This window comes from Streptomyces sp. NPDC002133 (assembly GCF_040296405.1).
Taxonomy (GTDB): Bacteria; Actinomycetota; Actinomycetes; order Streptomycetales; family Streptomycetaceae; genus Streptomyces.
Map to the genome: position 1 here is coordinate 1 of NZ_JBEOXF010000039.1, position 55,577 is coordinate 55,577.

52 protein-coding genes and 6 pseudogenes (1 of these 58 running past the window's edge) are annotated in these 55,577 nt (G+C 68.6%); 42 read left to right on the forward strand and 16 right to left on the reverse strand.

Going from position 1 to position 55,577, the window contains the following annotated elements:
- Positions 1 to 349 precede the first annotated feature (349 nt).
- Complete coding sequence (locus ABT078_RS28750; RefSeq protein ID WP_351232701.1) at positions 350 to 1,135, forward strand: RNA-guided endonuclease InsQ/TnpB family protein; 786 nt, start codon at positions 350 to 352, stop codon at positions 1,133 to 1,135.
- A gap of 995 nt (positions 1,136 to 2,130) precedes the next feature.
- Positions 2,131 to 2,622 carry a lamin tail domain-containing protein gene (locus ABT078_RS28755; protein WP_351232703.1) on the forward strand — a complete coding sequence of 164 codons (492 nt, stop codon included), beginning with the start codon at positions 2,131 to 2,133 and terminating at the stop codon, positions 2,620 to 2,622.
- 278 nt (positions 2,623 to 2,900) lie between these two features.
- Here the strand turns inward: ABT078_RS28755 and ABT078_RS28760 are convergent, their stop codons facing one another.
- Complete coding sequence (locus ABT078_RS28760) at positions 2,901 to 3,386, reverse strand: carboxymuconolactone decarboxylase family protein (RefSeq protein ID WP_351232705.1); 486 nt, start codon at positions 3,384 to 3,386, stop codon at positions 2,901 to 2,903.
- Between the two features lie 200 nt (positions 3,387 to 3,586).
- Between ABT078_RS28760 and ABT078_RS28765 the strand changes: the two are divergent.
- A pseudogene (locus ABT078_RS28765) lies at positions 3,587 to 3,919 on the forward strand (sigma factor); the annotation flags it as partial.
- Between the two features lie 135 nt (positions 3,920 to 4,054).
- Here ABT078_RS28765 and ABT078_RS28770 read toward each other — a convergent pair.
- Together ABT078_RS28770 and ABT078_RS28775 are read right to left on the reverse strand one after the other, a co-directional pair.
- On the reverse strand, positions 4,055 to 4,849 hold the full coding sequence (locus ABT078_RS28770; RefSeq protein WP_351232707.1) for an oxidoreductase: 795 nt from the start codon (positions 4,847 to 4,849) through the stop codon (positions 4,055 to 4,057).
- Between the two features lie 346 nt (positions 4,850 to 5,195).
- On the reverse strand, positions 5,196 to 5,546 hold the full coding sequence (locus tag ABT078_RS28775) for a hypothetical protein (protein ID WP_351232709.1): 351 nt from the start codon (positions 5,544 to 5,546) through the stop codon (positions 5,196 to 5,198).
- A gap of 1,029 nt (positions 5,547 to 6,575) precedes the next feature.
- On the opposite strand from ABT078_RS28775, the gene ABT078_RS28780 reads away from it, so the two are divergent.
- From ABT078_RS28780 to ABT078_RS28800, 4 genes and pseudogenes are all read left to right on the forward strand, one after another.
- Complete coding sequence (locus ABT078_RS28780) at positions 6,576 to 7,166, forward strand: TetR/AcrR family transcriptional regulator (RefSeq protein ID WP_351232711.1); 591 nt, start codon at positions 6,576 to 6,578, stop codon at positions 7,164 to 7,166.
- A 109-nt stretch (positions 7,167 to 7,275) separates the two neighbouring features.
- Positions 7,276 to 9,492: pseudogene (locus ABT078_RS28785) on the forward strand (MMPL family transporter); the annotation flags it as partial.
- A gap of 48 nt (positions 9,493 to 9,540) precedes the next feature.
- A complete protein-coding gene (locus tag ABT078_RS28790; RefSeq protein ID WP_351232817.1) occupies positions 9,541 to 10,200 on the forward strand; it encodes an MSCRAMM family protein in 660 nt (219 codons plus the stop codon).
- A gap of 648 nt (positions 10,201 to 10,848) precedes the next feature.
- A pseudogene (locus tag ABT078_RS28800) lies at positions 10,849 to 11,016 on the forward strand (asparaginase domain-containing protein); the annotation flags it as partial.
- Position 11,017: 1 nt separating this feature from the next.
- Here the strand turns inward: ABT078_RS28800 and ABT078_RS28805 are convergent.
- Positions 11,018 to 11,629, reverse strand: coding sequence for a hypothetical protein (locus tag ABT078_RS28805; protein ID WP_351232821.1), 612 nt, complete (start codon positions 11,627 to 11,629; stop codon positions 11,018 to 11,020).
- A gap of 291 nt (positions 11,630 to 11,920) precedes the next feature.
- Between ABT078_RS28805 and ABT078_RS28810 the strand changes: the two genes are divergently transcribed.
- The 3 genes from ABT078_RS28810 to ABT078_RS28820 all read left to right on the forward strand — a co-directional run bounded on the left by ABT078_RS28810 (position 11,921) and on the right by ABT078_RS28820 (position 13,246).
- The gene (locus ABT078_RS28810) at positions 11,921 to 12,385 is read left to right on the forward strand and encodes an SRPBCC family protein (RefSeq protein WP_351232715.1); all 465 of its coding nucleotides are present in this window, start codon (positions 11,921 to 11,923) and stop codon (positions 12,383 to 12,385) included.
- Entirely contained in the window at positions 12,382 to 12,717 is a 336-nt protein-coding gene (locus ABT078_RS28815; RefSeq protein WP_351232717.1) for an ArsR/SmtB family transcription factor, read from the forward strand. The genes ABT078_RS28810 and ABT078_RS28815 overlap by 4 nt, the downstream gene beginning before the upstream one ends.
- Positions 12,718 to 12,835: 118 nt before the next feature.
- Positions 12,836 to 13,246, forward strand: coding sequence for an SRPBCC family protein (locus ABT078_RS28820; RefSeq protein ID WP_351232719.1), 411 nt, complete (start codon positions 12,836 to 12,838; stop codon positions 13,244 to 13,246).
- A gap of 132 nt (positions 13,247 to 13,378) precedes the next feature.
- On the opposite strand, the gene ABT078_RS28825 is transcribed toward ABT078_RS28820, so the two are convergent.
- Complete coding sequence (locus ABT078_RS28825; RefSeq protein WP_351232721.1) at positions 13,379 to 14,632, reverse strand: IS256 family transposase; 1,254 nt, start codon at positions 14,630 to 14,632, stop codon at positions 13,379 to 13,381.
- A gap of 361 nt (positions 14,633 to 14,993) precedes the next feature.
- Positions 14,994 to 15,992 carry an acyl-CoA dehydrogenase family protein gene (locus tag ABT078_RS28830; protein ID WP_351232723.1) on the reverse strand — a complete coding sequence of 333 codons (999 nt, stop codon included), beginning with the start codon at positions 15,990 to 15,992 and terminating at the stop codon, positions 14,994 to 14,996.
- Between the two features lie 23 nt (positions 15,993 to 16,015).
- On the opposite strand from ABT078_RS28830, the gene ABT078_RS28835 reads away from it, so the two are divergent.
- From ABT078_RS28835 to ABT078_RS28905, 15 genes are all read left to right on the forward strand, one after another.
- The gene (locus tag ABT078_RS28835; RefSeq protein ID WP_351232725.1) at positions 16,016 to 16,963 is read left to right on the forward strand and encodes an alpha/beta fold hydrolase; all 948 of its coding nucleotides are present in this window, start codon (positions 16,016 to 16,018) and stop codon (positions 16,961 to 16,963) included.
- A gap of 120 nt (positions 16,964 to 17,083) precedes the next feature.
- On the forward strand, positions 17,084 to 17,404 hold the full coding sequence (locus ABT078_RS28840) for a hypothetical protein (RefSeq protein ID WP_351232727.1): 321 nt from the start codon (positions 17,084 to 17,086) through the stop codon (positions 17,402 to 17,404).
- Positions 17,405 to 17,588: 184 nt separating this feature from the next.
- Entirely contained in the window at positions 17,589 to 18,326 is a 738-nt protein-coding gene (locus ABT078_RS28845) for a fumarylacetoacetate hydrolase family protein (protein ID WP_351232819.1), read from the forward strand.
- A complete protein-coding gene (locus ABT078_RS28850; protein ID WP_351232729.1) occupies positions 18,323 to 19,282 on the forward strand; it encodes a VOC family protein in 960 nt (319 codons plus the stop codon). The genes ABT078_RS28845 and ABT078_RS28850 overlap by 4 nt, the downstream gene beginning before the upstream one ends.
- 15 nt (positions 19,283 to 19,297) lie before the next feature.
- On the forward strand, positions 19,298 to 19,456 hold the full coding sequence (locus ABT078_RS28855; RefSeq protein ID WP_351232731.1) for a hypothetical protein: 159 nt from the start codon (positions 19,298 to 19,300) through the stop codon (positions 19,454 to 19,456).
- Between the two features lie 79 nt (positions 19,457 to 19,535).
- The gene (locus ABT078_RS28860) at positions 19,536 to 21,173 is read left to right on the forward strand and encodes a long-chain fatty acid--CoA ligase (RefSeq protein WP_351232733.1); all 1,638 of its coding nucleotides are present in this window, start codon (positions 19,536 to 19,538) and stop codon (positions 21,171 to 21,173) included.
- 216 nt (positions 21,174 to 21,389) lie between these two features.
- Positions 21,390 to 22,640: an ABC transporter substrate-binding protein gene (locus ABT078_RS28865; protein ID WP_351232735.1), complete on the forward strand. Its 1,251-nt coding sequence runs from the start codon at positions 21,390 to 21,392 to the stop codon at positions 22,638 to 22,640.
- 71 nt (positions 22,641 to 22,711) lie between these two features.
- Entirely contained in the window at positions 22,712 to 25,519 is a 2,808-nt protein-coding gene (locus ABT078_RS28870; protein WP_351232737.1) for an ABC transporter permease subunit, read from the forward strand.
- Positions 25,516 to 26,229 carry an ABC transporter ATP-binding protein gene (locus ABT078_RS28875; protein ID WP_351232739.1) on the forward strand — a complete coding sequence of 238 codons (714 nt, stop codon included), beginning with the start codon at positions 25,516 to 25,518 and terminating at the stop codon, positions 26,227 to 26,229. Before ABT078_RS28870 ends, ABT078_RS28875 begins: the two co-directional genes overlap by 4 nt.
- A 147-nt stretch (positions 26,230 to 26,376) precedes the next feature.
- On the forward strand, positions 26,377 to 26,745 hold the full coding sequence (locus ABT078_RS28880; RefSeq protein ID WP_351232741.1) for a flavin reductase: 369 nt from the start codon (positions 26,377 to 26,379) through the stop codon (positions 26,743 to 26,745).
- Positions 26,742 to 27,113, forward strand: a complete 372-nt coding sequence (locus ABT078_RS28885; protein ID WP_351232743.1) for a DoxX family protein — start codon at positions 26,742 to 26,744, stop codon at positions 27,111 to 27,113. Before ABT078_RS28880 ends, ABT078_RS28885 begins: the two co-directional genes overlap by 4 nt.
- 567 nt (positions 27,114 to 27,680) lie before the next feature.
- On the forward strand, positions 27,681 to 27,908 hold the full coding sequence (locus ABT078_RS28890; protein ID WP_351232745.1) for a DUF6059 family protein: 228 nt from the start codon (positions 27,681 to 27,683) through the stop codon (positions 27,906 to 27,908).
- Positions 27,909 to 28,259: 351 nt separating this feature from the next.
- Entirely contained in the window at positions 28,260 to 28,796 is a 537-nt protein-coding gene (locus ABT078_RS42890) for a hypothetical protein (protein ID WP_502981374.1), read from the forward strand.
- A 352-nt stretch (positions 28,797 to 29,148) separates the two neighbouring features.
- The gene (locus ABT078_RS28900; RefSeq protein WP_351232747.1) at positions 29,149 to 29,508 is read left to right on the forward strand and encodes an FAD-dependent oxidoreductase; all 360 of its coding nucleotides are present in this window, start codon (positions 29,149 to 29,151) and stop codon (positions 29,506 to 29,508) included.
- Positions 29,505 to 29,732, forward strand: a complete 228-nt coding sequence (locus ABT078_RS28905) for a hypothetical protein (RefSeq protein ID WP_351232749.1) — start codon at positions 29,505 to 29,507, stop codon at positions 29,730 to 29,732. Before ABT078_RS28900 ends, ABT078_RS28905 begins: the two co-directional genes overlap by 4 nt.
- 59 nt (positions 29,733 to 29,791) lie before the next feature.
- Here ABT078_RS28905 and ABT078_RS28910 read toward each other — a convergent pair whose 3' ends face one another.
- Entirely contained in the window at positions 29,792 to 30,040 is a 249-nt protein-coding gene (locus ABT078_RS28910) for a hypothetical protein (protein WP_351232823.1), read from the reverse strand.
- Between ABT078_RS28910 and ABT078_RS28915 the strand changes: the two genes are divergently transcribed.
- Positions 29,985 to 30,251 (forward strand): hypothetical protein, encoded by a 267-nt coding sequence (locus tag ABT078_RS28915; protein ID WP_351232751.1) that lies wholly within the window; start codon positions 29,985 to 29,987, stop codon positions 30,249 to 30,251. The two genes, ABT078_RS28910 and ABT078_RS28915, sit on opposite strands and share 56 nt — an antisense overlap.
- On the opposite strand, the gene ABT078_RS28920 is transcribed toward ABT078_RS28915, so the two are convergent.
- A complete protein-coding gene (locus tag ABT078_RS28920; protein ID WP_351232753.1) occupies positions 30,208 to 30,825 on the reverse strand; it encodes a VOC family protein in 618 nt (205 codons plus the stop codon). The genes ABT078_RS28915 and ABT078_RS28920 overlap by 44 nt on opposite strands.
- A 177-nt stretch (positions 30,826 to 31,002) precedes the next feature.
- Positions 31,003 to 31,908, reverse strand: coding sequence for a fumarylacetoacetate hydrolase family protein (locus tag ABT078_RS28925; RefSeq protein WP_351232755.1), 906 nt, complete (start codon positions 31,906 to 31,908; stop codon positions 31,003 to 31,005).
- 144 nt (positions 31,909 to 32,052) lie between these two features.
- On the opposite strand from ABT078_RS28925, the gene ABT078_RS28930 reads away from it, so the two are divergent.
- The gene (locus ABT078_RS28930) at positions 32,053 to 32,850 is read left to right on the forward strand and encodes a GntR family transcriptional regulator (protein ID WP_351232757.1); all 798 of its coding nucleotides are present in this window, start codon (positions 32,053 to 32,055) and stop codon (positions 32,848 to 32,850) included.
- Between the two features lie 282 nt (positions 32,851 to 33,132).
- Complete coding sequence (locus tag ABT078_RS28935) at positions 33,133 to 33,348, forward strand: amidohydrolase family protein (protein WP_502981375.1); 216 nt, start codon at positions 33,133 to 33,135, stop codon at positions 33,346 to 33,348.
- Here the strand turns inward: ABT078_RS28935 and ABT078_RS28940 are convergent.
- Together ABT078_RS28940 and ABT078_RS28945 are read right to left on the reverse strand one after the other, a co-directional pair.
- Positions 33,248 to 33,683: pseudogene (locus ABT078_RS28940) on the reverse strand (IS21 family transposase); the annotation flags it as partial. The gene ABT078_RS28935 and the pseudogene ABT078_RS28940 sit on opposite strands and share 101 nt — an antisense overlap.
- A 307-nt stretch (positions 33,684 to 33,990) precedes the next feature.
- A complete protein-coding gene (locus tag ABT078_RS28945) occupies positions 33,991 to 34,836 on the reverse strand; it encodes a FadR/GntR family transcriptional regulator (RefSeq protein WP_351232761.1) in 846 nt (281 codons plus the stop codon).
- Positions 34,837 to 35,229: 393 nt separating this feature from the next.
- On the opposite strand from ABT078_RS28945, the pseudogene ABT078_RS42895 reads away from it, so the two are divergent.
- The 3 genes and pseudogenes from ABT078_RS42895 to ABT078_RS28960 all read left to right on the forward strand — a co-directional run.
- Positions 35,230 to 35,415: pseudogene (locus ABT078_RS42895) on the forward strand (transposase); the annotation flags it as partial.
- Positions 35,416 to 36,070: 655 nt separating this feature from the next.
- Positions 36,071 to 36,502, forward strand: a complete 432-nt coding sequence (locus ABT078_RS28955) for a hypothetical protein (protein WP_351232824.1) — start codon at positions 36,071 to 36,073, stop codon at positions 36,500 to 36,502.
- Between the two features lie 26 nt (positions 36,503 to 36,528).
- Positions 36,529 to 37,308, forward strand: coding sequence for a recombinase family protein (locus tag ABT078_RS28960; RefSeq protein ID WP_351232763.1), 780 nt, complete (start codon positions 36,529 to 36,531; stop codon positions 37,306 to 37,308).
- Here ABT078_RS28960 and ABT078_RS28965 read toward each other — a convergent pair.
- Together ABT078_RS28965 and ABT078_RS28970 are read right to left on the reverse strand one after the other, a co-directional pair.
- Positions 37,292 to 39,727, reverse strand: a complete 2,436-nt coding sequence (locus ABT078_RS28965) for a SpoIIE family protein phosphatase (RefSeq protein ID WP_351232765.1) — start codon at positions 39,725 to 39,727, stop codon at positions 37,292 to 37,294. The genes ABT078_RS28960 and ABT078_RS28965 overlap by 17 nt on opposite strands.
- 80 nt (positions 39,728 to 39,807) lie before the next feature.
- On the reverse strand, positions 39,808 to 42,279 hold the full coding sequence (locus tag ABT078_RS28970; protein WP_351232767.1) for a SpoIIE family protein phosphatase: 2,472 nt from the start codon (positions 42,277 to 42,279) through the stop codon (positions 39,808 to 39,810).
- Between the two features lie 334 nt (positions 42,280 to 42,613).
- Between ABT078_RS28970 and ABT078_RS28975 the strand changes: the two genes are divergently transcribed.
- On the forward strand, positions 42,614 to 43,249 hold the full coding sequence (locus ABT078_RS28975; RefSeq protein WP_351232769.1) for a TetR/AcrR family transcriptional regulator: 636 nt from the start codon (positions 42,614 to 42,616) through the stop codon (positions 43,247 to 43,249).
- Between the two features lie 114 nt (positions 43,250 to 43,363).
- Here ABT078_RS28975 and ABT078_RS28980 read toward each other — a convergent pair whose 3' ends face one another.
- Entirely contained in the window at positions 43,364 to 44,281 is a 918-nt protein-coding gene (locus ABT078_RS28980; RefSeq protein WP_502981377.1) for a cytochrome P450, read from the reverse strand.
- 504 nt (positions 44,282 to 44,785) lie between these two features.
- Between ABT078_RS28980 and ABT078_RS28990 the strand changes: the two genes are divergently transcribed.
- From ABT078_RS28990 to ABT078_RS29000, 3 genes are all read left to right on the forward strand, one after another.
- Complete coding sequence (locus ABT078_RS28990; RefSeq protein WP_351232771.1) at positions 44,786 to 45,043, forward strand: hypothetical protein; 258 nt, start codon at positions 44,786 to 44,788, stop codon at positions 45,041 to 45,043.
- Positions 45,044 to 45,180: 137 nt separating this feature from the next.
- Entirely contained in the window at positions 45,181 to 45,600 is a 420-nt protein-coding gene (locus ABT078_RS28995) for an SsgA family sporulation/cell division regulator (RefSeq protein ID WP_351232773.1), read from the forward strand.
- Between the two features lie 70 nt (positions 45,601 to 45,670).
- Complete coding sequence (locus ABT078_RS29000) at positions 45,671 to 46,000, forward strand: NIPSNAP family protein (protein WP_351232775.1); 330 nt, start codon at positions 45,671 to 45,673, stop codon at positions 45,998 to 46,000.
- A gap of 656 nt (positions 46,001 to 46,656) precedes the next feature.
- Here ABT078_RS29000 and ABT078_RS29005 read toward each other — a convergent pair.
- Entirely contained in the window at positions 46,657 to 47,265 is a 609-nt protein-coding gene (locus ABT078_RS29005) for a TetR/AcrR family transcriptional regulator (protein ID WP_351232777.1), read from the reverse strand.
- 244 nt (positions 47,266 to 47,509) lie between these two features.
- Between ABT078_RS29005 and ABT078_RS29010 the strand changes: the two genes are divergently transcribed.
- The 4 genes and pseudogenes from ABT078_RS29010 to ABT078_RS29025 all read left to right on the forward strand — a co-directional run bounded on the left by ABT078_RS29010 (position 47,510) and on the right by ABT078_RS29025 (position 52,585).
- A complete protein-coding gene (locus tag ABT078_RS29010) occupies positions 47,510 to 50,731 on the forward strand; it encodes a bifunctional cytochrome P450/NADPH--P450 reductase (protein ID WP_351232779.1) in 3,222 nt (1,073 codons plus the stop codon).
- A 1-nt stretch (position 50,732) separates the two neighbouring features.
- Positions 50,733 to 50,867, forward strand: a pseudogene (locus tag ABT078_RS29015) (IS110 family transposase); the annotation flags it as partial.
- Between the two features lie 147 nt (positions 50,868 to 51,014).
- Positions 51,015 to 52,061, forward strand: a complete 1,047-nt coding sequence (locus ABT078_RS29020; RefSeq protein WP_351232781.1) for a zinc-binding dehydrogenase — start codon at positions 51,015 to 51,017, stop codon at positions 52,059 to 52,061.
- A 251-nt stretch (positions 52,062 to 52,312) separates the two neighbouring features.
- On the forward strand, positions 52,313 to 52,585 hold the full coding sequence (locus ABT078_RS29025; protein ID WP_351232783.1) for a hypothetical protein: 273 nt from the start codon (positions 52,313 to 52,315) through the stop codon (positions 52,583 to 52,585).
- Between the two features lie 76 nt (positions 52,586 to 52,661).
- Here the strand turns inward: ABT078_RS29025 and ABT078_RS29030 are convergent, their stop codons facing one another.
- A complete protein-coding gene (locus ABT078_RS29030) occupies positions 52,662 to 53,402 on the reverse strand; it encodes an IclR family transcriptional regulator (protein WP_351232785.1) in 741 nt (246 codons plus the stop codon).
- A gap of 199 nt (positions 53,403 to 53,601) precedes the next feature.
- On the opposite strand from ABT078_RS29030, the gene ABT078_RS29035 reads away from it, so the two are divergent.
- The 3 genes in view from ABT078_RS29035 to ABT078_RS29045 are tightly spaced (at most 17 nt apart) and all read left to right on the forward strand, a layout consistent with a single transcriptional unit that may run on beyond the window.
- Positions 53,602 to 54,156, forward strand: a complete 555-nt coding sequence (locus ABT078_RS29035) for a 2,4'-dihydroxyacetophenone dioxygenase family protein (RefSeq protein ID WP_351232787.1) — start codon at positions 53,602 to 53,604, stop codon at positions 54,154 to 54,156.
- Between the two features lie 17 nt (positions 54,157 to 54,173).
- A complete protein-coding gene (locus ABT078_RS29040; protein ID WP_351232789.1) occupies positions 54,174 to 55,388 on the forward strand; it encodes a CaiB/BaiF CoA transferase family protein in 1,215 nt (404 codons plus the stop codon).
- Positions 55,375 to 55,577, forward strand: the start of a protein-coding gene (locus ABT078_RS29045) for an FAS1-like dehydratase domain-containing protein (RefSeq protein WP_351232791.1). The gene runs 343 nt beyond the window's last position; 203 of the gene's 546 nt are visible here — the first part of the coding sequence; its start codon is at positions 55,375 to 55,377; its stop codon lies off the right edge, out of view. The genes ABT078_RS29040 and ABT078_RS29045 overlap by 14 nt, the downstream gene beginning before the upstream one ends.

Below are 55,577 nucleotides of genomic sequence, written 5' to 3' on the forward strand. Positions count from 1 at the left end.
GCTTTGGCGGCGACCCTGCGCGTGTGCAACCGGGCGGCTGATGCCGCCTCGGTGGTGGCTTATGAGACGGGCACCACCACCCGCAACGAGCTGCAGAAGCTCGTCTACACGCGCCTGAAGGCGGAGTTCGGGCTGGCTGCCCAGCCGGCTGTGCGGGTGGTGAAGAAGGTCGTGGACGCTTACGCCACGTTGCGCGCCAACATCCGGGCGGGAAACCTGGGTCCGGCCACCTCGAAGCGGCGCAGGCGTGCGGAGTCGAAGCCGGTCGTCTTCCGGCCTGATGCGGCCCAGCCGTACGACGACCGGATCCTGTCCTGGCAACGACACACGGACGGTCAGCATCTGGACGGTGGCCGGGCGGATCAAGTCCGTCCGGTACACCGGGCACCCCGGCCAGTTGGCGATGCTCGAGAAATACCGCAAGGGCGAGTCGGATCTCGTGCACCGGGACGGCATGTGGTTCCTTATCGCCACCTGCGAGATTCCCGAAGCGCCGCTCAACACCGACCCGGTGGACTGGGTCGGCGTGGACCGGGGCATCGCCAACCTCGCCACCACGTCCGACGGGACCAACTACCAGGGCCGCCGCCTTGGCCGCTACCGGCGCTGGCACGCCCGCAAGCGAGCCGAACTCCAGGCGAAGCAGACCCGCTCCGCCACCAGGCGGGCCAAACGCCGGGCACGCCGCGAGGCCCGGCACGCTACTCATGTCAACCACAGGATCAGTAAAGAGATCGTGGCCGTCGCTGGGGGTACCTCCCAGGCGAAGCGCTGGGGGAGCACCGGACGCGGCATCGCCCTCGAAGAACTGAGTGGCATCCGTGACCGGGTACGGCCATCTCGCGACCAGCGGGCCGCGCTCTCCTCCTGGCCGTTCCACCAGCTCGAAGAGCACATCCGGTACAAAGCCCGGCGAGCCGGAGTGCCGGTGATCTCGGTGGACGCCCGCTACACCTCGCAGATGTGCCCCAGATGCGGGCACACGGCGAGAAACAACCGTCCCGTCCGGGACACCTTCTCCTGTCGTCGGTGCGGGCTCGCCGGCCCGGCCGATCACGTCGCCGGGGTCAACGTGCGCAACCGCGCACGCTCGGCGTGGGTTCTCGTCAACGGACCCGTACCACAAAAGGCATGAACACGTCCCTTCTGCTGGTAGATGCGACCCGTGACCGCCCTGCCGTAGGGGGCAGTCGGGAGCGCGACAAGGCGCAAACGACAGAGCCAACACGCTCGATCGTTTACGGCCGAGAAGTTGACCAGTACACGAGACCGCCGCGTCTTCCGGGGGCCTCTCAGCCGCACCTCGCCCGCCGAAGCTTCGGTGCAGCAGTGGGGCTCTGCGTTCGTCGTACCGGGAGCTCGCTGGAGCGAGGATACGCAGAGTGCGTGGGCCCACCCCGATCGGGCGGATCCCGCACGGCCCATGATGTATCGCCCGATTGCTGAGGCAGTTGGACCTGAATGCCTCTCACCTGTGGTTGCTCGCCTGCAGGAAGTGCTTCCGAGTCACGACGTTGTCGTGGAACAAGACCATCCAAGTGCCGTACCTGGGCGGAGATGGGCCATCACAGCACCCGCCCGAGGCCGGGTTCGATGAGGGCATCCGTGCCGAGATCCGCGCCGAAGGCACCCTCCTCGCGGGGCCCTGCCGGAGTACCGCAGATGTTGCCGCCGTTCGGTTTCAGGCGAGCGGATTCCGGAGGGCCCCGACGGACGTTCCTCGCCGTGCGGCGGACTTCGACACGTCTGGCTGCCGGTAAGCCGATGGAGCGGCACCGTCCGGGCGTGGCCGCCGCGTCTGCGATGACACGGGGGTGGGGCCGGCTGTTACTCACTTTCGGGTGACGGCGGGTGCGGTGTCCGGCGCGAGCGGGGCGGTGTGAGGGTGCAGAGGTTGATTGGTGGACGGGTCGGTGTATTTGGCACCGGGTCCGCGGGGCGAGCAGGATCGATTCGTGCGTCCTGCAGGTGAGTGTTTCGGATATGTCCGCATTCAGTAACTTGAATCAAGTCTTCCAGGTTTGTGTCGAGTTGCCCGGCAGTGTGGGGGTCCTCGGCCAGCCGGCCGGAGGTTCGCACTCGCTCCTGCTCCCTCTATCGGGCAGCAGGGCAAATGACTTGAGGGGCTTCATGTCCGCTTCACGTATCACCACTGCCCGTCGTCTCGTCGCCGCCGTTCTCGCCTCGGGGGCGGTGGTGGCCGCGGCTGCCGTACCGGCCTCGGCGGACGGCGGGCGGGACGGCCGGCACCACCGGAGCGTCTCGCCCGTGGTGATCAGCAAGGTCCAGGCCGACAGTCCCGGCCGGGACACCCGCTCCAACCACTCCCTGAACGCCGAGTGGGTGGAGGTGAGCAACACCGGCCGCCGGGCGGTGAACCTGCGCGGCTGGACCCTGACCGACGAGGATGGTCAGCGCTACCGCTTCAACCTGCGCCTGGACGGCCGTTCCACGGTCCGTATCCACACCGGCGAGGGTCGTGACACCCGGCGTGACGTCTTCCAGGACCGCCGCAACCACGTCTGGGACAACGACCGCGGCACCGCCACGCTGCGCGACGACCGGGGCCGGGTCATCGACACCGAGTCCTGGGGCCGCCACCACCGCGGAGGCCGCCACTGAGTCTGTGACGTGACCAGGTGACGGCCGTGCCCTGACGGCGGGGCGCGGCCGCCACCACCCCGCGCCGGCCCGCTGCTCCTTCGGGCCGGTAGCGGGGCGGCCCGGCTCGACCTGCGCAATCGATACCAGGGGGCCGGCGATCCCCGGGCCCGTCAGGTGCTCGGGGTGGCCCGGACGCCGATCGAGCGCGGAGGCCGGGCTCACCGCGTACTTGGGGTGTGCGCGGGCCCGGCCTGGATCACGATCCTGGGCCGGGCCGGGTTGGCTTGCTGTGCCGGTCAGTTGACCACGGCGGCGAACATGCCGGGCTCGTAGGAACCTCCCCGCTGGTGCACGATCACGGCGAGCCGGTTGGCCGCGTTGATCAGGGCGACCAAGCAGACCAGTGCGGCGATCTGGTCGTCGTCGTAGTGCTTGCGTACCTCGGCCCAGGTCTCGTCGGACACTCCGTCGTGGGCGTCGGCGAGCCGGGTGCCCTCTTCGGCGAGCGCCAGCGCAGCCCGCTCGGCCTCGGTGAACACGGTGGACTCGCGCCAGGCGGCGACCAGATGGAGCCGGACCGCGGTTTCATCGGCGGCTGCGGCCTCCTTGGTGTGCAGGTCGATGCACCAGCCGCAGCCGTTGATCTGGCTGGCACGCAGGGACACCAGCTCCTGCGTGGACTTCGCCAGCGACGACTGGTGGATCACCAGGCTGGCGTTGGCGAACCGCTTGGTGAACTTGGTGGCGATCTCGTTGTCGAACAGGTTGAACCGGGCGTCCATGATTTCGTCCTCACTCGTGGGTTGTACGGGACGAACACGAGATGCCGGCGCCCCGCTCTCTGTGACGGGGCGGTTGTGTGACGTGCGCCACCGCTGACGGGTGTCACAAAGCGGCGGGGAGCGGCGTCTTGTGCGTGGCGTTGTCGGGAGCGGACAGGCAGGAGCAGCCGGTGAAGAGCGAGCAGACCGAGAGGGCCGAGCTGACCGAGCGGACCGGGGGCACGGCCGGGCAGTTCACCGGCGGCGGACGTACGGACCCCGCCACCGAGGCATTCGTCGCCCATCGCAATCTGCTGTTCACCGTCGCCTACGAGATGCTCGGCTCGGCCGCCGACGCGGAGGACGTACTTCAGGAGACCTGGCTGCGGTGGGCGGGTGTCGATCTCGGCACGGTGCGGGACCATCGCGCGTACCTGGTCCGGATCACCACCCGCCAGGCGCTGAGCCGACTGCGTACGCTCGGCCGCCGCAGGGAGTCCTACGTCGGTCCCTGGCTGCCCGAGCCCCTGCTGACCGCGCCCGACGTGGCCGAGGTCCGAACCCGCACAACGATCAGGACCTCGAAGTCGTCGTTCGTTCGCGGTTCCGATCGCAGATCGGCGTTTGAGGGCGAAGCTGTCGGTGGGGTCGTGATACGCCAGGAGGCCCTTGCGTCGCCAGGGCCTCTGTCAGGTGGTCTTGATCTGGCCTCCGTCGATGACGAATTCGCCGCCGGTGATGTTGCCGGCGTGTGGGGAGGCCAGGAAGACGGTGAGGTCGGCCACCTCCTGTGGTTCAGTGATTCGCCCGGTGGAGATGCCCATCTGCTGGGGCACGATCTCGTCCAAAGCCTCTTTCGCCGTTCGGCCCGCGCCGGCCGCGACAGTGTCGGCGAAGGCGCCGGGGGCGGTCCAGAACGGGGTGCGTACGGGGCCGGGAGCGACGGCGTTGACGCGGACACCGCGGGGGGCGAACTCCTCCGACAGAGCTTTGGTGAGGTTGCTCAGGGCGGCTTTGGCTGCGGAGTAGTCCACCACCATGGGGAAGGGCATTCGGGCGTTGATGGAGCTGATGTTGACGATCGCCCCATCGCCGTGAGCCAGCAAGTGCGGCAACGCCGCGCGGCTGGCGCGCACGGCACTCAAGAACGTCATGTTGAGGGCATGTACCCATGCGGCGTCCTCGACGTCGAGGAAGCCGGAGCGTGGGCTGGTGGCGCCAACGTTGTTGACCAGCACGTCGATCCTGCCGTGTCGGCCCGCCGCCTCCTGGATCAGCGCGTCCGCGGCGTCGGCGTCGGCCAGATCGACCGGATGAAAGACGACGTCGTACCGCTCGCGCAAGGCAGCGAGCTCAGGTGTTTCCGTGCGGCTGCCGACAACGACACGCGCGCCCTCACGGCCGAATGCCTCGGTGATGGCCAGGCCGATGCCCTTGCTGCCTCCGGTGACGACGGCGACCTTGTCCGTGAGGTTCAGCTCCACCGGATTCTCCTCCGCGGCATACGTAAATCAATCCAGACTGGGTGCTTTGAGTGAGTATCGGGCTTAGGTTCGGCGCAGGTGCCCATCGCCACGCGGCGGCCGCCGAGGACTGCTGCGTGCCAGCGTCCGAGCCAGGGCTGTCCCCGTCGCAGACACCTCGCCCGGTACGCCGTCAAGCCCGACGTGGCCGAGTGCGGCTTGGTGGAGACGCGCTTCGGGTCCCGGCGGCTGGATCCGGCGGCTTCGAGACCAGTCGGCGAAGGTGAGGCGGGCCGGGCAGCACGACCGGTCCCGCCTTCCGGGCAGCACCCTGGTCGTCCTCTCCTCGCGGCACCGAGGACAACGCCTACTCGCCGTTCAGCACCTGCGCGCGGCCGACGAGGCGGCGAAGCACGTCGAGAGTGAGCCGCTTCCAGGGAATGCCGGCGGGGTGGGCCGGCAGATGGACCATGCTGCCCGTGTGGGCGCGGCTACGAATGCGCACCAGCGGTGCGGCGGGCAACTCGCGCCGCATGTCGTTGACGGATCCGGGACTGGCTCGGATGGCGTCGACCTCGCCCGACCGGCTGGGGCCGTGGGTCGCGAGCATGTGGATGGCTTCCGTGGCAGTGCCGGTGGGGGTGTAGCGCTGCGCCGGTGGCGTCCGCCTCGGCCGGGCTGCGCGAACGGTGCCGGACGGGGTGGCAATGGTGATCACAGGATCTCTCCTCGCGGGGCGTACTTGCACGGGGTGCTGGCGGGGCCGGGTCCGCCTCCGGGCGCGGGGGCCGGTGGTCGGCTCGGTCCGTACGGGTGTGGGCCGGCTACGCGCGACGGGGTGCCGTCCCCCGCGGTGCGTGGGGCACGTCAGGTGGTGGGCGCCGGTGGGCAGAGTGGGGGATGACAAGGCCAAGCTCTCGGCCGCGCGGCGCCCGTGGTCCGGGCAGTACTCGGGGCAGACTCCGGCCCAGCAGTTGACCCGGCCGGGGAGAGCGGGGTTTGGCTTTGTGCATGTCCACCGGTACTGGCTCAGCTTCTGGGGTGCTGTGACCGAGCGTTGCGAGACGGCGAGGCGGACGCCTCGGTGGTCAGGGCTGGATGTGATCCGGCCGATCGAGGTTAAGGTGCTGATTCACGAAGTGAGGAGAACCGGCGTGCCCAACGGACAGCGGCTGGAGGCGCCCTCGATCTCCTGCGTGCCGAGCTGGTGGCCGGGCTAGACACACGCACGTTCTGAGATCAGGGCTTGAGGTCGATGGCCGCTGGTGACTCGGCTCACGGCATCAGCTTGGGTAGCTGCGATCATTTGCGGCCGGGTTGGTCGCTGATCTGGGCGAACGGCCGGTGCAGGGCCTTGTCGGGCTCGGCTGTTTTCACCGTGATTCCCCGCTGTTCCCCGTCTTGCCGCGGGGCTCCTCGTTTGGCCCCCGGGTGGCAGTCATCTCAGGCTGTCACTTCCCAGGGAGTGAGGCGTGAGCGTCTGGTCTCAACTCTCGTGCTTCGCCCTGGTGTTGATGGCGCATGCCGGGCCACCAGGCGGTAGGGGACTTCGCTCAAGGGACTCAGTGGACGACCTGCGTCCACGGGGTGGGAGAGGGTCCTTTTCGGGCGGACTTCTGGGCGTGATTCGGGGGCTTCGAGGGCAGACGTGACCTAGGACACGTACGAAACGGTTTCGTTTCGATAGATCTAGGGGCTAAGCTCGCTTCTGTACGAAACCGTTTCGTTCGATGGGGAGTGGATGAGCATGGCTGATGCCGCAACGGGGCGCCGCAGCCGGATCACGCCCGAGCGCGAGGCTGAGCTCTACGCGGCCGTGCTCGATCTGCTTCGGGAGGTCGGCTACGACGCCCTGACCATGGATGCCGTGGCCGCCCGCACCCGGTCCAGTAAGGCCACCCTCTACCGCCAGTGGGGGAACAAGCCGGAGCTGGTCGTCAAGGCGCTCAGGCACCAGAAGCCGGTGACTATAGGCGAGATCGACACCGGGAGCCTGCCCGGCGACTTCCACGAGATGGTCTCGCAGTCCGACGACTGCCAGATGGAGCGGGACACCTCGCTGATGCGGGGCCTGGCCATGGCGGTGCACGAGAACGCCGATCTTCTGCGCGCCCTGCGTGAGCTGCTGTTCGAGCCGGAGATGACCGGCCTCGACCAGATGCTGAGGCGGGCCGTGGAGCGGGGCGAGATCCGCGCGGACAACCCCACGCTGGAGTACGTACCGCACATGCTGGTCGGCGCCCTTGTCGTCCGGGGGCTGATCGACAACCAGCCGCCCACGAAGGCCTTCCTCACCTCGTACATCGACGCCGTGGTCCTCCCCGCCCTCGGCGCCTGACACCCGGGGGCCCCGCACCCCTCTCGCAGCACCTGACGCGGCCGCTCACGTCGTCCGCCGATGACACCTGCCCATAAGACCCCACGACCTGACCCGGGAGTACCTCCTCGTGGCCACATTGCTCTACAAACTGGGCCGGCTATCCTTCCGGCGGCGACATTTCATCGCCCTCATCTGGGTGGCTCTGCTGACCCTTGCGGGTGCGGGCGCCGCACAGGCGCCCGCGCCGGGCTCCACCTCCTTCTCGATCCCCGGAACTGAGGCGCAAAAGGCCTTCGAGCTACTGGAGGATCGTTTTCCCAGCGCCAGCGCCGACGGAGCCACCGCGCGCGTCGTCTTCAAGGCGCCAGACGGCGAGAGGATCACCTCTTCCGACAACAAGGCCGTCGTCAAGGAAGCCGTCAAGGAGCTCGGCTCGGGCTCCGAGGTCGCCGCCGTCACCGACCCGTTCCAGGTCAAGGCCGTCAGCCAGGACGCTACGACCGCGTATGCGCAGGCGTCGTACAAGGTCTCCGGCAGGGAGCTGGAGGACTCCTCGCGTGACGCGCTCGAGGACACGGCACAGGAGGCGCGGAACGCGGGGCTGACCGTCGAGATCGGCGGCGACGCGCTCGAGACTGTCCCCGAGACGGGCGCCACCGAGGTCATCGGCATCGGCGTCGCCGCGGTCGTGCTGGTGATCACCTTCGGTTCGCTGATCGCGGCTGGACTGCCGCTGCTCACCGCACTGATCGGCGTCGGCATCGGCATCTCCACGATCACCGCGCTGGCGAACACGCTCGAGCTGGGCTCCACCACCTCCACCCTCGCGATGATGATCGGCCTCGCCGTCGGCATCGACTACGCCCTCTTCATCGTCTCCCGCTACCGCGCCGAGCTCGCCGAGGGCCGTGAGCGCGAGGAGGCGGCGGGACGGGCGGTCGGCACCGCGGGCTCCGCGGTGGTCTTCGCCGGTCTCACAGTCGTGATCGCACTGGTGGGCCTCTCCGTCGTCAACATCCCCGTGCTCACCAAGATGGGCATCGCGGCCGCCGGCACCGTCGTCATCGCGGTCCTCATCGCGCTCACCCTCATCCCGGCGCTCCTCGGATACGCGGGCAGGAAGGTGCGGCCCGCGGGCGTGAAGAGCAAGCTGCTCGGCGGCGGCGGCAAGAAGGCCAAGGGCGAGTCCGGCGGGCACAGCGCGGAGAAGCCCAACATGGGCACGCGGTGGGCGCGCTTCGTCGTCCGCCGCCCCGTCGCGGTGCTGCTCCTCGGCGTCGTGGGCCTGGGTGCCGCCGCGGTCCCGGCCGCCTCGCTCGAGCTCGGTCTGCCGGACGACGGTACGCAGCCGACCAGCACCACGCAGCGCAAGGCGTACGACCTGCTCTCCGAGGGGTTCGGGCCCGGCTTCAACGGGCCGCTGATGGTCGTCGTCGACGCGAAGTCCAGCGACGCCCCGAAGACGGCCGTCAAGGAAGTGGCCACGACCATCAAGAGCCTCGACGGCGTGGCTGCGGTGACCCCGGCGACGTACAACAAGGCCGGCGACACCGCGATGATCACCGTGGTGCCGGACTCCAAGCCGTCCTCGGCCGGGACCGAGGACCTGGTGCACGCCATCCGCGACGCGGGCACGGACATCAAGGCCGACACCGACGCGAAGGTGCTGGTCACCGGCTCCACCGCGATGAACATCGACGTCTCGCAGAAGCTCAACGACGCGCTGCTCCCGTATCTGGCGCTGGTCGTCGGTCTGGCGTTCGTGCTGCTGATCGTCGTCTTCCGCTCGATTCTGGTGCCGCTCAAGGCCGCGCTCGGCTTCCTGCTCTCCGTGATGGCCGCGCTCGGCGCCGTCGTCGCGGTCTTCCAGTGGGGCTGGCTCGCCAATCTCATGGGCGTCGAGGAGACCGGCCCGGTGATGTCGACGATGCCGATCTTCATGGTGGGCGTCGTCTTCGGCCTGGCGATGGACTACGAGGTTTTCCTGGTCACGCGTATGCGAGAGGCGTACGTGCACGGGGAGCGGCCCGGTCAGGCCATCGTGACCGGATTCCGGCACGGGGCCCGGGTGGTCACCGCCGCGGCCGTCATCATGATCGCGGTTTTCGCCGGCTTCATCGGCTCCAGCGAGTCGATGGTCAAGATGATCGGCTTCGGTCTCGCGATCGCCGTCTTCTTCGACGCGTTCATCGTGCGGATGGCCATCGTCCCGGCGGTCCTGGCGCTGCTCGGCAGGGCGGCCTGGTGGCTGCCGAAGTGGCTCGACCGCGCGCTGCCGAACGTCGACGTGGAGGGTGAGGGCCTGCGCGACACCCACGACACCTCGAAGAACCCCGACCCGGAGCCCATGGGCACGGCCCTCCCGGCCTCCGGCGACACCGTGCCCGTCGCCATGCGCGAGCCGGTGGCCGTGGGGGTGGCCGTGTCCGGATCCGATGCCGGGCTCGCGCCGGTGCAGGAGCTCCAGGGGCAGGCCCTGGCCAGTACCGCAGCCGGTTCGGGTGAGGGGCCTTACGGGTCGAACGGCTCTGGCATTCGCGGCACTGTCCGCAACGCGAGCGGTGTGGCCGTCGCGGGTGCCGCAGTGACGCTGATCTCGCCGAGTGGACGGCAGCTGGGCCGCTCTGTGGCGCAGGCCGACGGCTCGTACGCGGTGAATGCCCCCGGGTCCGGCAGTTACGTGGTGATCGTGGCGGCCGAGGGGCACCAGCCGCACGCGTCCACGATCGCTGTTGGCGAGGAGGTGCTGCACGACATCGTGCTCTCCGGGGCGAGCGGTCCGGCGGGCGGGTCGGTGCGGGGCATCGTGTGTGCGGGCTCGGGCGCGGAAGGCCGGCCGCTGCCGGATGCACGGGTCACGCTGGTGGACGCGGCGGGTCGTGTGGTCGCCACCGCCACCACCGGTGAGGGCGGCGCGTACGCCTTCACCGACCTGGTCGCCGGTGAATACTCGATCGTCGCCAGCGGCTACCCGCCGGTGGCGAGCGCGCTGCAGGTCGACGGGGCCGGAGTGGACGGCTTCGACATCCGCCTGCACCACGCGGACGAGTAGTCCACCTCACCACCTGAGGGCACATGGTCTCCGAGTCCGCCGAGAGCGGGGTGGACCCCGGGCGCGCCGCCCGTGAGGACGGGGCAGGCGCAAGGGGAGGGCCCGGCGGCAGCGCGAGCGGCGCTGCCGTCGGGCACACGCGCGCGTGGACGTCCGGGCCCCGCCCAGGAGTCCGACTCCGGTGCTCCCACCGTCCGCTGCTCAGTGCGTGATCGGCCCCCCGTGGCCATGTAGGCGTCCGGCACGGCGCTTTGGGCGAGAAATCGCAGGATGTCGCCAGCGGCACACGCAAGAGGCCGGGGCGCCCGACTCTCGCCATGCGCCGCCGCCCTGTGTGCGTTTCCAATGAGGCGGTAGACCCCGAGCCGGGTGATCCACCCATAGGTGTAGCGGGTGACCCAGTTCCGGCCCGCCTGGCCGTGTTTCCGGCTGGTGAAGATCGCCAGCCGTTCGTGGACGTAGCTGTCGACCGCGTTGAACTTCCGCCCAGAGTTCCCGTTGCGGAAGTACGCTGCCAGCCCCGCAGGACCGGGTTGAGGTCGGCGACCACAGCGGACACCGGCCGCTCGGTCTTCGAGATCGCGGTTGCCGCTCGGACCTTGTCCCGCAGCACCCGCATCGCTCTGGCCGAAGGCCGTCACCGGCGCGATGCGCAACCCCACCCTCCCCGGCGCCGACGGTCCGGCCAACCTCCACGCCGCGGCCCTGGCCGCCGCCTACCCCGGACTCAGGGGCGCCGGCTGCCTCGTCGTACTCGGCGACGAGATCCACGCGGCCCGGACCGTCCGCAAGTCCCACACCACCAGCCCCGCCGCCTTCACCTCACCGGCGTGCGGTCCGATCGCCCGGGTCGCGGAGAATCGGGTGCGGATGCTGGGCGGCCTGCCACGTCGCGGACCGCCTGACCGGGAGCAGTCGGCGGAACCAGGGGTGGTCCGGCGCGATCACCTTGATCGCGTCCGCCAGCCAGACGCGCTGCGACGCCCCCCAGGAGCGGCAGCACCGCCTCGAAGTCGGTCTCGTCCTTGTCCCTGGTCGCCTTCGCCTTGTAGAAGAGCTGCACCTTGGGCGCGAGATACGGGACACCCGTCTTGCTCGTCCGCCCGAGCCGGTCGATCGGGAGCCGGACCTCCGGGTCGCGCCGTGAGGCCCACTGGGTGCCCTCGGCCTCGTCCAGCATGAGTTGCACCGACCAGGGCGCCTCCGGCGTCCGGCGGCACCAGATGTCGTGGAGCGGCGGCTGAAGGGCCTCTCCAGGAGGCCACGGCCGCAGCTCCGCCTGGCCGGGTGGGTCCGCCACGTACAGGTCCCAGTCGGCCAGGAGATCACGAACGAGGGCCTGGCCACGGCGGAGGGCCAGGACGTCGAGGTCTCCGTGCGGACGCAGTTCACGGCCTACCGCGACGACGTAGCGGATCGCGTCGAACATCTGCCGGTGGCAGTAGCCTTCCGGCCGACCGCCCTGCCCCTGAAGCCAGGCCGGCACCGGCAGTGCCGCCCGGGACGCCCTGGATGCGGGTCCAGCGCGGCGGGGTCGCGCTGGACCAGATTCGCGAGGCGGCCATCGAGGCGCGTGTCGAGTACGAGGAGCAGCGACGGCGCGGCGACGCAGATGATTGATCTGCTGCTGGGGAATCCTTAGAGCAACCAATGGTTGCGCATGCTGGAGGAATGCCATACGGTAATACGCAACCAAAGGTTGCACGAGGAGGGGAGTGGGATGGAGTACGGCAGCATCGAGCGGGAGATCCACGTCGAGGCCACGCCCGAGGTGGTCTACGAGGTCATCAGCAAGCCCGAACACCTGCGGGAGTGGTGGCCGGACGAAGCAGAACTCGAGCCGGTGCCCGGCGCCACCGGGGTCATCTCGTTTGGCGACAGGACTACGCCGGAGGCGCAGGTCGCACCAGTCACGGTGGTGGAGGCCGACCCGCCCCGGCGGTTCTCCTTCCGGTGGGTGTACGACGAGGGTGAGGCCGCGACGTCGGCCAACTCGCTCCTGGTGACCTTCGAGCTGGTCCCGTCGGGTGCGGGCACGCTGCTGCGCTTCACCGAGGAGGGGTTCCGGGAGAAGGGCTGGGAGGCGGCCGTGCTCGAGGAGCAGTACCGCGAGCACGTCACCGGCTGGGACTACTTCCTGCCCCGCCTGGTCACGTATGTCGCTCGGCTGGTGTCGACGCCATGAGCGTCACCATCGACGACGAGCTCTGGTCGGCGGTGGGGGACCCCGTCCGGCGGCGGATGCTCGACCTGCTGCTGGCGGGCGGCGGGACGGCAACCACGCTGAGCGAGCAGTTGCCGGTCACACGGCAGGCGGTCGCCAAACACCTCGGCGTACTCGGCCGGGTCGGGCTGGTCCACGTCACGCCATCCGGACGCGAGCGCCTCTACGAGGTGGACGAGGCCCAGCTCGCCCGCGCGGTCGCGCAGTTGTCGTCGGTCGGGGCCACATGGGACGCCCGGCTGCGTCGCATCAAGCAGATCGCCGAAACAATCCAGCGCAGCCAGGAGGGCTGACACCTCACGAACGAACGTCGCCGCATCCGTGGCGGCGCTGATGAACCGCGCCCGAATGCGGGCGCTTACACGAGAATGAGGTATCGAGATGGTGGACATCCTGCACAGGATCGGAGTCATGTCGTCTCCCGACGCTGTCTACGCAGCTTTGACCACGGTCGATGGGCTGGCGAGCTGGTGGACGGAGGACACGGACGGCGACGGCAATGTCGGGGGAGTAATCCGGTTCCGCTTCGAGCCCGGCGGGTTCGACATGAAGGTCCTGGAGGCTCAGCCCGCCGAGCGCGTGCTCTGGGAGGTCGTCGACGGTCCCGAGGAGTGGATCGGCACGCAGATCCGCTTCGAGCTCAAGCAGGAGGACGGCTTCACGATCGTGTTGTTCCGGCACGAAGGCTGGAAGGAGCCGGTGGAGTTCATGTACCACTGCAGCACCAAGTGGGCGACCTTCCTGATGAGCCTCAAGAAGCTGGTCGAAACCGGCAAGGGTGAGCCGGCGCCGCACGACGTCAAGATCAGCAACTGGCACTAGACCTTGCCCGTCATGTCCTGGCGGAAGCGAGCTTCCCACATAGGAAGCTCGCTTCCGCCAGGACATCGGGCATTGCTCGAACCGGGGGAGAGCAGGAGTAATTGTCAATGCCTGTGTGTCGGTTGAGGTTGTTCAGGCTGCGTGAGCCTCGGGGCGTTCGACGAGGTGGCCGCGTTCGAAGCGGGATCCGGCCCGGACGAGGGCGACGAGGTGGGGCGCGTTCACGGCCCGCCAGCGACCCTGGGCGGACTCGACGAGCTTGAAGACCATCGCGAGGGCCGCGGCCGCACTGCCGGCCCCCCGGGTGACCTTCGTCCGCAGCCGGACCGTCGCGAACGTCGACTCGAACGGGTTGGTCGTGCGCAGGTGAATCCAGTGCTCGGCCGGGAAGTCGTAGAACGCCAGCAGCTCCTCGACGTCGTCGGTGATCTTCTTCACCGCCTTGGGCCACTTCGTGCCGTAGGCATGCTCGAAGGCGGTGACCGCCTTGAGCGCGTGCTCGCGGTCCTCGGCGTTGTAGATGTCCTGCAGGGCCTTGCGGGCACCTGGCTGGGCCGACTTCGGCAGGGCATTGACCACATTGGCCGTTTTGTGAACCCAGCACCTCTGGTGCCGGGCTTCGGGGAAGACCTCGGCCAGGGCCTTCCAGAAGCCGAGCGCGCCGTCGCCGACCGCGAGCACGGGCGCGCGCATGCCGCGGCGGGCGCAGTCCCGCAGCAGGTCGGCCCAGGACTCGGTGGACTCGCGGTAGCCGTCGGCCATCGCGATCAGCTCCTTGGTGCCGTCCGCGCGCACGCCCATCAGCACCAGGACGCAGGACTTCGCCTCGGCCAGGCGAATACGCAGGTGGATGCCGTCGGCCCAGACGTAGACGTAGTCGGATCCGGCCAGGTCGCGCTCGCCGAATGCCTTGTGGTCGGCCTGCCACTGGGTGGTGAGGCGGGTGACGGTGGCCGGCGAGAGACCGGCCGAGCTGCCCAGGAACTGCTCCAGTGCGGGCACGAAGTCGCCGGAGGACAGTCCGTGCAGATAGAGCAGCGGCAGCACCTCGCTGATCTTCGGGGACTTCCGCGCCCAAGGTGCCAGGATCGCCGAGGAGAACCGCTTGCGCTCCCCGGTGGTCTCGTCGGTGCGTTTGTCGTTCACCCGCGGGGCCTTCACCTCCACAGCCCCGGCGGCCGTGGTCACCGACCGGGGCTGGTGATAGCCGTTGCGCACCACCAGACGACGGCCCTGGTCGTTCCGCTGATCAGCCAACTCGGCTATGTAGGCATTGACTTCGGCTTCCAGGGCGGCGGCGAGCATCCGCCTCGCCCCTTCACGGACAATCTCGTCGATCAGGGAGCCGTTCGGGGTGCTGCCGTCGGCATTGACTACGCTGAGCACGGGCATGCCTTCCCGACCCGCGCTGCGAACGCGGGCCTACTCGGTGACCATCACAGGATCAATCGGGAAGGTACGCCCCTTCGCGTTCAACCCGAGGTTGATCCACAGGTCTTGAGCATTGCTCGTCGGCCCCGCGTTGCCGAACCTGTGAGCGAGACAGTCACACGATGGAGACCATGCGCTGGACTCTGCGGGCTCGGGCGCATACAACAGCGACAACAGGGGCGCCGGGGGCATCGGTTGGCTTCGCAACCCCGAGCTACCGCGAGGCCCTGCCTTCATGCGCCGAACCCCACCGCGATCACCCGATCAGGACCCCTGCTCGACCCGGCCCCACGTCGATCGGTCAGCGGATGGCTTCTCAGTCGCGGATCCCGACGACGCCCACACCCGCGTCCTGCAGGTCGCCCATGTCCTCGCGGAGGTCGTTGAACGGCTCGGGGAAGACAGCGGCCGCCACAAGCAGTTCGTAGCGACGACGCGGTGGGTCCTGAGGGAGATGGGCCGGTGGTGAGCGGTGCAGGATCGCGGTGACGCCGGGTGGTTCGGGGAGCATGAGGTGGTCGGGCAGGAACACGTTGTCGGCGACGAGGGTGTTGCTTCCTGTGGCGGTCAGGCCGGCTACGTACCAGGTGTCTTTGATCGTCAGTGCGGTCATCGGCAGGCACGCGGCGCCTGTTTTCGGGCCGTGGTCGTCACCGTCGATGCGGACGGCGAGGATGGCCTGGTCGGCGTGGAGGCAGCCTGATGCGAACCCCCACGAGCCGGTGACGAGGTAGCCGCCGTCCACCCGCTGCGCCTGTCCGCCCAGGCTGTTGACGCCACACGCCACAGGCAGATGCGTCGAGCCGCCGAACACCTCCTCGATGCCCTGCTCGGGCAGGAGCGCCAAGAGCCCGGTTGCTCCGGACAGGACGCTGCGGACCCATGCTGTCGAGGTGCAGCCATGGGCGAGTGCCGCTGATATCTCCATTTCGCTGAGCATGTCGATTCCACCACCGCCCGGCTGAGGCGGCAGTTGCGTGTGGACGAACCCCGCCTCGGCCAGCTCCGTCACGGTCTCGTCGGGCGGCCGCCGGTCGGACTCAGCCTGAGCTTGCCGTGCGGCGAGCCCCGGGGTCATCCGGGTGGCTGGGTGGCTGCTGACTTGAGGTCCTCGGCGGTGGGTGCGCTGGTGCTCGCAGAACTCTCCTCGGGTGCTTGACCGGAGAACGCGGTGTCCATCGGTCGGAAACAGGTGTGTAAGACCATTGACGCACTTCCAGGATTGGTGCAACCATTCCGGCACCGCAGCCGCGGTCCGGTCGAGGCCCCCTCCCACACGCTCAGCGTTCGGACAGTGCGGGCCACCGGAAGCCATGACTCGAGGAGGCAAGAGACCCGATGGGCAGCAAACTCGTCGAAGAGATCGCCAAGGCCGGAGAGCCGAGCGCAGAGTTCCGCAGCATCTGGACCGATCTGCGCAACGTGGCGTTCGAGCAGGGCTGGCTCGACGTCAAGGGCACGAAGATCCGCTACCTGCGTTCCGGAGCCGGTAAGCCACGGAAGGTCATCATGCTGCCGGGCACCGGCAGTCACGCGGAGACCTTCGCGCCGAACCTCGGTCCCCTGGGTGAGCAGTTCGAGTGCTGGGCCATCGACATACCCGGCTGTGGCTACAGCGACAAGCCTGACGTTCCCTCATACGACAGTCGGTACATCGCCGCGTTCCTGAAGGACATGGCCGAGGTGATCGGCGCCGAACAGGTCGACCTGGTCGCTTGTTCGGTCGGCTCGTGGGCGGCCCTCCAGGCTGCGCACCTCTACCCGGAACTGGTGCGTCGGCTGATCATCGTTTCGCCGGGCGGCGGCCCAGTGCCCGACGAGAACGACGAGTGGTACGAGTTCTGGAACCTGCCCGACATCGCCACCGTGTTGGGCAGCGAGGGCGAGGCCCGCCGAGAGATCGTCAAGCAGCCGACGTGGGAAGCAGCCGAGGCCATCCTCACCGGTCTCATGCCCGACCGGCGCCGGCTGCCCGACGACATGATCGCCGCGAGGCTCGACGTCAACCGCCAGCCCGGCGCCGCCGACGTATACCCGAAGGTGAACTGGTGGGTCGACTACGACCTGCGCCAGGCCAACGGCCTCACCCGCGACGACCTCCGCAACATCCAGCAACCCGTCCTGGGCATGTGCGAACGCGACGACCGGGTCCTCGTCATCATCCAGGCCATGTTCGAGGCCCTACCCGACAGCAAGCTCTACCGCGTCGAAGGCGTCGGCCACTGGCCCCACTACGAAACACCCGACCAGTTCAACACCTGGGCACTCGAACACCTCACGGCGTGACCGCGACGACCACCACCACGCCGAACCGACCAGCTTGACTGCAATCCCGTTCCGACCGGCCTGCTCGCCTGATGACGGGCAGGCCGCTATCCCGATCAATTACGCCAGGAGGTAAGGATCATGACCACCGGAAGCAACGTTGAGGGTATCTGGGAGTTCGTCGCGCAAACGCCCAGGGGGCCGATGCGGTGCACCTTGTCCGTGCTGGCGGACGGCGACCGCTTCACCGGGACGGTGAAAGGCGACTTCGGCGAACTCGAGGTGACCGACGGGCAGATCGAGGACGGCCCGGTCCCGGTTCTGCGCTGGGCGATGAAGCTCAAGGCTCCTCTTCCCCTCACCGTCAAGTGCAACGCCGAACTGACCGGCGACGAACTCAAGGGCACGATCACCGCCTTCGGCATCGGTAGCTTCCCGGTGGTCGGCGGGCGGGCCTCCTGAAGCGCTTCGCGAGCCCCTGTCCCCTCGAGTAGAGACGGTTTCCATGAAGCTAGCTTCCTACGTCCGGTCCGGTGCCCCGTCCTACGGGATCTACACCGATGCGGGACTCGTCGACATCGGTCAGCGTCCCGATCGCCCCGCGGAAACTCTGAAAGACGCCCTGGGCGAGCTGAGCGCCTTGGCGGTGTTCTCCACGCAGGCGCCCACCATCGGCCTCGACGAGGTCGAGTTCCTGCCACCCGTTTGGAACTCCGACCGCATCATCTGCGCCGGCCTGAACTACAAGGAACACATCCGGGAGCTCGGCTTTCCCGAGCCTGAGGTGCCGATGCTGTTCGTGCGGTTCGCCGACAGCCTGGTCGGCCACGGTCAGCCGATCGTAAGACCTACCGCTTCCGTGGAGTTCGACTTCGAGGGCGAACTCGCAGTCGTCATCGGAGTCGGCGGCCGCCACATCGCCGCGGACCGGGCATCGCACCACATCGCGGGATACTCGTGCTTCAACGAGGGCTCGTTGCGGGACTTCCAAACGCGTGGCATTCAGTTCCTGCCCGGCAAGAGCTTCTGGCGGTCGGGGGCGTTCGGCCCGTGGCTGGTCACGCCGGACGAGGCCGGCGATATCGGCCAGGCGAGCCTCGTGACCACGGTCAATGGCGTCGAGAAGCAGCGTGCCAAGCTCGATGACCTTCTCTTCGGTGTCGACCGCCTTATCGAGTTCATCTCCACCTTCATACCGCTGCGGCCAGGAGACATCATTGCGACCGGCACGCCCGGCGGCGTCGCGGCGGCCAGCAACCCCCCCACATGGCTGGTGCCCGGCGACCTCGTCGAGATCGCCATCGACGGCATCGGGGTACTGCGCAACACGGTCACCGACGAATCCCCGATGCACACTCACCACAGCACGGAGTCGACGCCATGACCAAGACAGATCCCCGCGTGAAGATCTTCGATGTCCTCTTTCCCCGGCTCGCCGTTCCCGACCTGGGTCTGGCAGAGGAGTTCCTGAGCGCACTCGGCCTGGTCCCGGTGGAGCGGACCGAGCGTCAGCTGTTCCTGCGCGGTACCGGTTCCGCCAACCACATCTATGTGGCGGAGCTCGGCGAGCCGCGGTTCATCGGTATGGCGTTCACCGTCACCGACGAGGAGGACCTGCATCGGCTGGCCAAGCTGCCGGAGGCCAGCGCCGTACACGAGCTGGACGAACCAGGCGGTGGGCGCCGGGTGACGCTGACCGAGCCGAACGGCTACCGGATCGAGGTTATCCACGGAATGGCGCCCCGCGAGCCGCTGGTGGTCCCGCCGCTGCTGTCCAACTCAGCGCTGGTGCCGGCGCAGCGCATCGGTGTCGGACCCTGGGGCCCCGATCAGCCGCCGCACGCCTGGCGGTTCGGCCACGCCGTGCAGAAGACGGAGAAGTTCGGCGAAACCATGGCCTGGTACCAGAATACCCTCGGCCTGGTGCCGTCGGACTTCGGCGACAACGGCGAGGGCGAGATCAACGGTGTCTTCTTGTGCCCCGACGGCGGCGGGCGCTGGGTCGACCACCACTGCCTTCAGATCGCCGCGATCCCGCAATCGGGATGGCACCACGTCTCCTTCGAGGTGCAGAACTGGAGCGAGGTGTTCGAAGGCGCCGCTTACCTCGCCAAGCAGGGCCGCTACAAGGTGTGGGGAAGCCCGCAGCGTCACCTCGTCGGCGGCCAGGTGGGCATCTACGTCTCCGATCCGTGGGGACGGCTGCACGAGTTCTGGTCCGACGGCGACCGGCTCGACAACACGCACAAGCCGCGTACCTGGGCGATGGCAGACATGATCGACGGTCCACTCTGGGGCGAGGCGCCTGACTTCGACTTCTTCATGCAGGTGGCGCCATGACCGCCAGGCCGGCCCGTGAGCCAGCCACGCGCCGAACGGCTCGACCTGGACATGTCCGACGAGGAGATCTGGGCGGCCACCGAGGCTATGTGCCGCCAAGATCCGACGTTCAAGTCGATGCAGACGTGGGACGACGAACTGGCGCTGGCCACAGGTCGTCAGCTGCAGGCCTGACGTAGGTTCCTCGTCCCGGCGCGGTTGGGACGACGCACATGTCCACCACCAGGGGTCACGAACGGAAAGGTTCCGCGACATGCGCAGCACGATGATGGACAACCCACTGCAGGTCTCGCGGCTTCTGGAGCACGGCCGTACAGTACACGGCGCTTCCGAGGTCGTGACCTGGACCGCCGAAGGAGCCCGCCGGACCACCTTCGCCGAGGTCGGCTCCCAGGCGGCGAGGCTGGCACATGCGCTACGGACCGACCTCGGCGTCACCGGGGATGAGCGGGTCGCCACGCTCATGTGGAACAACGCCGAGCACATGGTCGCCTACCTCGCCGTCCCCAGCATGGGGGCAGTCCTGCACACGCTGAACCCGCGCCTGTTCCCAGAGCAGTTGGCCTACATCGTCAGCCACGCCGAGGACCGGGTGATCATTGTCGACTCGACCCTGACCCCGCTGCTCGCTAACGTGCTGCCGCAGCTGACCACGCTGCACCACGTCATCGTCGTCGGCGACGGCGACACGAACAACCTCGTCAGCGACGGGCTGACGGTGCACCGCTACGACCACCTGATAGCTGGGAAGTCCGATCACTTCCCATGGCCCGAGGCAGACGAGCGCGACGCCGCGGCTCTGTGCTACACGTCCGGCACCACCGGCGACCCGAAGGGCGTCGCCTACAGCCACCGCTCCATCTACCTGCACTCAATGCAGATCTGCTTGGCGGAGGCGTTCGGCATCGGCCCAGCGAGCAGGGTGCTCGCCGTGGTGCCGATGTTCCACGCGATGGCGTGGGGCCTGCCGTACGCCGCCTTCATGTCGGGCGGATCGCTGCTGATGCCTGACCGGTTTCTGCAGGGGGCCCCACTCGCGGCAATGATTGCCGCGGAGCGGCCCACGCTGGCTGGCGCGGTGCCGACGATCTGGACCGACCTGCTCGCCCACCTCGACGTGAATCCGACCGATGTCTCGTCGATGAAAGAGGTGATCGTGGGTGGGTCGGCCTGTCCACCCTCGCTCATGCACGCCTTCTCCGAGCGCTACGGCGTCGAGGTCATCCACGCCTGGGGCATGACCGAGACGTCGCCGCTGGGCTCGGTTGCGCGCGCCCCGGCCGGGTTGGCCGGTCCCGAGGCATGGGCTTACCGCTACACACAGGGCCGCGTGCCGGCGAGCGTCGAAGCCCGCATCGTCGGCCCGGCAGGCGAGGTCATGCCCGCGGACGGTAAGGCCGTCGGCGAACTCGAGGTACGTGGCCCGTGGGTCACTGGTACCTACGTCGGAGACAGCGAGCCGGACCCGGAGAAGTTCCACGACGGTTGGCTGCGCACCGGCGACGTGGGCAGCCTGTCACCCAACGGATATCTGACCCTCACCGACAGGGCAAAGGACGTCATCAAGTCCGGCGGTGAGTGGATTAGTTCGGTGGAGCTGGAAAACCTGCTCATGGGACACCCGGCGGTGTTGGAGGCGTGCGTCGTAGGCGTGCCCGACGAGCGCTGGGGTGAGCGTCCACTCGCGACGGTCGTGCTCCACGACGGGGCGACGGCGACCGCCGCCATGCTACGCGACCACCTCGCCGGCTCGCTTGCGGGCTGGCAACTGCCGGAGCGGTGGGCCTTCATCGAGGCCGTTCCGAAGACCTCGGTGGGCAAGTTCGACAAGAAGCGGGTGCGGGCCCAGCACGCCGACGGCTCAATCACTGTCATCACCGTGTCCTCGTGACCCCGAGTCAGCCGGCCGAACACCTCGGGTAGGCATCGAGGCCGATGCAAGCAGGCGGGCATCAGCTCAAGCTCGTGCTGCCTTCGACGGGACCCCGCGCCCGACATCCGCCAGCTACATCTTCACCACTGACTTGGCGTCCTCGGGTCGCCGCCGGCGGCTCGGCATTCGCAGGAGAGTCACCACCAGCACCCCCCGCAGAAAGAGGTACCCACAATGACTCAGCAGAGGCGCGGCAAAGCCGCCAGTCGGGCGGCCATCGCGGTCGCGGCGTCCGTCGCGCTCACCATGACCGGATGTGCCAAGAGCGACGACACCGGCAACACCGACCGCGCTGCTGCGGCGATCGCCGCAGTCCCAGCCGCCTTCGCCGGCAAGGCCGCCACCGGCAGCCCGGTCAAGATCGGGCTGCTCAACCCTGAAGGAAGCGCCGCCGCCAACTTCCCGGAAAGCCGCGTTGCAGCCGAAGCGGTCGTCGCCTACGCCAACGAACACCTGGGCGGACTCGCCGGACACAAAATCGAACTGGTCCGCTGCGATCTCGTCGCGGAGGACCCGTCCACGATGACCGCCTGCGCGAACCAGATGGTTCAGGACCAGGTCGCCGCCGTCGTCGCGACCACGGGTGGCAACGGGGAACTCATGGCTCCCATCATCACCAAGGCCGGCATCGCCTACACGAACTTCCAGGGCACCAGCGCCACCGAGTTCAACACGCCGAACGCCTTCTTGTGGAACGGCGGCGTCGCCGCCACGACCGTAAATATGGCGAAGTTCGCCGCGAAGGCCGGGGTGAAGAACGTAACCATGTACGTCACAGCGGTCGGTGACATTCCCGCGCATATCGGGGCGGCCACGCCGATCCTCAAGGCGATGGGCATTGACAGCAAGATCGTCCCGATTCCGCCAGGCGCGCCGGACGTCACTGGCCAGGTCCAGGCGGGCCTGAAGGACAAACCAGGTGCGATCACCGTCCTCGGTGACGTCTCGACCTGTATCGCCACACTCAAGGGTCTGAAGCTCCTTAACGCGAACGTCGATCGCTACCTCACCCAGAAGTGCGCGGAGCCCGCGGTTTACGAAGCCGTGCCGGATGCCCTCGAGGGCGCGTACCTGTTCACCACCGCGGAGGGGACCAGCGATCACGATGAGGCCAAGATCTACCGCGCCGTGATGGCCAAGTTCGCCCCCGCCGATGCGAACCTCGGTGGCAACGCCACCGCCGGCTACCAGACCATGTTGGCCATCACCCGGATGGTCAACGCCGGCATCGGCACCAATGAGCCGACTGCGCCCAACATCATCGCCGCGCTCAAGGCGGCCAAGGCAGTCCCGCTTCCCGTCGGCCACGGAATCACGCTGACCTGCGATGGCAAGGCCCTCCCCAAGCTGCCCAACGTCTGCTCGGTCGGGGGCTTCGTCGGCGAGATCAAGCAGGGAACGGCCAACAAGTTCAACGTTCTTTAGTGACCCGAGCCGGGACCGGACGAATGGTTCGTCCGGTCCCGGACCGAATCCGTCAGGCAAAGGAAGCGCGCATGACCGCCCATTTCACCTTCCTCCTGCTCGGCCTGGGTAGCGGCGCGGTCTATGCCGCGCTCGCGATGGGCCTCGTTGTCACCTTCCGCAGCTCCGGCGTAGTGAACCTCAGCACCGGCGCGATCGCGCTCTACATCGCCTACACCTTCGCCTACCTCCGTCGCGGTGAGCTGATCAGTCCGATTCCATTCACGCCGACAACGGTCGACCTCGGTGGGCCGGTGGCCGTCCTGCCGGCGATGATCCTGGCTCTCGCGATCGCGGCCGTGCTGGGGCTCGCGCTCTACGGGCTGGTGTTTCGCCCGCTGCGTTCGGCTTCCCCGGTGGCCAAGGCGGTGGCCAGCATCGGCCTCATGCTCATGATCCAGAGCCTGCTGTCCGCTCGACTGGGCAACAGCCCGGCGATCGTCCGGTCCATCCTGCCCTCTGGAACCATCACGGTAGGCGGCACGAACCTCGCCGAGGACCGGCTCTGGTTCGCCGGCATCATCGTCGTGGTGGGCCTGGCGCTTGGCGCGTTGGTGCGGTTCACCCGGTTCGGCCTCGCCACCCGCGCGGTTGCGGAGTCCGAGCGGGGCGCACTGGTCAGCGGGCTCTCCCCGGATCGGATCGCCGCCGTGAACTGGGCGCTGTCCGCGGTGGTGGCCGGCCTGGCGGGCATCCTGATCGCACCGATCGTGGCGCCCTCTCCCAGCGCGTACACGCTGTTCATCGTGCCGGCGCTGGCCGCTGCCCTGGTCGGCGGCCTGGCCCGGCTCGGCCCCGCGATCGCCGCCGGCCTGGCGATCGGAATGCTGCAGTCCGAGGCGGCCAACCTCCAGGCCACGGTCCCGCACTTTCCGAAATCCGGCGTCGACACCCTCGTTCCGCTCTTCCTGATCCTCGTGGTGCTGCTCTTCCGCGGCGGGAGCATCCCGCAACGCGCTTCGATCGCCCAGCAGTCCCTGGGGCGGGCGCCGCTGCCGCGCAATCTCCCGCTGGCGGTCGGGATCGGCGTTGTCGTCGGGCTGGTCGCGCTGCTGACCACCAGTGGGAACTGGCGAGCAGCCGTCATCACCTCGATGGTCCTCGGCATTCTCGCTCTGTCCTATGTAGTTGTGACGGGGTACGCCGGGCAGGTCTCCCTCGCCCAGCTGGCCCTGGCCGGTTGCTCGGCCTTCCTGCTGGCTCGGCTCGCCACCGACCTGCGCATCCCCTTCCCCCTCGCGCCGCTGCTCGCTGCGTCGGCCGTGACGGTCCTGGGCGTCATAATCGGCCTCCCAGCAATGCGGCTGCGTGGACTCCCGGTAGCCGCTGTCACACTCGCCTTCGCCGCGGCGGCGGAGATGATCTGGTTCCAGAACCCGCAGATCAACGGCGGCACCGCGGGCGCTCCGATCGGTGCTCCTAGTCTCTTCGGCCTTGACCTCGGTATCGGCGAGGGCATGGCCTACCCGCGAATGGCGTTCGGTGTCATGGTCCTCGCCGTGCTCGCGATCACCGGCACCGGGGTCGCGTTGCTGCGCCGTAGCCGGCTCGGCGCGTCGATGCTGGCCGTACGAACCAACGAGCGCTCGGCCGCCGCCTCCGGCATCGACGTGCGCCGAGTGAAGATCGCCGCTTTCGCCATCGGCGCCTTCATCGCCGGCTGGGGTGGCGCACTGATGGGCTACCAGCAGCAGGTGGCCTCCGCATCTACGTACGCGACGCTCACCGGTGTCGCGCTGTTTGCCGCCGTATGCCTGGCCGGGGTCACCTCGGTATTCGGTGGCCTGGCCGCCGGCGTGGCCGGCACTGGTGGCCTGTTCTACTACGCGCTCACCAACTGGATCGACCTGCATCAGTACTGGGCGGTCATCAGCGGACTGGCGCTGGTACTGACCGTTATCAAGTACCCGGAGGGAATGACCGGTCCGATCCAGGAACTCCTACGGCGTCGGCGTAACCGGCACAAGGCCCCGGTCAGCGACGACGAGGTGATGTCCACGGCTCGTGCGGTTGACGAGCGTACCGCGCACCCGATCGGCGAGACGATTCTCCAGGTGGACTCGGTCGCGGTCCGATACGGCGGTGTAGTGGCCGTCGATGACGTCAGCCTCACCGTCCGCGACGGCGAGATCCTCGGAATCATCGGCCCCAACGGCGCGGGCAAGACCACTCTGCTCGACGCCCTGGGCGGCTTCGTCGGCAACGCCTCCGGTGTGGTCGCGCTCGACGGTGTGAGCCTCGATGGCCGGCCGGCCTTCCAGCGGGTCCGCGCCGGGCTTGGTCGCACCTTCCAGGCGGTGGAGCTCTACGAGGACCTCACCGTCGAGGAGAACGTCACGGTGGGCACCGCCGGCACCGGCGCCCGTCGATCACTACGTCGACCAGAGCTTCGCGCGATCTTCGATGTGCTCGGCCTATCCGTCGTCGCCGACCGCCCAGTCTCGGAACTCTCCCACGGACAGCGGCAACTGGTCTCCGTCGCCCGGGCGTCGGCCACCAGACCACGAGTGCTTCTCCTCGACGAGCCGGCCGCCGGCCTTGACTCAACCGAGAGCCTCTGGCTCGGCGAGCGGCTCAAGGCGGTCCGCGACGCCGGCACCACCATCGTGATGATCGATCACGACATGGGCCTCGTCCTCCAGACCTGCGACCGGATCGTCGTACTCGACCGAGGCAAGAAGATCGCCGACGGCAGCCCCGAGGAGGTCCGCAACGACCCGGCCGTGATCACGGCGTATCTCGGCGCCACCCACGACGGCGCTCAGCCAGTCCCAGCCCAACCCGCGCCACGCCAACCGGACCGGCCTACCATCCCTGCAAGCCATGAGGTCGTGAAATGAGCGCCACCCCCGCACTCGAGGTCACCGCCCTGGCTGCCGGCTACGTCGGCAGCCCGGTGATCCGGGATCTCTCATTCGCCCTCGCCCCCGGCGAGGTGCTCTGCCTGCTCGGCCCCAACGGCGCCGGCAAGACCACAACCCTGCTAGCACTGTCCGGGCTCCTTGCGCGGTCGGCCGGCACCGTCACGGTGAACGGCGTCGCGTTGCCCGCCGGCCGACCCCGTACGGCCGCCCGGGCCGGCCTGGCATTCGTGCCCGACGACCGGTCGCTCTTCCGCACCCTCACGGTCGCGGAGAACCTCGCCCTGGCCGCCACCTCGAAAAGCCGGATCGCCGACGTGCTCGACCTCTTCTCCCTGCTCAGAGAGCGGCTCAACGTGCACGCCGGGCTGCTGTCGGGCGGTGAGCAACAGCAACTCGCGTTGGGTCGGGCCCTGGTCCAGGACCCAAAAGTGCTGATGGTCGACGAACTTTCGATGGGACTGGCGCCCGTCATCGTCGAGCACCTGCTACCGGTGATCCGACAGGTCGCCGACGAGACCGGCACCGCGGTCATCCTCGTCGAGCAGCACTTCCGGCTTGCGCTGGGCATCAGCGACCAGGCGATCGTGCTCGCCCACGGCGCCGAGGTCCTTCGTGGTGCGCCAAGCGAACTGCTGGCCAAGCCCGAACAGATCGAGGCGGCCTACCTGGGCGGCAAGGCGGCCTGAAACGGCAGAGAGAAAGAGAACTGAACAGCTGCAGGAGCGAGCGGCGTCCTGCCGCACGCCAGCGGTAACTCGACGATCGATGAGGCCTGTCCGCCACAGCGCCACGCACGGGACGCGCGGCCAGGCCACCCGGGACCCGCAACGAAGGTGAGGCAACGCAGTCTGAGCAACAGCGCTCGGGCGGCCGGGCGCCCTCCTGAGCCGGCAGAGTTCCGGGCCGCCCTGGCGCACTGTCCGACCGGCGTGGCAGTGGTGACCTCTTACCTGCCCGGCACCGGACCGGTCGGCATGGTCGTCGGGACCTTCACCTCGGTTTCGCTCGACCCCACACTGGTTGGTTGGCCGGCTACTCAAGTTCTCCAGATCGGTCGCCGCCTTGGCAATGGCCGAGTGAGAACGCGCACCACACGCCCGGCGGCACAGTTCACCCCTTCACCTGGCTCGTCATGGTCCTCGCCTGAGAGGGCGACAGGCCTCAATGGGCTTCTCAACGATTACGGAGACGATGAACGATGAATGTCCTCACCTGGGTGCTGCAGGCCCTCATGGCCGCTCTGTTCCTGGTCCATGGGGCGCTGATGATAGCGCCGCCCGAGTGGCTCGTGCGCCGGATGCGCGAGCGGGGCCGCGAGCCCAGCTGGCCCCACAGCCTGCTCGTCTTCACCGGCATCGCCGAGGTGTTGGCCGCGGTCGGCCTGATCCTTCCCGCGGCCACCGGGATCCTTCCCGTCCTGACCCCGCTGGCCGCTGTAGGCCTGGCGATCGTGATGGTGGGCGGCACCGTCTACCACCTGCAGCGGCGTGAGGGCTCGCTCGCGACGGTGGTCATTGGCCTGATCTGCGTGGCAATCGCGGTCCTTCGCTGGACTCTGGTCCCGCTGTGACGAGGAGGCGCAGTGCGCCGGCGTCGCCACAATGGTCCGCCACCAGATGGCCGTGCAGGTGGCATAAACCGACCGGTACCTCGATCCCACGGCGCACAAGACCGCACCCTCAACCCAGCCGGGTTTCCGAACGACACAGGGCGCAGCGCGACCCGCTGACGCCCGGGCCTGGACTGGGTGTCCAAAGCAGCCCGGTTCTCCGCGCGTCGCCTGACCTCAATCCGTTTCCGTGCATCCGCTGCATGCTTGGAGGCCGGGACGCGGGCGAGGAGAACTTGCAACGTGCGGATCTCGTCGGCACCGCGTACGCCGGGCCCGGCAAGACCGACGAGGACCTCGCCGGCGCCCTCGCCGCCGGGGTGGACCGCATCCACGTCGAGTCGCCGGCCGAGCTGCGCCGACTCGGCGCGCTGGCGGTCTCCGCAAACACGTCGGCCCGGGTGCTGCTCCGGGTGAACCTGCCAACTTGCAGTCGCGGTCTCGGATCAGGAACCGGAACACGTGTGCCCGCTCACCGAGGTCGACGATCAGTACGTGACACGAGGTACGTGACATGAGGTACGTGACATGAGATACGTGAGCAGAGCACTGCGCGAGGTCTACTCCTCGCTGACCGCCGCGGGGTGGGTCTGGATCGGATTTCCCCCGATGGGGCCACTGCAGCCCATGGCCGCGCCGCGACTGGAAGAACCACCACAGGGCCATCCGGAGCGGCTCTGTCCGGACGTTCCACTGACCAATACCGAACGCGCGCTCCAACGACAGCTCGTCACACCGATCGGGGAGAGGGAGTGAAGGAGATTCGTCGCCTGGACCGGGTGATCATGCGCTTCGCGGGTGATTCCGGTGACGGTATGGCCAGGTCGTCGTCCCCGAAATGAACCTCGGCCGGGGAACAGCTGGACCGTCGTCGGCTGACCGGCGGTCCAGCGCCGTGCGAGCCGCGGTCGAGGGACGCGTCCGAGAGTGGTGTGCCCACGCTCGTACCGGGGGGCGCGAACGACGAAGACGAAGGGTATGCACCGTGCCGCACCGATCAAGCCCTGCTCCGACCCGGGTTTCGGTCGATCTCCAGGTGGAGGTGCGGGCCTTCTACGCGGGCCGGCTCCCGATCCTCGAAGACAGAGGATAGAGGAGTTCGCCGCGATGACCGGGGCGATCCCCTACGTCGGCGACAAGGTGTTCCGGCAGTGGTTCGACGAGTTCGTGATCGAGCAGGTGAGCGAGGACGAGATCAGCGTGGTCTTCCGCTCGCCGAGGAACCGTTCACGACTGGGCCACAAGGTGCGCTACGCGCTGAGCCACCCGCAGCGCGTGGTGCCGTATCTGCGACGGGCCGGCCGGGACGGGTGGCTGCGGCTGCGGCACCGCGGGAGTCATATCGCGTACTACCGGCCGGTGATGGCGTCGGACACCGCGTCCACGTGGAAGAAGTCGGTGGCCGGCAGCCGGTGCGCCTGGGTGCGGAGGAAGCGTCGCCAACTGGTGTCCACACCGCGCGGCGCTGGTCCTGTCCGGGTGCGGGCCAGGATCCGGCGGATCGTGCCGGCACCGACCCGATACCCGAGGCCAACCAGCTCGCCTTGGATGCGGCGGTGTCCCCGGCTCGGGTTCTCCCGAGCCGGCCGCAGGACCAGATCCCGGACCTCGGCACTGATCGGCGGCCGACCTGGCCGGATCTAGTAGGTCCACCGGCGTTGGACCACACGGCGGTGCCAAGCCAGCAGCGTGGCCGGCGTAACGAGGCGATGCTGGCGTAGCCTGCCGGGGAGGAGCCGCGCCAGCGCGGACAGCACCGCCCGGTCCGGCCAGGACGGTCGCGGCCGGCCGACCTGCCGGCGCAGCACGGCGACCTCGTGCCGCAGGACAGCAGCTCCGCGGTCTTGGCTGCGTCGCTGCGCGACAGCCGCGCAAGCCAGCCGAACACCTGAACCATGATCAGATACAGCAGCCGGAACAGCATCATCCAAGCATGCGTCCGATGGGCGAAACCCCAGCTCACAACCCGTACGACGAGTTATGGCACGGCACAGGTATGCGAACGATCGTGATCGGCGGCGGAGTCGCAGGATCTGCTGTCGCGCTGGCGTTACGGCACATCGGTGCCGAGGTGACCGTCTACGAGGCGTACGAGGATCCGGCCGGCGACGTCGGCTCGTTCGTCAGCCTGGCCAGCAACGGGGTGCGGGGCCTGGACGCACTCAGCTGCCTAGAACAGGTCCAGGTCGCAGGAGTCGGCATCCCCAGGCAGCGGATGTGGTCGGCCGGTGGCCACCTGCCAGGCGACGTCCCACGCGGCAGGCGCAGCAGCGACCCGCTGCACAGCGTCACGCTGATGCGCGGCCGGCTGACGGCCTGCGGCAAGCGGCTCGCGATGCCGGGGCGAAGATCGTGACCGGTGAACGCCTCGTCGACGTAACCGAGACGCCAGAAGCGGTAACCGCACAGTTCGCCGGCACGGGGCGAGACAGTGCCGACCTGCTCGTGGCCGCCGACGGCATCTGGTCGACCGCACGCGGGTTGCTCGACCCGGCGGCGCCCCGCCCTCAGTACGCCGGTCTCTACGCGATCTCAGGCATCTCCCACATGAGCGCGTGGAGCCTGGAGTGTTCAACCTGACCTTCGCCCGCAACGGCGCGTTCATCCACCTGGCCGCACACGATGGCGAGGTGTGGTGGTCAGCGCAGATCGCCGACCCGGTCGAGCCGGACCTCGACGGTGTCAGCGACGCGGACTGGCTGCTCCGCACCGCCGACCTGTATCGCGACGAGGTAGTGCCCTCGGCGGTCATCGCGGCCACCACCCGGCTGCACCCGGCCGTGATCATGCACGGTCGACCCGATCCCGACCTGGCACAGCAACCGCATCGTCTTGGTCGGCGACGCCGCCCACCCTGGCGGCGCAGGACAGGGCGCCTCGATGGCCATCGAAGACGCCCTCGCCCTCGCCGCTGTGCTCCAGGCCCAGCCCATCACCACCGCGGCGCTGAAGGCCGCCCGGTGGCTCGACGAGCGGGGGAGAGCCGGCGCTCGCGACTACGAAAGCCTGCGCCGCTGGTCGCTGGAGGAGCCCGCGCTGTTCTGGCAAAATTCCGTCAGTTCCCGCGAACCCAAGTGTCCTCGAGGCCGGACGACATGAGCTCGGCGAGGAACTCGGCGTGCCGAGGATGCGGCTTGAGGATCTCCGACTCCGGCTCACCGGACTCCACGCGGGCGCACAGCGCCTCGGGGTCGATGTAGACACCGAGGGGGTTGACTTCGAACAGCCCCGTCGAGAACCACGTGTTCAGCTCTGCCGCGGACTTGAACGCACCGACGCTCAGCTCGATCTCGTTGTCGTCGGGGTCCCGGTAGTACAGGGACGTTGCCACGCCGTGGTTGACGCAGCGTACGGGGACGAAGCCCTTCGCCTTGAGGTCGCGGTAGTGGCCGGTCAGCTCCTTGAGCGAACCGACCTCGAAGGCGGCGTGGTCCATCCCGGTCGTCTTCCTCGTCGACGGCACGGCTCCCTGGGTGGGCAGGATCGCCATCCGGTCCTGCGACTCGTCCCACGTCAGAAAGATGATCAGCGGGTGTCTCATGACGACCTGCATGCCGAGCACGGTGCAGTACCAGTCGACGAGGGCGTCGGGTTGTGCGGTGCGCAGCACGATGTGGGCATACTCGGCGGGCCGGAAGCCACCGCGAGCTTGCGGGACGTGCGCTTTGGTCATCGTCGTACCTCTCTGGTTCGTCGGACGTGATGGGTCGACAGGTAGGCCGGTGTGCTCCTGCGTGGGGCGTCAGCGGGGAACGTGACCGGTGCACAGAAGGAGAACGGGATTGCCAGGGTGAGCCCGACGGGACCGGCCCCGACCACGACGACTCCTGGGCCGCCGTCGGTGGGGTACTCACTGCTCACGCTCACGCTCATGCTCGTCGACCTCCTTGTCGTCACCGCCGGTCGGCTCGTTCTCGACCCGGTTGCGCAGCACGCCGACGCCGGAGACCGCGATCTCCACGCGGTCCCCGGCGCGTAGCCACGTGCTCGTGAGGGCCCCGATCCCGGCCGGCGAGCCGGTGAGGACGACGTCCCCCGGCTGGAGCGCGAAGACGGTCGAGATGTAGGAGACCAGCTCGGCGTGGCTGAAGATCAGGTCGCCCGGTTCCAGACGCTGACTCACCTCGCCGTTGACCCGCGTCTCCAGGGTCAGCGAGGAAGGGTCGGGCACGTCGGAGCGGGTGGTGATCCACGGGCCGAAGGCTCCGCTCGCGGGGAAGTTCTTCCCGGCGGTGACCTGGTTGGAGTGCGTCTGGAAGTCCCGGACACTCCCGTCGTTGTAGCAGGCGTACCCGGCGACACAGTCCATGGCCCGGTCGGGAGCGACACGCCGACCGGACCGGCCGATGACGAGGGCGATCTCGCCCTCGTAGTCCAGGCACGGTGACGTCGCGGGCACCAGGACGGCGGCTTCGTGCCCGACGTGGCTGAGCGGGCTGCGCATGAACAAGCGGGGGTGCTGGGGGTAGTCACCCGGCTGCCGGCGCATGAGGGAAGCTGTCTCCTCGAAGTGGCTCTTCGTGTTGAGTCCCACTCCGATGACATGGGTGGGGTTGGTGACGGGTGGCAGCCACGTCACGTCGTCGAACGACCAGTCGGCCGGCGCGTCAGCGAACCGTTCGAGGGCGTCGACGCCTCGGGCGAGAGCGGTCCTCAGGTCCGGGGCGCTCGTGCGTTCGGACACGTCGACCAGACCCGACGACGCGACGATGCCGAAGCGCTCCTTGCCGGCGGCGCGGAAGCTCGCAAGGCGCATGTCCTCTCCGTATCCCGCTGTCGTAGAGAGCCGTCCAGGCATCGGCCTGCCGGGACTGCCTCGTGGGGGATCGGTCGCGACAGCGAGGTCGGCCGGCCACGTGGCGGGTAGCACATCATAAACACATAGGTTTATGATGTGGCAATGAGTCTGCGTCCACCTCATGCCGGCGGCGCCGGCAGCACCGCAGCCCGCGTCCGCTTCGACGCGAGCGTCCCGTTGCACCACCAGGTCTATCTCGAGCTTCGCCGCGACATCGCGGACGGCCTGTGGGAGGGAAGGTCCGACTTCCCCGGCGAGAAGGAGCTCGCCGAACGCCTCGGAATCAGCGTGATCACCAGTCGTGCAGCGCTGGATCGCCTGGTCGGCGACGGATGGATCGAACGGCGGCGCGGTCGACGCCCGCGGGTGCTGCACCGGCCGGAAGCGGCCGCGAAGGACGACAGGCCGGGCATCCTGGAGTTCGGGTCCCTGCGTGCCTACACCTACACGGTGCTCGAGGCGGGGACCTCCATCGCGCCCGTCGAGGCGTGCGCCGCGTTCGGGTTCCCGTCCGGCGAGTATCTCTGGCAGTGCATGAGGCTGCGCCACCACAAGGGTGCCGCGCACAGCGTGACCCACAACGTCCAGCGGCCCGCCGTCGGCGAGCGGCACACGATGCGCGAGCTGGAGAAGGAGTCGATGGCCCGGATCCTTGCGCAGCAAGGGAACTCCATCGCGCACATCCGCCGACGCATGGGGATCACCCATGCCCCCACCGTGGTGACCGAGGCACTGGGGCTCACGGTCGCCGAGCGCGTGCTGGTGTCGACCTTCACCCTGCACGACCCGAGCGACGAGGTGCTCGAGTGGGTACGCATCTTCCTGCACCCCGACCACGACACTCCCGAGGAAACGCTCGACCTCGCGAGGGGCACCTGGTCGACGGAGGACGTCATGTAACGCCCTACCATCCATCGGCCAGGTGATCGACGAGGGTCCGGTCTTCGCAGGTTCGAAAGATTCGAACGATGTCCTTTGTCGACGTGTGGATGCAGCACCCGACGCTTCGCCACTCACAGGACGAGATGTTCGACTAGGTTCGTCGGTGGACGGGGAAGGAAGCTCCTCAGGAAGAGCTGCCGGCGTCTGCCACGATCGCGGCAATGGACGAGGGCGTGGGTCTCCACGGGCCTGATCAGCGCCTGGCACGGACCGCATGGCGTACTGATCAGCAACGACGAGGTGGCCGGGTTCGTGGATCAGGCTCCGGGTCGGCTTCTGGGGCTTGCCGCGGCCGACTTGATGAGACCCCAGGAGGCTGTCCGGGAACTGCGCCGCGCGGTGCGCAAACTCGGCTTCGTGGGGCTGCGACTGGTGCCGTGGCTGTGGGGGCTGCCCGCTCCTGACCCGGCGCCACCGGAATCCGTGGCTCCGGAAACCACAGATCGCACTGCGTGAGCTGCCCCGGCTCGTAGACAACCCGATCAACCGGATCCACACCGGTGTACTCGGGCCGGATCACCTGCAACCGCTTCTTCAACGGCGAGATCGAATACGGCCAGCCGATCCGCTGCGCGATGACCGGCGCCGGCATCCGCGGATACTCCTTCAACAACGCCCGGATCGCCGGCTGGAACCCACCGACCCCCGCGGCGACCGCACGTACTTCGGTGGGCGATCCGACGCCAACGCCGACCGCACCGTGTTCCGAGCCGACGAGCGATCTCCTTGATCGGCACACCCTCAGCCCGGTGCAACCGCCGGATCTCCGCCCAGTCCTCCATCTTGATCACACCCTCCACATCGGTTACGGAGGGGGGCAACTTTCGGAGAACCCAACGTCTTCAGGATCTGGCCCACTTTTGTTGATCGAGACTGGTCCCTCTGGCGGTCAGGTAGTGACGAGGACTCGCTTACGGAAGCAGGTCGGCCCGTGCTGCGACGAGCACATCAATCGCTTCGTTGCGTGGCTGCGCCTGCCACCGCGGCCCGCGACGGACGGGGTGCCGGCCCTACCGTCCGCCGAGGGCTGATCCGCTGCGGCTACGGCCGGAAGAGCCGTTGTTGTTCCAGTCCCCGGGACCACTCCTCCGGCGTTCGTCATGTCTGTCGCTGAGGGTGGTCGCCCCCTGGCGTTCCGTGGTCTGTGGTCGCTGGGGCCTGTGCTGTAGCGCTGGGACGGGGGCCTGGTGCGAGGATGCCCATCATGAGTGTCCGAAGTTGCTGAAGTGCGCTGTCCATGGCCCGGCGAGCGGCGTCGTGATCGCGTCGCTCGATGGCATCCACGAGGCTGCGGTAGGCGCCAGAGCTGAGCGGGGGAAGGATCTCGCCTATCCACCGTCGCTGAAGGTTGTGCTCGGGATCAATGGTGGTCTCGAACATCTTCACGTACGTATTGAGGAGTAGCTCGACTGCGACGGAGTGGCCGCTGCGGCACAGGGTTCGTAGGAATGTCCGTTGGGCCGCAACCATCGAGTTACTGTCCCCGGAACGCAACTCGTCGTCGAGGGCGCCGAGCCGCTCCCGCATCAGCGCGATGTCGTTGGCATCCGCGTGCATCATGGCCAGCTCGACAAAGCTTCTGAAGATGATGGCACCGACGTCCGCGACCGACTCCGCAATCTGGACGTCTGCCTCGCCGCTGCGGTAGAGCAGGTACGGCAGCAGCTCCGTGGAGCCCTTCTCCCGGAAGTCGGTTACCTTGCATCCGGAACCCTGACGACGTTCGATCAGGCCGAGCAGCTCCAGCTCAAGCAGCGCGGATCGGAGCGTGTGTCGGTCCACGCCGAACTGGACGGCAAGGTCGCGTTCCGACGGCAGGTAGTCGCCGGGTTTGTAGGCACCCCGCAGGATGGCCGTGCGTAGCTGGCTCGCGACATGTTCGCCGAGAGACCGCCGGGCGACGGCGACAAACCGGTGGTCCGTCGTCTCGTGATTCGAACTCATGGGGGTCCGTCTTCTCCGCATCAGTGCTAGTCCAGCGCGGATGGAGAGCGCACTCCACCACGAGAGGCCCCTGGGAATGGTTGCACCAATCCGGGGGCCTGTCAACAGCTGGGATACCTCTGAAAATTATACGAGGTATTGGGCGTCTGGTCCCCAGAGCGGGCTGTTGGAGGGTTCGCCGGCAAGGGTTCGGCCGTAGAGGCTCAGCTTGACTCTGTCGGGGATCTTGAGATTTCCCGGTGCGATGACTTGATCAAGCGGCATGCTCGGGACGGTTCGATGTCCAGGCACGTAGCGAGGTGCTCCTTGTCCGTCCGTCCCCGTCCCGGTGAGCACGTTCCGTCCCTGACCGCGCAGGTCGCGCGGGCGAGCAATCCGGGCGGCACAACGGCGATGTGGGTGCGAGACCGGCTCGATGGGCTGTGGCGGGACGAGGATTTCCAGGCCTGGTACTCGGGCGATGGCCGGCCCGGGTTATCACCCGCCCAGCTGGCCACTCTCAGCATGCTGCAGTACACGTTGTCGGACCGGCAGTCCGCCGAGGCCGTGCGCTGCCGGATCGACTTCAAGTACGCCCTCGCCCTGCCCCTGGATGATCCCGGATTCCACCACAGCGTGCTGTCCGACTTCCGCGACCGGCTCGCCGAGGGCAGTCGTGCCGACCTTCTGCTGGACCTCGCGCTGGAACGCCTGCGGGAAGCCGGACTGGTCAAGGAGAGGGGGCGCCAGCGCACCGATTCCACCCACATCCTGGCAGCCGTGCGTGATCTGACCCGTCTGGAGCTGGTGACCGAGGCCATGCGCGCGGCCCTGGAAGAGCTCGCCCGCACCGCTGCGCAGGAGCTTGCCGGACTGGCCACCGAGGAATGGGGCAAGCGCTACGGCCGCCAGGTGCGCCTGGGCAAGAGCCCGACGCACCCGAAGACCAGGATCAACAACACCGGAGCCGATGCGCACCTGCTGCTGACGCACCTTCACCAGCGTTGGCCCGTCTTCCGTACCGGGCCGCAGGTCCAGGCCCTGCGGGAGGTCTACGTACAGAACTACCTGATCGACGAGCGCGGCAGGATCCGATGGCGCGCCCCCGAGGACGGGGGCCTGCCGCCCTCCAGGACCGCGATTCGTCTCCCCCTACGACCTTCAGGCCCGCTACAGCCGGCGCGGGCACGCGACCCGCTGGAAGGGGTACCTGACGCACATCACCGAGACCTGCGACGACGACGGGATCACCGATGTGGCGACCACCGAAGCCACCGGCTCCGACTCCCACGCACTGCCCGGGATCCACCACCGGCTGACGCGCCGCCGCCTGCTGCCCGCCGAGCATCTCATCGACAGCGGCTACACCACGCTCGTCCACCAGGAACACGCCGCTCGCGAGCACCAGGTCGAACTGATCGGACCGGCGCGCGCCAATCCCACCCGCCAGCACCGCGACCAGGGCGGCTTCAGCCGGGACGACTTCCTCATCGACTTTGAGCACCGGCAGGTGACCTGTGTGCGGTGGTGGGTGCGGTGTGGCGGTCGGCTTCGGGGATTCGGCCTGGTGCTGCGCTGGCTCGTGTGGGCTGTGTCGGCCTGCGGCCGCCAGTGCGTCCAGTGCCCGGGGCGCTGCCCACTTGAAGTGGCAGACACTCGAATTGTCAATCTGAGGGACCGTCAATAGACGTAGGGGCATGAGCAGAGTACGTCATGAGCGCGGAGCCGTCCGGCGCGGGGAAAGTGACCGCTGATCACCTTCGTCGAAGGCGGCGGTTTCGGGGCCGGGGGACGACCGGGCGGGGTTCTCACCGTTGCGGACCGTCTGCTCGAACAGCTCCTTCGCCCGCCCCGGCACCAATCGCCCCGGACACCCCGAGCGCCGACATCCGCATCCGGTACGCGAGATGCTCGACCCTCACCCAGGAACTCCAATCGCAGCTCGACGCGCGCGTGGGGCGCGGCATCCCGCGAGACAAGATCTTCAGGGAGAAGATCAGCACCCGGGTCCGCGTGCGCCCGCAGTTCGAGGCCGCGCTCAAGGCCGCCCGCGAGATCAAGGCCCAGGCCCCGCACTGCCGGGTCATCTTCACGGTGTACGAGATGAAGCGGCTCGGCCGCGACGCCGCCGAACTGACCGCGCTCGCCGATCATCTGGCCGCCCACGGCCTGGTCCTGGAGATGCTGGCCGGACCGCTCCAGGGGATGCACGACCCGAGCGGGCACGGCAGGCTGCTGTTCGCGTTCTTCGCGGCGATGGCGGAGACCGAGCGGGCGAACATCCGCGAATCGACGATGGAAGGGCTCGACGCCGCGGCCCCCAAGGGCAAGCACGGCGGCCGGCCCCAGGTCATCGCCGACGACAGGCTGCACACCGTGCTCCGCCGGAAGGCGAACGGCGAGTCGTGGCGCAGCATGCTGAGGAACGGGCTGGGCGCGACTGTGGCTCGACCCGCCCGTCACGAGAGGGCTCCGGTCAGCCGGGGCACTTGATGAGCTGCTCGGACCAGATCGTCTTGCGGTTCTGGCCATGGCGGCAGCCCCAGCGCGCGGCGAGTTGAGCGATGATGAACAGGCCGCGTCCTCCCTCGTCGGTGGTGCGGGCGCGCCGCAGGCGAGGCTGGGTGCTGCTGGAGTCGGTGACCTCGCAGACCAGAACGTCGTGGCGGATGAGCCGCAGCTCCGCCGGTGCATGACCGTAGCGGATGGCGTTGGTGACCAGTTCGCTGACGATGAGTTCGGTGGTGAAGAGGAGGTCCTCCAGCCCCCACGCGGTGAGTTGGCGGGTTGTCCATTCTCGGGCCTTGGAGACGGCGGCAAGGTCGGCCGGGATTTCCCAGTGAGCGGTGTTCTCCGCCGGGACGGCGCGGGTGCGGGCGAGGAGCAGGGTCGCGTCGTCGCGCGGTGCTTGGTGTGTCAGGTCGGCGAGGAGAGCCCGGCCGGTTTCGTCCAGAGCGCGATCCGGACGGCAGGACGCGGCGAGGGCATCCGTCAGGCGCCGCAGGCCTTGGTCGATGTCGCGGTCGCGGTCGCGCTGTTCGACCAGGCCGTCGGTGTAGAGGGCGAGGACGCTGCCCGGCTCGAGGTCGATCATGGTGGTCTCGTACGGCATGCCGCAGACGGCGAGTGGTGGCCCCGGGGAGATCCCGACGACTTCGGCGGTTCCGTCGGGCCGGACCAGGACGGGTGGCGGGTGCCCGGCACTGGCTATGGCGCATCGTTGGGTGACCGGGTCGTAGACCGCGTACAGGCATGTGCCGCCGACGATGTCGTGGTCGCCGGGTGGGGCTTCGGCCGCGAGGCGCTGGACCAGGTCCGCGATCCGGGTGAGCAACTCGTCCGGTTCGAGTTCCAGGTCAGCGAGCGTCTGGATGGCGGCGCGCAGGCGGCCCATGGTGACGCTGGTGGGCATACCGTGGCCGACGACGTCCCCGGCGACGAGAGCCAGCCGGAGAGAGGGCAGAGCAATGGCGTCGTACCAGTCGCCGCTGATTTCGGCTCCGCCGCCTGCGGGCAGGTAGGCGCTGGCGGTCTCGGCTGCCGGAGTGTCGGTCGTGGCCGGGGGAAGGAGGAGCTGCTGCAGCGCTACGGCCGCCCTGTGCTCGCGCGTGTAACGGCGGGCGTTGTCGATGGCGAGCGCCCCTCTGGAGGCGATCTGCGTCATGAGATCCGCCTCGTCCTCGGTGAAGGGGTCGGATCGGCCGCAGCGCCAGGCCGTTATGGCGCCGAGCGTGAGCCCGCGGGCATGCAGCGGTGCCACCATCACCGAATGGGCGTCCTTCGGGACGAGATACTCGACCACCTGCGGGTCGCCGACCATGGCGATGAAGTCGTGAAGGCTGAAGACGAGTGTCTCGCCGTGTCGGAAACTGCGCAGCAGGGGGTGGTCGGTAAAGGGCGGGATGGGCTGGCCGCGCTTGATGCCGGCCGGCCACACCGCGGAGGCCGGCGCAAGGGCCGCGTTGCCCATGTTTCCGCCGTTGAGCCGCTTCGAGGGTTCTTCCCCGTCGAAAACGGAGTGCGCAAGGTCGACTGCGGCGAGATCCCCGAACGCGGGTACGAGAACGTCCGCGAGGTCCTGCGCAGTGCGCGCGACATCCAGGGATCCTCCTACTCGCTCGGCCACCTCGCGGGCGAGATCCAGATGACGGCGGGCACGCAGGTCGTCGCTGTCGATATACAGGGCTGCGACCCCCGTGGGGCGTCCTCGCGCGTCCTCCAGACGAAAGGCGGACAGCGACAGCGTGTGCCGCCGCGCCGAATTGTGCCGCCAGCTCACTTGCTGGGTTCTGCGGACCACCGGGACACCCGTCTCGAGCACCTGGCGCAGTACTGCCTCCAGGTTCTCGGCGTCGTCGGCGCACAGCACGTCGCTCAGCCGAGTGCCGGGCTGTACCGGACGGCCGTCGAGAGGGTCCGGCGTGGCGTTCGTCTGCACAGTGGTGAGATCCGTGTCGTGCAGAGCGATCGTGATCCGGTTCTGTGCGGACAGTGCGCGCAGGAGCGCTGCGCCCTGTTCGCGGTCGGCGACGTGGTGTGTAGGTGCCATCAGGACGAGGACCTCCGCCGAGCCCTCCACCCTTGTGGTCCGGAAAGTGACATCGATGGTGACGCCGCACTGGTGCCGCATCCGTACCCGGCCGGATTCCGGTATCTCCGTGGCGCCGCGCAGGTCGTCCGGGAGGTCGGCCACCAGTTCCCGCACGGGGCGGCCGCAGACCTCCTCGGCGCGGAACCCCGTCAGGTCCTCTGCCGTCCCGGTCCACCCCACCACCGCGCCTCGATTGTCGACCACGGCGGCTGCCAGACAGTCGAAGGCGTACAACCTGCCGCTGGGACCGTAACCGAAGACGCCCGTCGATCCTTGGGAGGCGCCTGCCGAGTAGGCGTTCTTGACATTCTCTATATCCATGTCTGGCTTCCTTTACGAGGGCCTGCGGCTCGAGAGATCGGCCTGCTGTGGCGGCCGTCGGCCGCCCGGTCGGCAGCGCGTCACACCGCAACGGCTTTGGAGGGCAGGTCTTGTTCGGCCCAGACGACCTTGCCGTTCGTTGCGGCGCGGGAGCCCCACCTGCGGGACAACTGAGCGACGAGGGAGAGACCGCGGCCGTTCTCGTCGATGACGTGGGGATGACGGGGGCGTGGGTGGCTGGTGTTGCTGTCGGAGACTTCGCACGTCAAGACCTCGTGCTGGATGAGCCGGAGGCGGATCGGCCCGTCGCCGTAGCGGACGGCGTTGGTGACCAGTTCACTGACGACCAGCTCCACGGTGGTCACCAGATGCTCAAGCCCCCATTCGCTGAGCCGACGGGCGGCTGCCTGCCGGGCGATGCGGACGGCCGTCGGCTCGTTCGGCAGTTCCCAGGAGGCGACCTGGGCCGGTTCGAGTCCGCGAGTGCGCGCGAGGAGCAAGGTGACATCGTCGGCCGGGGCCTGAGTCGGCAAGGTCTCGATCACCTGAGAGCACAGGTCTTCCAGGGACGAACCGGTCTCTGCCAGGACGGCACCCAGGCGGCGCATGCCGACGTCGAGGTCGTCGTCGCGGGACTCGACCAGGCCGTCGGTGTAGAGCGCGAGGACACTTCCCTCGGGCAGTTCCATGTCCGTGGACTCGAAGGGGACCATCCCGAGGCCGAGGCCGAGCGGGGCTCCGGCGGGCAGATCGGGGAAGCTGACATGGCCCTGCGGGTCGATGATCGCGGGCGGGGGGTGCCCGGCCCGGGCCAGCGAGCACCGCCGGGTGACCGGGTCGTAGACGGCGTACAGACAGGTGGCGCCCACCACCGTGGGCGCCGTGTCCTGGGCTTCGGCGTCTTCCTCGTTCTCATCGTTCAGCCGCCGGACCGTGTCATCGAGGTGCGCCAGCAGTTCGTGGGGAGGCAGTTCCAGGTCCGCGAGCGTGCGGACGGCGGTGCGCAATCGGCCCATGGTCGCGGCGGCGTTGATGCCGTGTCCGACCACATCTCCGACGACGAGGGCCACCCGGGCGCCGGACAGCTTGATCACGTCGAACCAGTCGCCCCCCACGCCGTGGTCCATGTCAGCCGGCACATAGCGCGAGGCCACATCGAGGGCGGCGCCGCCTCCCACATGGTGGGGGAGCAGGTCGCGTTGGAGCGTCAGGGCCGCGGCGCGTTGGCGAGCGTACTGGAGAGCGTTGTCCAGGCTGAGCGCGGCCCGGGTGACGAGCTCCTCGGCGAGGAGGAGGTCGTCCTCCTGGAACGGCGTCGGCTCCTCGGAGCGGCCGAACATCGCCAGTCCCAGCACACAGCGCCGCGCACGGATGGGTACGACCATCAAAGAGTGGATTCCGCTGTCACGGACCTCCTGCGTCCGCACCGGGTCGTGGGCGACCCAGGGGCCCGAATGGGTGTCCAGCGCCGATTCCAGGTAAGACCTGCCCGTGCGCAGGGCGGTGGCGAACAGCGAGGTCGGGAAGGGGCGAATCACCTCTTCGCGCACCCACGGCAACTCGAGGATACCCAGGTCGATGGAGGCCAGACCGGCACGGCGCAGCACAGGTGGGAGGCCGCTCGCCTTGCCGCTCCCCGCCGAGGGATCCATGCCGAACGGAACCGACTCCACCAGATCGACGAGTGCGTGGTCGGCCAGCAGGGGCACGGCAAGGTCGGCCAGTTCCTGCCCGGTCTGCATGACGTCGAGGGTGCTGCCGATGCGCGTGCTGGCCTCGCTGAGGATGGCAAGGCGCTCGCGCGCCCGCCGGTTGCCGGTGACGTCCACGCTCATGGAGCACACCGCCAGTGCCGTGCCGTCCGCGTCCTGGAGGCAGAAGAACGAGGCCGAGAAGGCGTGCTCCCGGCGCCGGTCCGTCGACGACCACGCCCGGTACTCGTGGACCATGGTGGTGCCGCTCTCCAGCACCTGCCGCATCACCACCTCGAGCGCTTCGGCCTCGATGGCCGGCAGTGAGTCCCGCAGGCGGCGTCCGAACCGTCGCTCACGAGGAGTGCCGTCGTGGCGCTCCATGACGTCGTTGACCCAGGTACAGCGCAGCTGCGGGTCATAGACGGCGATGCCGACCGGTGCGTGGGCCAGGAGCGACTCCCGCACAGCTCCGTGGGACGCCCCCGAGGACAGGGTGCCTATGTCGGTCACGGACACCAGCCACCGTGTGCCTGCGTCCTGCCCCGACAGCAGCGAGATCCGCAGCGTCATTTTGATGGCGTGGCCGTCGCGGTGGCGGACTGTCACGGTGCCGGACCAGCCATCCTGGGCACGGCACTGCTCGGCGAACGCTGAAGCGCTCGGGGCGTCCTCGGCGGACGGCAGCACGTGTGCGGCGGACCGGCCCACCACTTCCCCGGCCGAGTACCCGACAAGCTGCTCAGCGGCGTGCGTCCACCCCACCACGGTCCCCTCCGCATCGAGCATCGCTATGGCCGCATCGGGTATCTCTCGGGGGCTCACCGGCTCGGCGAGTGGCGTGCGGTCGGTCATCGTCATCCGGTTCTTCCCATCGGTGCGGAGGTGTGAGACAGCGTCGGCATGTGCGGCGTCGGCCCGATCTGCGATGGAGCGCGCAACCTCGCCGACGGTTGAGCGGTCCACCAGCGCGACATCTGCCAACCTTGGACGACTTTGTCCACTTCTGATGAAATAGTCAGATACGACCGCTTCATCGTCAAGTCGCCCGAATTTGATCACATTGCCAGATGTGACCGTACGCTCGTACGCCGTCGCGTCACGCAACCGTGGAGTCGGGGTTGGCCAGGGTGGACAGTCGGGGCGGGCAGTGTAATGATGAATTGATCAGAACTGCTGCTCTTATACATGGAGCATGCCGATGTCAGCTCCACGCAGGAACCGATTCGAACGCCGTCGTGCCGAGACCCGCCAGGCACTCGTCTGCGCCGCACGGCAGATCCTGGCCGAGTCCGGTGGCACCAGCGCCAGCATCCATGCCATCGCTGAGCGCGCGGATGTTGGCCTCGGCTCCTTCTACAACCACTTCACGGGTAAGCCGGACCTGTTCGACGCGGCCGTGGCCGATGCACTGGAGGAGTACGCCCAAGCCGTCGACGAACGCCTGCGCGGCGTCGATGATCCCGCCGAGCGCCTCGCTGGGGGCATGCGGCTCAGCGCGTGCATGGCCGAGTCATATCCGGAGATCATGCAGATCCTGTGCCACAGCCAGCTCGGTCGGATATGCGCCGGCGACGGACTGGCTCCGCGCGCGAAGCGCGACGTGGAGCAGGGCATGGCCGCAGGCCGGTTCGCCGTGGTCGACCCGGTGGTCGCCCTGACCGTGCTGAACGGCAGCCTGCTGGCGCTCCTGGAGCTGTGGTGCAACCAGCCCGAGGCCGACAGCGACCAGGCCGCAGGCACGATGGCCGAGATGATGCTGCACATGCTCGGCGTCTCCCCGGATGAGGCCCGAGACCTCGCCCGGCGGCCCCTTCCCGCTGCAGCGTGAAGAGGATCCTGTCGCGCACCGGCCGACCGGCGCGGACTGCGCACCGGTTCCCGCGGCCTGCGTCATGTACCGGGGTGGCTGGTCTCTCTCGCCTGCTGTCGCCGCCCCGCAGCCTCAGAGTTGGATGGGCAGGTGGCGGGGTCCGCGGAGCATGGCGTTCTGGCGGTAGGGGGGCGGGTCCTGGACCAGGCGTGCCGTGCCGAGGTGGGGGAGCAGCGCGCCCAGTGCGGCCTGAGCTTCGATGCGGGCGAGGGGGGCGCCATAGCAGAGGTGGATGCCGCTGCCGAAACCGAGATGCTGGTTGTCCGGGCGGGTGGGGTCGAACCGGTCGGGCTCGTGGAACCGCCTGGGGTCGCGGTTGCCCGAGGCCGGCACCAGGACGACGGACGTGCCTTCGGGGATCGTGGTGCCGGCGACCTCGATGTCGGCGAGGGGGATGCGCTCGCGCATGTGGACCGGGGGCTCGTAGCGCAGCAGTTCCTCCACCGCTTGCGGCAGCAGGTCGGGGTCGCGGCGCAGCTGGTCCAGGTGCTCGGGTTGGCGCAGCAGGGTGAGCACTCCGTTGGCGATCAGGTTGACCGTGGTCTCGTGTCCGGCGATGAGCAGCAGCACGGCGGTTTCCGCCAGTTCCTCCTGGCTGAGCCGCAGGGCGGGGTCCGGCTCGTTGACGAAGGCGGAGAGCATGTCGTCGCTCGGCTTGCCACGGCGCTGCTCGGCGAGGTTCACCAGGTACCCGCCCATCTCGATGCGCGCCTGGTCGCCCGCCCTGTCCGTCTCGGTGGTGTCCTCTTCGGGCCTGACGTCGGCGGCTGCGACCAGTGCGTCGGACCAGGCCCGGAACAGAGGCTCGTCCTCGTGCGGTACGCCGAGCAGGCGGCAGATCACGGCCTGGCGCACGCGCTCGACCTGGTCGTCGGGGACGGCCGTGGCGTACAGCAACCCCTCCTCCCCGTGCAGCTGGAACACCGCCGGCGCGAGGAACACGCACTGCGCATAGCCCTGGCAGCGCGTGAGATCCACAACGGTCTGCATCCCCACCACTCCCTCCGTTGTCTCACCCCCTCGTTTTGGGGCCGGACCTGGGCGCCCGCACGCCACGGCTCTGGAGACGGAAATCCCGGGCAGCTCGTCCGCCCAGGGCGACGGCTCAGCCCAGGGGCGTGGTCGAGTCCGAAGGCCGCGCCCATGAGGGAAGGTGGGAGAACGCCCGGGAATATCTGGCCAGTTGCTCGCTGTGTGGCCGATCTCCTAGGTGTGGAGCTCGAGATGGACGATGCAGGTGAGCATCTTCTCGAAGGTCAGGCGGGCTTCGTCCAGGCGGCCGACGCGGTCTCGGCGAGGACGTCGAGCTGTTCATGCCGCTGCCGGCCGTGCGGGCCATTTTCGCCGCCTCGACAGTTCCATACGTCGTATGGTAATCGTGGAGGGCGCGCTTCCGTACGTTGTATGGAAGAGTTTGCTCGGACCATGCCAGGCGCCGTACATCGCCTGCATGCAGTCGATGGTGCAGGTCGCACCCATCGGGAAGGAAAGATCATGAAGAAGCTCACGAGGCGTGTTGCCGTCACCGCTGCCTCCGTGGCGGTCGCGGGTGTCGCCGTTCTCGGTGCCGGGGGCACCGCTTCGGCCGCGACTTCTGCAGCCGCGCACGTCCAGCCCCCGGCCGCCGGCGTCAACGCCGGCGACTACCGCTGGGACCACGGTGTCGGCTACCTGCTTTTCGTGCAGGGCTACTCCTGGGACGAGATCCGTGGCTGGGACCACGACGGCTGGGACGAGATCAGCGGTCGCTGACGTCGCCCAGGCGGCCGGCGGTCCGGCGCCCGGGCCCTGCTGTAACGCCTCTTCCTTCGTTGCCTCTTCGCTGCCTGCCCAGCGGCGGTCCGGCGGCGGGGCGCAGCCGAGGCAGAGACACCTTGGAGTGAAAGTCGATGGAGTCTTTGAAGACCCTGATGCATGGGGTGGCCGTGCAGGTTGTCATCTCGCGCACATACTCGCTGTCCATGTGCATGAGCCTGCGGTACGAGCCCACTGATCCCTATGTCGTCCGTGCCGCCTTTTCCAACGACACTGACGAGCCGGTCGAATGGGTCCTGGGGCGTGATCTTCTGGCCGATGGCCTGGGGGGTTCCGCAGGCTGTGGGGACATCCGGATCTGGCCGGCCGTCGGCCGTGGTGACCAAGCGATGTACATCGTCCTCGGGTCTCCTGCGGGCACCGCCTTGCTCGAGGTTCCCGTGCAGGACGTCAGGACCTTCCTGGAGAACACGGAGGCGCTGGTGCCACGGGGTACCGAGTCCGGACACATCGACTGGGACCTCGAACTGGCGAACCTGTTTGCAAAAGGCTGAGAGAAGCCTCCCAACCGCCGTGCCGCTGGGGATCTTTGCCCCGGCGGCGGAAGAGAAGGAAAGAGTGTTCATGTCCCAGTACCAGCTTCGTGTCTACACACTGCGCAGCCCTGAGGCGCTCGCCGCCTACGAGAACATCTGGTCCAAGCACATTCCCGGTATGGCCAAGCACAGGATCACCACGCACGGCGTCTGGACGGTGCCTGCGGCCCCCGGGAGCGTGGAGCGTCGGCTGTACGCCCTCGTTTCCTATCGGGACGCCGACGACGTTCAGGAGCGGCTGGAGGCGTACCTTTCCAGCCCCGAATTCCGCGCGGACATGGAGGGCTTCGACATGAGCCAGATCGTCGGCGTCGCCGAGTCCGTGCTGACGCCCACCGCCGACTCACCCTTGCGGTGACAGGTACCGAGCCACTCGAAGTCTGCGGCGACCTTCTCGTTCGTGCCGGAACGCGGCGCAACTCCGCCACGGCGTTCGCCGGACGGCAACCGGCATGGACGAGATCGGCGAGGTCGGGGGGACGGTTGCAGTTGCCGGAGACCCGGTTGAGTGCCCGTCGGTACGGGCGGCCGGCGCCCGGTGACATGCAGGTCCAGCCGACCGGGGGTGAACGCGTACCGGCGGCACCGTGCGCCAGGCCGCTGCCGCCTCCGCAGCTCGGCCGGCCGAGTCATGTGCAGGGTCGTCGTCCGCGGAGTGCGAGCGGGCCGCGCGGCAGCGTCCAGGGCCCCGGCCACCGCCAGACGCTGCGGTTCCCAGGACCGTACGAGACCGGGGGCCATGCGCACCATCCAGGCGAGCGAACCGGTGGCAAGGGTGAGCGCGAGGTGGCGTAGGGCAGGCTGTGCCCGTCGAGCGCGCACGTAAATCCGTCGACGGTGTACACCATCAGGTCGGCCACACGGTCGCCCGGCCCAGCCGCAGCACACCGCGCATCTGCGGCCGCCGCGTGGAGAGGGCCTTTCCGGATGTGATGGGTGCCTCCTCATACGCCGCAGCCTGAGCCCGCCCGACCACGGGCCGGCCTCAGGCCGCAACGCTTCCGGACTGCACAATCAATGGTCGGCGCTCTGGCCGTCACCATCGGCGGCGAGTCGGCTCTCCAGGCCCGTGATGATCGTGTCCAGCGTCAGGCGGAACATGCAGTTCTCGTCATGGGTGGGCCCGACTTCGCCGACAGTGGGGGATGCGAGGCTCAACCACCGGTGGAGCGCGCCGTTGAGTTCGGCGGTCAGGACACCGGTGATGACGGCGCCCACGAGAGCGGTGATCTGCGGGAGCTCCGAGGGCGGCACCCCTGCGGCGTCCAGGATCGCGGTGAGCGCAACCCAGAACGGGTCCTCGGGCTGGATGAAGTCCGCCTGGTGGCTGAACGAGTAGGCCATGAGCTTGGGGTGGCGGTGCGCCAGCGTCCGGAAATCCGTGGCGAGCAGGCGGATGCGCTCCTGCCAGGGAGCATCCTCCAGCGTCACGGTGCGGAACTGGGTGCCGACCATTCTCGCCACGCCGCGCAGCAGGGCGTCCTTGTTCGGCACGTGGTGGTACAGCGACATCGGGTTCGCATCGAGCACGGTCGCGAGTTTGCGCATGGTGAGCGCCTCGACCCCGTCCGCGTCGATGAGCCGCAGGGCGGCGGCATAGATCCCGGCCTCGGTCAGAGGCACGTCCCTCTTTCTTGTTCCCCGCGGGGGACGCTTCGCCTTTTCCATACGCGGACGGTATCAGTTTCATACAGCGTATGGAAATGACCTCGGCCACACGGCGGCATGACGGTCGACCGCATGGCTCCGGGTTGCGGTCGACTTTCCATACGTCGTATGGTACCAATTCCATACGGCGTATGTTTCCGTGGTGCACTCCGGTATCGCCGGCGCCCTTGCCCATCCCCTCTGCACAGAGGAGCAAGCCATGACCACACAGTCCAAGAACGACCTGCGCCCCATCCGGTCTCCGCGCGGGGTCCCCTTCCTCGGCCACACGCCGCAGATCCCCAGCACCAACCCGGTCGAGTACTTCGGCGAACTGGCCAAGCAGTTCCCCGAGGGGCTCTACGGCATGGAGATCGCCGGTATCGAGCAGGTCTTCGTCTGGGACCCGGACCTGGTGGCCGAGGTCTGCGACGAGACGCGGTTCTTCAAGCAGATCGACAAGACGCCGCTGGCCCATGTCCGGGACTTCACGGGTGCGGGCCTGTTCACGGCCCACCAGCACGAGGAGGAATGGGGCATGGCGCACCGAGTCCTCCTCCCGGCCTTCAGCCAGCGGGCGATGAAGGGCTACTACGGGCAGATGCTGGAGATCGCCCAGAACCTGGTGGGCAAGTGGGAGCGCAGGGAGGGCCAGTCGGTCAACATCACCGACGACTACACCCGGCTGACCCTGGACACCATCGCCCTGTCGGGGTTCGGTTACCGGTTCGACTCCTTCGCCAAGGAGGATCTGCACCCCTTCCTCAACGCGCTGCTGGAGGCGCTGGTTGAGTCGCTGCGGCGCTCGCAGGAGCTGCCGATGATGACCAAGATGCGCAAGGCGGACGACAAGAAGTACCGCGAGAACATCCAGCTGATGCGGGACCTGGTCGAGAGTGTGATCAAGGAGCGCCGTGAGGAGAAGGGCACCGATGAGGATGACCTGCTGGGTCTGATGCTGGAGGCCACCGACCCGGAGACCGGCAAGGGGCTGGACGACGATAACGTCCGTGACCAGGTGGTGACGTTCCTGATCGCCGGTCACGAGACCACCAGTGGTCTGCTGTCGTTCGCCACGTACTCGCTGATGCGTAACCCGCAGGTGCTGGCCCAGGCCTATGCCGAGGTGGACCGGCTGCTGCCGGGCGACACGGTCCCGGACTACGACACGATCATGAAGATGGACGTGATCCCGCGCATCCTGGAGGAGACCCTGCGCCTGTGGGCTCCCATCCCGATGATCGGCAAGTCGCCGATTGAGGACACCGTCATCGGCGGCTGCTACGAGCTGAAGAAGGGAGCGCGGGTCAACCTCCTCGAGGGCCCGCTGCACACCCACCCCAAGGCGTGGGACCGGCCGGATGAGTTCGACATCGAGCGGTGGCTGCCGGAGAACCGGGTCAACCACCACCCGCACGCCTACAAGCCGTTCGGTAACGGCGTGCGTGCCTGCATCGGCCGGCAGTTCGCGCTCACCGAGGCCCGTCTGGCCCTCGCACTGGTGCTGCAGAAGTTCAAGTTCGCCGACACCGACGACTACAAGATGGACGTCAAGGAGGCGCTGACGCGCAAGCCCGGCGGCTTCGAACTGAAAGTGCGGGCCCGTCGGGAGCACGAGCGGACCGTCTTCGGCGCAGTGGACCTGCAGACGGACGACACGCAGGCGCAGGCCGCGGTCAGCGGTGTCGGGGTGAACCTGACCGTCGCCTACGGCTCCAGCCTCGGCTCGTGCGAGGACCTGGCGCGCACCATCGCCGACCGCAGCGAGCGCTCCGGGTTCGGCACCACCCTGGTCGGCCTGGACGAGCTGGGCGACAACCTGCCCACCGAGGGCCTGCTCGTGGTCGTCGCCTCCAGCTACAACGGCAAGGCCCCGGACAACGCGCAGCGTTTCGACGACCTGATCGCCGCCGGACTCCCGGAGGGCTCGCTGTCCGACGTGCGGTTCGCGCTGCTGGGTGCCGGCAACACCCAGTGGGTGGCCACCTACCAGGGCTTCCCCAAGCGGATCGAGGCAGGCCTGCTGGCCGCCGGCGCCACCCCCGTCATCGAACGCGGCATCGCGGATGCCGCCGGTGACTTCGACGGCATGGCCACTCGCTGGATGGACACCCTGTGGACCACCCTGGCCGAGGAGTACGCCGCCGACACCTCCCAGGCCAGCGGCCCGCGCTACCAGGTCCAGCTGCTCACCGAGGCGGACGTGCGCCCCGCGATCGTCTCCGAGCAGGCCTACCCCCTCACGGTCGTGGCCAACGAGGAACTCGTGGCCGACGCCACCGGCCTGTGGGACTTCAGCATCGAGCCGCCGCGCCCGTCCGCGAAGTCCATCACCATCGAGCTCCCCGACGGTGTCACCTACGACACCGGCAACCACCTGGCCGTCTTCGCCAAGAACGAGCCCGCGCTGGTCAACCGCGCCCTCGCGCGGCTCGGCGTCGACCGCGACCAGGTCCTGCGCCTGGACCTGCCTGCCGGTGGCCGCACCCACCTCCCGGTCGGCACCCCCGTGACCGCAGGCCTGCTGCTCACCGAGTTCCTGGAGCTGCAGGACGTGGCCACCCGTTCCCAGATACAGACGCTGGCCGAGCACACCCAGTGCCCGTGGACCCGGCCGCAGCTGCAGGCCTACACGGCCGACACCGCCGAATCCGAGGAGCGCTACCAGACCGAGATCCTGGGCAAGCGGGTCTCCGTGCTGGGCCTGCTGGAGCGCTTCCCGGCGGTCGAGCTGCCGCTGGCGGTCTTCCTGGACATGATGGGCCCGATCCGCCCGCGGTTCTACTCCATCTCCTCCGCCCCGCTGGCCAACGCGCGCCATGTGCGGCTGACCGTGGGCCTGCTGGAAGGCCCGGCCCTGTCCGGCGACGGCCAGTACCGCGGTACCTGCTCCTCCTACATCGCAGGCCTCGAGCCCGGAGACGTCTTCTACGGCTACGTGCGGGTGCCCTCCCCGACCTTCGCGCCGCCGGCCGACCCGGCCACGCCGCTGGTCCTCATCGGCCCGGGCACCGGCATCGCGCCGCTGCGCGGATTCCTGGAGGAGCGCGCCTCGCAGCAGGAGAACGGCATCGAGGTGGGCCTGTCCCAGGTCTTCGTCGGCTGCCGCCACCCGGAGCACGACTACTTCTACCGGCAGGAGATGCAGGACTGGGAGCAGGCCGGGATCGCCCAGGTGCACACCGCCTACTCCGCGGTGACCGGCCACCCGGCCCGGTTCGTGCAGAACGCCATCGCCAACGCCGCCGACACCGTGTGGCAGGCCATCGAAGACGGCGCGTACATCTACGTCTGCGGTGACGGCCGCCGCATGGCGCCCGCCGTGCGCGAGGCCCTCGCGGCGATCTACCGCGAGCGGACCGGCAGCGACGACGAGGCCGCCCAGCAGTGGCTCGCCCAGTTGGAAGCGGACGAGCGCTACCAGCAGGACGTCTTCGCCTGACGTCGCCCGCCGCACCGCCGAAGGCATGACCAAGAAGGACATCGTCCGGTGCCTGAAGCGGTTCGTCGCCCGCGAGATCTACCGGCACCTACCCGACATGATCCCCACTACCAAAACGCTCCCACAGACCGCTTGACGATCTATAGGGGCTTCCCCCAGACGCCGGGAGGGTGCGGCGGTCCTGACACCCCGCACCCTCCTGGCCACCACTCACCCACGAGGCACCACACGGCACCCATCGGCCCGAACCGCCGGGAGTGCCGCTCACAGAAAGCAGAGCACCATGGACACCATGCTCGCCGGACGCTTCCACCTGGACAGCAAGAAGTTCGCCGTGGAGGAGGTCTCCATCCCCGTGCCCGGCCCGGGCGAGGTCCTCATCGAGGTCAAGGCCGCAGGCGTCTGCCTCTCCGACGTCCACCTCATCGACGGATCCCTCGTCCCGCTGTTCGCCACCTCCGACACGGTCACCGTCGGCCACGAGGTCTCCGGTGTGATCCACACCCTCGGCCCCGACCTCAAGCGCGGCCTGACCGTCGGCACCCGCGTCACCCTGGAGGCCGGCAAGACCTGCGGCCAGTGCGCCGGCTGCGTGCGCCGCCGCCCCTGCACCCAGATGCTCACCGCCGGCATCGACTACGACGGCGGCTGGGCCCAGTACACCCTCGCCCGCGAGGACACCCTCATCCCCATCCCCGACAACCTCCCCTTCGACCAGGCCGCGATCATCCCCGACGCGGTCTCCACCCCCTACGCCGCCGTCGTCACCACCGCGGGCGTACGCCCCGCACAGTTCGTCGGCATCTGGGGCGTGGGCGGTGTCGGCGCCCACAACGTACGCCTCGCCCGCCTGGCCGGCGCCGCGCCGATCATCGCCGTCGACCCGCTGCCCGGCGCCCGGGAGCGTGCCCTGGCCTTCGGCGCGGATTTCGCCCTGGACCCGGCCGCCGACGACTTCGCCGACCAGGTCCGCGCGGCCACCGGCGGACGGGGCCTGGACTTCGCCTTCGACTGCGCCGGCGTGCCGGCAGTCCGTGAGCAGGCCGCCGCCGTGCTGGGCCTGAACGGAGTCCTCATCCTGGTCGGCATCAGCCCCAGGCCGATCACCATCAGCGAGGGCCTGACCTTCAACTACCTGGGCAAGCAGGTGCGCGGCCACTACGGCGGCACCCCCGAGTCCGTCACCGAGCTGGTCCGGCTGGCCGAGGTCGGCCGCCTCGACCTGGCCCCCTCCATCACCGACCACATCCCGCTCGCCGACGCCGCCGACGCGGTCAACCGGCTGGAGAACAAGATCGGCGACCCGATCCGCCTCATCCTCGTCCCCTGACAACTTTGCAGAAGGACGACCAAAACCACCTCGGGCAGGGGTGAGTGGGCGCCGGTGTGTGAGGGAGCACCGGCGCCCACGGTCTTGTGTGGACGGTCAGTTCGCAAGGGTCTTGGTGAGCGCGGAGCCGACAGGGGTGTTGGCCGCGCGGATGGGCGGCGGGCGGCGTACCCGAAGCGGTGGGCGGGCATGAAGAAGTACCGCATGCGCAGGGCCTCCCTCTGGTGGCGGGTGACGAACGGGCGCAGCCCTTGCTCCCACACGCGGAGGGCGGCGGACAGGTGGTCGTGTTCGGCGACCAGCCGGGCCAGCAGTTCGGCGCCCGCAATGCCCATGCCGGAATCCTGCCCGGAGTGCAGGATCATGCACCAGGCGGAGTCGCCGAGCAGGACGACCCCTTCGCGACAGTGCTCTCCGAAGCCACCGGCCCGCTGGACGACATCGCCGACACACTTCTCGCCCGCGCCCGGCCGGCAGGAGAGCGTGCCGACGACACCAACCTCCTCCTGGTAAAGATCCCTTGAAGCGGGCGTCGGCGGCTGCCGCGACGGCTGGACATCACCGGAGGGCGACAGCCCGGCCCCTCGCCGGCGCAGGGGATCAGGCGCGGTTGAGCCCGTACCGGGGGCCAAGAACGGCGACTGCCTTCTTGAGCTCCTCGCCGAGGTCGTCGAGACGATCCGCTTCTGCGGGGTCGACGGCTGCGCTGATCGCCGCTATCGGACTGCCGTCGGATGCCAGCAGGGGCGTGGCCACGGCAAAGGCGTCCTTGAACGTGACTCCGCGGTTGAAGGCGAGTCGGCGGGAGCGGATCTCGGGGAGCTCGGCGAGGAACTGCCGGGCCTCTCCTGCCTGTTCCGCACCGGCCAGTTCCAGAAGCCGGTACATCTCCTCGTCGGGGACGCTGGCGAGCAGAGCCTTGCCGGCAGCGGTCGTGAAGAGGGGGCGACGGGCGTGGGTGCGCGCGACGAAAGTCAGGTTGGGCGACTCCTGACCGGCATGGTCGGCGTAGACGAGGGCGTCGCCGACGCGCACCCCGACGAGGACGGTGCAGCGGAGGACCTTGCTCAACTCGGCCAGGAACTGGTGATCGAGAGACAACGCGGCCAGCTTGTTCGCGCGAGCGGCGAGGATGAAGGGCCCTGGTCCGATGTGGAACCGGCGGTCGTCCTCGATGAGGTAGCCGCGGGCGAGAAGTCCATTGGTCAGCTCCTGAACGGAGCTCTTCGCCGCGTCCAGGGCGGCTGCCAGCTCAGCCAGCGTCAGTCCCCGCGGGCTCAGGGCCACGGCTTCGAGGATCCCGATCACTCGGTCGACCGTGCGATGCGGGCGGACGGGCATGCGGCTGATGCTAGCACCGCCCTGTCCGCCAAAAGTCCGTGCACGAGTCTTGTCAGGGAGCCGTGGGTCGCCGTAGCGTCCCAGCCATCCGGAAATCCGGCTCGACATACGTAAATACGTACGCTCATGAACTCCTACGCACCACCTCGCATGTCGCATGTCCCGGAAGGTCAGCACTCGCAACGAAAGGCCCGAAAACATGACCGCATCTGTCTCTCCCGGCGTGGCCACCACCCGCAGCGGCGCCCCGCTGCCGCTCGTCTCTCTGCCGCAGGGTGAGCTTCTGACCGTCAACATCGACCAGATCCCGCTGTTCAAGGATCTAGTTGCCCCCGGCATTCACATCCAGACGCTGCGCCTGGACCCCGAGCGCGGAGAGTGGGTCTTCCTGTCCACCTTGGCACCCGGTGTCGAGCTGCCGATCCACTACCACACCGGTTCGGCTCAGGTGTGGACGATCCAGGGCCGCTGGCTGTACCACGAGTACCCCGACCAGCCGCAGACGGCGGGCTCCTACCTGTACGAGCCCGGCGGCTCGGTGCACACCTTCTACACACCCGAGGACAACACCGAGGACACCGTTGCCCTGGCCTGGATCGAGGGTGCGCAGGTCAGCTTCAACGAGGACGGCACCTTCCACTCGGTCATGGACGCGGTGACCCTCCAGCACCTGACCGAGACCGCGGCGGCGGCGCAGGGCACCGGACCGGTCCCCTACATCCACGGCGGCGCCGCCGGCGTGATCACGTCCTGATCAGCAGGGGAGCAGCCATGCGACCGGCGTTCGACGGCATCCGGGTCCTGGAACTGGGCCAGATCTACAACGGTCCCTACTGCGGGCTCTTGCTCGCACAACTGGGCGCCGACGTCATCAAGGTCGAGCCACCCGGCGGTGAGCCACTGCGCTTCCGCTCGCACGAGCCGATCGAGTCCCACGAGTTCGTGATGCTCAACTCCCACAAGCGGAGTGTGGTGTTCGACCTGAAGACCGACGCCGGTCGCCAGGCGCTGCTCGACCTGGTCGAGACTGCCGACGTGCTCATCGAGAACTACGCGCCGGGCACGATGGAGCGCCTCCGGCTCAGCCCGGCGCGGCTCCTCGAACACAACCCGCGTCTGGTCGTGGCCTCCGGCAAGGGCTACGGGTCCACCGGCCCCTACGCCCACATGTCGGCCATGGACATCACCGTGCAGGCGATGTCCGGCAGCGCCTCGGCCACCGGGGAGCCCGACGGGCCGCCCACCAAGGCCGGCGCCGCGTTCGTGGACTTCTCCGGCGGCATCCACCTGTTCGGGGCGATCAGCGCGGCCCTGTTCCAGCGCGAGCGCACGGGACGGGGGCAGATCGTCGAGGTCTCGATGCACGACACCATCTACCCGATGCTGGCATCCAGCCTGGGCGGCCTGCACAACAACCCCGGCCGAGAGCTCCCCGAGCGCACCGGGAACCGGCATTCGGGCATGGCGGTGGCGCCGTACAACATCTACGAGGCGAGCGACGGATGGCTGGCGATCATCTGCATCGCCGAGCGGCACTGGCGCGGCGTGGCAACCGCACTGGGCCGGCCCGAGCTGATCGACGACCCCAGGTTCCGCACGCAGAAGGACCGGGTCGCCAACATCGACGCGGTCGACGAGCAGGTCTCTTCCCGCACCAGGACCCGGACGCGTGCTGAGCTGGTGCGGGACCTGCAGGCTGCCGGCGTGCCCTGCGCGCCGGTCAAGTCGATCCATGAGGTCGACTCCGACGAGCACCTGATCGAGCGCGGCATGATCCAGTACGTCGAGCACCCGGCCAGGGGTCGGGTGCCGGTTGCGGGATGCCCTCTGAGGCTCAGCGACTCGCCGGTGGGCCCGCTGCGGGCCGCCCCGCCGCTGGGCCAGTCGACACGGGAGGTTCTCGCGGAGCTCGCCGGCCACGCGGATGCGGCCGGCGAAGCCGGCACCCAGATCAATGGGGAGGATCCCAAGCATGTTCACACCTGAACCCGGTACTCCGCTGGCGGAGTACTACGACCGGACCCAGCCGCGGACCGGAGCCGTCCTCTCGCGCCGGAGCCTCGGCACGCTGGACGCGGTGAGCATCGGCCGCTACGCACTGACCATCGGCGCCGCGGACCCGATCCACTACGACGCCGCTGCCGCACGTTCGGCCGGGTACGCGGATGTCGTGGC

Bases quoted from the DNA above. Each gene is read 5' to 3' on its own strand.
- ABT078_RS28755 (WP_351232703.1), top strand. From the start codon at position 2,131: ATGTCCGCTTCACGTATCACCACTGCCCGTCGTCTCGTCGCCGCCGTT.
- ABT078_RS28760 (WP_351232705.1), bottom strand. From the start codon at position 3,386: ATGGACGCCCGGTTCAACCTGTTCGACAACGAGATCGCCACCAAGTTC.
- ABT078_RS28780 (WP_351232711.1), top strand. From the start codon at position 6,576: ATGGCTGATGCCGCAACGGGGCGCCGCAGCCGGATCACGCCCGAGCGC.
- ABT078_RS28790 (WP_351232817.1), top strand. From the start codon at position 9,541: ATGCGCGAGCCGGTGGCCGTGGGGGTGGCCGTGTCCGGATCCGATGCC.
- ABT078_RS28805 (WP_351232821.1), bottom strand. From the start codon at position 11,629: ATGTTCGACGCGATCCGCTACGTCGTCGCGGTAGGCCGTGAACTGCGT.
- ABT078_RS28810 (WP_351232715.1), top strand. From the start codon at position 11,921: ATGGAGTACGGCAGCATCGAGCGGGAGATCCACGTCGAGGCCACGCCC.
- ABT078_RS28815 (WP_351232717.1), top strand. From the start codon at position 12,382: ATGAGCGTCACCATCGACGACGAGCTCTGGTCGGCGGTGGGGGACCCC.
- ABT078_RS28820 (WP_351232719.1), top strand. From the start codon at position 12,836: ATGTCGTCTCCCGACGCTGTCTACGCAGCTTTGACCACGGTCGATGGG.
- ABT078_RS28830 (WP_351232723.1), bottom strand. From the start codon at position 15,992: ATGGCTTCCGGTGGCCCGCACTGTCCGAACGCTGAGCGTGTGGGAGGG.
- ABT078_RS28835 (WP_351232725.1), top strand. From the start codon at position 16,016: ATGGGCAGCAAACTCGTCGAAGAGATCGCCAAGGCCGGAGAGCCGAGC.
- ABT078_RS28840 (WP_351232727.1), top strand. From the start codon at position 17,084: ATGACCACCGGAAGCAACGTTGAGGGTATCTGGGAGTTCGTCGCGCAA.
- ABT078_RS28850 (WP_351232729.1), top strand. From the start codon at position 18,323: ATGACCAAGACAGATCCCCGCGTGAAGATCTTCGATGTCCTCTTTCCC.
- ABT078_RS28860 (WP_351232733.1), top strand. From the start codon at position 19,536: ATGCGCAGCACGATGATGGACAACCCACTGCAGGTCTCGCGGCTTCTG.
- ABT078_RS28865 (WP_351232735.1), top strand. From the start codon at position 21,390: ATGACTCAGCAGAGGCGCGGCAAAGCCGCCAGTCGGGCGGCCATCGCG.
- ABT078_RS28870 (WP_351232737.1), top strand. From the start codon at position 22,712: ATGACCGCCCATTTCACCTTCCTCCTGCTCGGCCTGGGTAGCGGCGCG.
- ABT078_RS28875 (WP_351232739.1), top strand. From the start codon at position 25,516: ATGAGCGCCACCCCCGCACTCGAGGTCACCGCCCTGGCTGCCGGCTAC.
- ABT078_RS28885 (WP_351232743.1), top strand. From the start codon at position 26,742: ATGAATGTCCTCACCTGGGTGCTGCAGGCCCTCATGGCCGCTCTGTTC.
- ABT078_RS28890 (WP_351232745.1), top strand. From the start codon at position 27,681: ATGAGATACGTGAGCAGAGCACTGCGCGAGGTCTACTCCTCGCTGACC.
- ABT078_RS42890 (WP_502981374.1), top strand. From the start codon at position 28,260: ATGACCGGGGCGATCCCCTACGTCGGCGACAAGGTGTTCCGGCAGTGG.
- ABT078_RS28900 (WP_351232747.1), top strand. From the start codon at position 29,149: ATGCGAACGATCGTGATCGGCGGCGGAGTCGCAGGATCTGCTGTCGCG.
- ABT078_RS28910 (WP_351232823.1), bottom strand. From the start codon at position 30,040: ATGGCCATCGAGGCGCCCTGTCCTGCGCCGCCAGGGTGGGCGGCGTCG.
- ABT078_RS28920 (WP_351232753.1), bottom strand. From the start codon at position 30,825: ATGACCAAAGCGCACGTCCCGCAAGCTCGCGGTGGCTTCCGGCCCGCC.
- ABT078_RS28925 (WP_351232755.1), bottom strand. From the start codon at position 31,908: ATGCGCCTTGCGAGCTTCCGCGCCGCCGGCAAGGAGCGCTTCGGCATC.
- ABT078_RS28930 (WP_351232757.1), top strand. From the start codon at position 32,053: ATGAGTCTGCGTCCACCTCATGCCGGCGGCGCCGGCAGCACCGCAGCC.
- ABT078_RS28945 (WP_351232761.1), bottom strand. From the start codon at position 34,836: ATGAGTTCGAATCACGAGACGACGGACCACCGGTTTGTCGCCGTCGCC.
- ABT078_RS28960 (WP_351232763.1), top strand. From the start codon at position 36,529: ATGAGCGCGGAGCCGTCCGGCGCGGGGAAAGTGACCGCTGATCACCTT.
- ABT078_RS28965 (WP_351232765.1), bottom strand. From the start codon at position 39,727: ATGGATATAGAGAATGTCAAGAACGCCTACTCGGCAGGCGCCTCCCAA.
- ABT078_RS28970 (WP_351232767.1), bottom strand. From the start codon at position 42,279: ATGACGATGACCGACCGCACGCCACTCGCCGAGCCGGTGAGCCCCCGA.
- ABT078_RS28975 (WP_351232769.1), top strand. From the start codon at position 42,614: ATGCCGATGTCAGCTCCACGCAGGAACCGATTCGAACGCCGTCGTGCC.
- ABT078_RS28980 (WP_502981377.1), bottom strand. From the start codon at position 44,281: ATGCAGACCGTTGTGGATCTCACGCGCTGCCAGGGCTATGCGCAGTGC.
- ABT078_RS28990 (WP_351232771.1), top strand. From the start codon at position 44,786: ATGAAGAAGCTCACGAGGCGTGTTGCCGTCACCGCTGCCTCCGTGGCG.
- ABT078_RS28995 (WP_351232773.1), top strand. From the start codon at position 45,181: ATGGAGTCTTTGAAGACCCTGATGCATGGGGTGGCCGTGCAGGTTGTC.
- ABT078_RS29000 (WP_351232775.1), top strand. From the start codon at position 45,671: ATGTCCCAGTACCAGCTTCGTGTCTACACACTGCGCAGCCCTGAGGCG.
- ABT078_RS29010 (WP_351232779.1), top strand. From the start codon at position 47,510: ATGACCACACAGTCCAAGAACGACCTGCGCCCCATCCGGTCTCCGCGC.
- ABT078_RS29020 (WP_351232781.1), top strand. From the start codon at position 51,015: ATGGACACCATGCTCGCCGGACGCTTCCACCTGGACAGCAAGAAGTTC.
- ABT078_RS29030 (WP_351232785.1), bottom strand. From the start codon at position 53,402: ATGCCCGTCCGCCCGCATCGCACGGTCGACCGAGTGATCGGGATCCTC.
- ABT078_RS29035 (WP_351232787.1), top strand. From the start codon at position 53,602: ATGACCGCATCTGTCTCTCCCGGCGTGGCCACCACCCGCAGCGGCGCC.
- ABT078_RS29040 (WP_351232789.1), top strand. From the start codon at position 54,174: ATGCGACCGGCGTTCGACGGCATCCGGGTCCTGGAACTGGGCCAGATC.